We start from the raw sequence: 57,671 nt of genomic DNA, 5'->3' as shown, positions 1-57,671 counted from the left end.
ATACAAAATTCTCATTATCATCTAAGAATGTTTTGCCGATATTCCAGTCTAACATCGTTTCAACCCCATAAGTAATCGCAGTTCCGATATTGTCACGTAAACGTACCACAGCGGCTCCTCCGTTTGGATTTGCGGCCTCATACTCCCCTATCTTATGGTCATAATACAGAGCAAAACCACTGACATCGAATGTTACTTTATCGAACAACCTTCCTCTGGTTCCGATATCAACAGTATATCCTTTTTCATCGGTAATATCTTCGGCAATGGCCTGACTCGGACTGGCAGTACGGATATCATTGAATGTTACAGAGCGATAGTTTTGGGATATATTTCCATAAATCTCCATTTTGTTCATTGGCTTGTAACTTAATCCTAATCCCAATAAAACAAAACTTCTTTCTTTCACAGTGTCCTCATATAGTGTCTTGTCATAAAAAACGTTACCAGACAAGTCTTTACGGATTCGTCTGTAATAACCATCAGCCTGTGTTTTTATATATTCATATCTGAAACCCGGCGTAACTGAAAAAGCTGAAGAAATTTTAAAAATATTTTCTCCGAACAAAGAAACATTAAGGTTAGGGAAAACATATGATGATTGATTGCCGTAATCCGGAAACTCATCCGTAGCCAATTCAAAATCGGCATCAGACCCTGAACTTCCCGGCCCTTGAATCCCGGTATTTCTTGACTGATAATACTTCCCTCCTATTAAAAAGGCATTGGAATTATTAAATAAGATATATCTTTTCAGATAACGTGCTTCTGCTCCCCAGTTCACGAAATCACCCAAAATCAAGTCTCTTTCCGTTCCCGGCTTATCCTCATCTGAAACACGGTTAGAACGGAATCCGAGTGCGTCTCTTGATGCATCCAAACCGAACAATTGTAATGAAAAATCGGCATTATGACTGAATTTGTGCTTTAATCTAAGGGAATACAGGTTCCAATCCACAGCAAACCAGTTACGTGCGCGGTTACTTTGTGTCGGATCCTGATTGAACATATAGTCCGTTAAACCTCCCGGTTGTTTTGCCAGATAATCGAAATGAGTGTAATCAAAATGCAAAGATGTATTTGCCGTAAACTGATAATTCAGATTGGCAAAGAAGTTTTTAGCATCGAATTGTGAATTCGGACGGAAACCATTTCCTTGCTTGTAATTGTAAAAAGAATAGTAACTGAACTTTCCTTTGGTACCGCTCAAACTGGTGAAGTTGGTAAACAAGTCATACGACCCACCAGTAGTTCTGTTGGTAAATTCTATTTCTTTTTTACTCGGACTCTTTATTTTAAAGTTGATCATTCCTCCAAACTGCGTTCCATACTGTAATGAGGCTGCACCACGAACTATTTGAATCTCTTCCAAAGCTTCTGTTGGTGTGGCATAATAACTTTCCGGATAACCTAAAACGTCGGCGCTGATATCATAACCGTTTTGACGCGTATTGAAATTTGATGTTCGGTTCGGGTCCAAACCTCGTCCACCAACAGAAAGCTGTAAACCTCCGTCGTTGCTTTCGTTTATCGTTAATCCTACCACCTGAGAATAAATTTGACGCGGATTGTTTGTAGCTTTATTGGCCGTCAATTTATCTAGAACAACAACTTCCGTCTTTTTTCCGGCGTAAATAGCAGTTTCTTCAATATCCCTAAGCTTTCTGACTGCCGCTATGTTTTCGCGTTGTTTGTTTATAACAACTTCTGAAAGCGTTTTGCCCAAAGGGTACAATACCACTTTCAGATAAGTTTCCGTCTTATCAACCTTCACAGCCTTTTCGACCATTGCATAGTCCTCAATAAAGAAGACAAATACGAAATTGCCAGGAGTCGAAACACTCATAGAGAAATCCCCTTTTTTATCGGTGTAAATGCTTCTACCGTTACTTTTATTGACTATCTCTACCCCTGAAAGTTTTTTTCCGGTATTATCTACAACAGTTCCTGAAAATTTATATTGTGAGAACGCATTGAAGGTTAAAAAAAGTAGTAACAGATATTTATAATCCCTTAATTTCATCGTTGAACGGAAGTATCCAGGTTTTATGTTTAAATGATTCATTTTCTTTTGCAAGATTTATATTGGGGTCTATATATTTTCGACTTAAACGACCGTTGAGATTGACATAACTTTCAACTTTGACTATCGGGTCGTTAAAACCTATTTTTTTATAATAATCGTGTAAAAAGTGGGCGTATTCTAAAATAAAATCGGGTTGAAAAGACATTTGCTTTTCCTGAAAAGTAGTCAGAAAATCACTGTTGTTGACATAAGCTGTCTTTTTGGTGATGGCGTCAGTAACTTTGAATTGAACATACCCATTTTTTTCCATAAGCATTACACGCCATGAAAAACGGAAACCTTCTTCGGTCCAGAAAAGTTCTCCTGGATACAGCAAATAACGGAACGGAAAAAGCAACTGCACGGTCATAAAAACAGCTATGAAGCCGAATTTTAATTTTTCAGAAAAAGTAAATTGGTTATTTTTTGCCAATCCGTTTTCAAACCGATCCACATTCATTCTGAATAATCCGAAAACTTTTTGCAGGACTGTTTTATGGAAACCGGATCCGAAAAAGATAAGCGTACTAATTATCATCACATAAGGAAAAACCCCTATAGGAAATAGCATCTTTGTAAATACATGAAAAAAAACAACCAGCATGAACGCTAAAATTCGTGTTCTTTTGTAAAGCAATAAGAACGGAATTGTCAAATCGTAAATAGCTCCACACCAGCTTAATGCATAATGCGCCCAGTTTTCATTAAGAAATTCACCTACAACCGGCATTCCTGCATTCATCGGTAACCATATTTTTAAAGGCATGGCCTCGAATAGCCAATCCGAATTAAGTTTGGCCAATCCAGCATAAAAATATACGATACCCAGCATCAATTTTATTACATCCACTGTCCAGGAAGGTATTTGCTGAAAAGCCTTTTTCGGATTTTGGTAAGCATCTACGGAATAAGCAGCTTCTGCGGGTAAAAAAATCAACAAAAAGCTTACCAGTGAAATAAAATAGTAATGGTTGAGATAAGTGGTTTTATCCATCAGTTCGATGTAAGTGAAGCAAAGAAAAAAAACAATTATCGCTATTCTGTATTTGTAGCCTATTGCAACCATCAGCGCAGCTAAACCACAAATAAAAAACAACAAATACGTAAAATTTCCCAAAGGCTTTACCCATTCGAAACCGTAATAAGAAAAATGGAACAACGGTTTAATATACAGCTTTTCTACCCAGCCATAACTTACAAACCGGATAATGCTACCCAGCATCATTAAACCAAACGCCAGCCTGAAAAAGGCCAGCGTCGCGGTTTCTGTAGTTTTATTAAGATATTTTTTCAGACTATCAATCATGATTAGTCGCCGTCATTATCAACATAGTCTAATACAATTTTCATAGCAGGAATCATATCCAGTTTGAAATAAACAACATTCCACTGCATCTGATCAAAAGAAGCGATCATTTTCCCGTTATCTGTAAAAATCTGTTCTGAAAAACTATCTCCTAATAATGCATTTGTACTGTTGATAGTTGCGTATTGGTTATTGATAATCGTACTTAAAGGTTGTCCGTCTATAACAACATTCAAATAATCCAAATATGTTTTTAAACTCGGACCTGTTTCATCAGAATTAAAATACTTCCCATTAAAGAAATCCTGAGTCGCCTTAACCCCTTCATTTAACAGTACTTTTGAAATATCATTTTTGTAATATCCTTCAACTTTATTAGTAAAAGTTGTGCCTTCTGAAAAAACTCCTGCCGGTATACCTACTTTTCCCGAGCGCACATACGTTTCGTAATTCTTCACAAAAAGATTAACCATTCTATTAACAGAACTGCTCACAGAATTACCGTTGCTTCTTATAAAAGCAGCTCTATAACTTCCGTTCCAGTCGTTCACGATCAGATCAACATTGGTTTTAAGGGTTGCCGTCAAATTAGTCAGGTACTGCTTATAACCTGCCGCATTGGAATTAGACGTGTAAAAAGCGACTATCGACGCATCATCACCTGCCAAGCCATTAATCATATAATCCATAGCAGGAAAACCTTGTTTGTCTAATTGCGAAAGAAGGGAAAAGTTATATGTTCCAGACGCTATATTAGCCTCAATTCCGGTAACATTGGTAGGATAAGCATTAGTGCAGCTGGCAAATTTTATTTCTTCTGCTTTACCGATTTCATACTGTGAAACATACTGAAAAGCTTTATAGGCATCAATCCATGCTGTTCTTACTTCTCCCAATCCAGTTTCAGATGGAGCAGCAGTAAAATCAGCAACTTTAGTTTGGAGTGTTACCACTTTCGTCTGATAATTTTCAAAAGAAGGGATAATTAAATTATCAGCCCAATTCGTTAGAAGAGCCGTTCTGTCATAACCATCTCCTGAAGAATCCGAACCTCCACTGTCGCCAGAAGAACAAGCTGCAAAAAATGCAGTAAAACCGATTAAAAGAAGGATTTTTTTCATTTTTGAAATTTTTTGCAAAAGTATAAAAAAAACAGAAGAGTTAGCCCTTCTGTTTTTTCATTTTTATATTAGTTAACTACTTCAGCCTGAGCTACAGTGAATCCGAATCGAGCGGCGATTTGATCAGCCCATCCGTCGATATGAGTATTCAGGTAATCAATATCCCAAAGTCCGTTTGTTCCGGCTGTCATACCATCTAAGATAGCATCAACTTCTGCTTTTGTCATATATGGAGAGTTTGTACCCGGCTTGTTAGTATAACGTAAACTCATGATAAATCCATATCCTTCAGAAAGAGCGTGGAAAGCTTTTTTTCCAGAATCTGCAGTCAATTTAGCTTTGCCTTCTTTAAGGTAGAATACCGCTCTAACCGCAGGAACCATTGCTATTTTTTTCTTGATGATTGCAATTTGAGCATCACGTGTTGCATAGTCTCCAGCTGTGATTGCCGCTCTACCTTTTCTGAAAGCCAATTCGATATCCTCTCTTAAAGTTCCGAAATCAGAATCAGCATCTACTTGGTTGATGTAGCTGCTCCAGAATTTATAAACCGGAGTTGAAGCCGTTGGATTATCTCCACCATAGATATAACCGTAAGCCTCATCCCAAAGGTGCTCCATTTTAGTATAATTCTTACCTTCCTCTAAAACCTTGTTTGTATTGTTTTCTCTGTTTGAACCTTCATCCAAAACATTTTTACTTAAGTAGTTGTTCACGATCTGATCCATAAAACAAGCTCCCATCATACCTTTCAAAAGTACTTGCTGAGGCTCTAATCCGTTAGCGGCAAACAATCTTTTAGTAGTTGCTGTTTCCTCATAAGTCCCTGCAACACCAGCAGCAGCAACTGCACCTCCACTGGCAGCAGCAGCATTATTAAACTGTTCCTGAAATAAATTTCTCACTTCACTTTGTTCAGCTATAGAACCTCCTCCGTTAAATTTCATGAAGAAATCTCTTGAAGCAGCTGTTTTATCTTTCAATTGCTTATCTGAAGCCGTATTTAACGTAACATTTGAAAACTGCCCGTTTATGTTGCTATACATATCAGACAACTTATTTGCATCAAGAGCTGTTCCGGCAGTAGCCTTATTTTTAATTTCTGCACCCATTTCATCTAACATAAGAACTAGGTTTGTCTCACCAGCATAATCAACAGTTGTTGCACCTGATCTTTCAAACACATAAGTTGTTGGTACAGTGTAGTCGAAAACTTGCTCCTGAGTTGAATTATTATCATCATTCGAACAAGAAACCACGAATAGAGCTGCCACTGGCAAAGACGCTAAAAGTACATTTTTGAATTTCATATATCTCTTTATTTAGATTGAGTTAAAATAAATTTACGAGTGCAAATATATATACTCATTCTAAATAAGTCAAATATTATTTAGACTTTTTTTAAATAATTTTTAACAGGAAATCTTAATGATAAACCGTGAAGATTTTAAGCGCTTCATTATAAGCACTTTCAAAACTCATCGGACTTAAATTTGTGTCGGCTTTCACAGAGGTAAAATAAGAAAGCATCTTTTCGGTTGGCATATTTCCAGTTAGATCATCCTTAGCCATCGGACAACCACCGAAGCCTTGAATAGCACCGTCAAAACGACGACATCCAGCTTTATAAGCAGCATCTACCTTTTCAAACCATTTGTCAGGCGTCGTATGTAAATGAGCTCCAAATTCCACATTAGGGTATTTCGGAATCAGATTGGAAAACAAATAATCAATTACTTCAGGAGTCGAACTTCCAATGGTATCCGAAAGTGACAGGATTTTCACTCCCATGGCAGCCAATTTTTCCGTCCACTCACCTACTATTTCCACACTCCAGGGATCTCCATACGGGTTTCCGAAGCCCATGGAAATATAAGTCACCACTTCTTTATTGGTTCTGTCAGCAATATTTAAAATTTCCTGCAGTGTTACCAACGATTCAGCTATCGTTTTATGAGTATTTCGCATCTGGAAATTCTCCGAAATAGAAAAAGGGAAACCTAAATACTGAATTTCAGGATGAACGGAAGCGTTTTCAGCACCTTGCGTATTGGCGATAATAGCCAGCAGCTTGCTTTGGGTATGAGACAAATCCAATTTTGCCAAAACCTCTGCCGTGTCTTGCATTTGCGGTATGGCCTTCGCCGAAACAAAACTTCCGAAATCAATGGTATCAAATCCCACACGCAATAACGACTGGATATACTGCACTTTTTTATCTGTCGGGATAAATTCTTTAATGCCTTGCATGGCATCGCGCGGACATTCGATAATTTTAACTTTCTCCATTGAAAAATCTGAGGTTCTGAGTGGCTAAAGTACCACCTTTTATGCTTTTTCTAAAATCTTTTTATTGATGGCTTTCACCAAGGCAGGCCCTTCGTAAATAAATCCGGTGTACAACTGTACCAAGCTAGCGCCTGCTTCCAGTTTTTCAATGGCATCTTCGGCAGTATGGATTCCGCCCACACCAATAATCGGGAATGCTTTATTGCTCTTTTCGGAAAGAAAACGGATTACTTCCGTAGAACGTTTCGTCAATGGCTTTCCTGATAATCCACCCATTTCAATTTTATTCACGGATTGTAATCCATCACGGGAAATAGTTGTGTTAGTCGCAATAACACCGGCTATTTTGGTTTCTTTTACAATATCAATGATGTCCAGTAGTTGTTCATTGGTCAAATCCGGAGCAATTTTTAAAAGAACTGGTTTTTGTTTTGGTTTCTCAGCATTTTTATTCTGAAGCGTTTGCAACAATTGCGTCAACGGTTCTTTATCCTGCAACGCTCTTAAATTAGGTGTATTAGGCGAACTTACATTCACCACAAAATAATCCACATAATCGTATAAAGCATCGAAACAGATTTCATAATCCTTTACAGCTTCTTCGTTAGGTGTAACTTTATTTTTTCCGATGTTTCCACCGATTAAAACACCGTTATTTCCTTTCAGACGTTGTACCGCTTCTTCCACCCCGCCATTGTTGAACCCCATTCGGTTAATAATTGCCGAATCTTCTCTTAAACGGAACAAACGCGTCTTTGGATTTCCGTCCTGACCTTTCGGAGTTAATGTCCCTATTTCTATGAATCCGAAACCAAAATTTGAAAGTTCTTTATACAATTTCGCGTCCTTGTCAAAACCAGCGGCAAGTCCTACCGGATTTTTGAATTTCAAACCGAAAACTTCACGCTCCAAACGTTTGTCGTTTACAGCATAGCACGATTTTAATATTGCGGAAACCCCCGGAATTTTGCTGGCAAAACGAACAGCCGAAAAAGTAAAATAATGAACCGCTTCAGGATCAAAGCAAAAAAGTATAGGACGAATAATCTGTTTGTACATGGTAATATTGTGTTGTTGAGCAAAAATAGAAATTTGAATTCAGAATTCAGAAATTATCTCACAGAATGTTTTTCATCCATTCCTTTCAAAATCAGAAAAATTAATTACAAAATACTACAAATCAATATCTTACAATTTTATTAATTCGTAACTTTAGCAGTCAATTTTTGTTTAATTTAATTTTTCACATTATGTATGTAGTCAGAGAAATATTCTATTTGCAATTTGGCCGATTTAAAGAAGCCAAAGCATTGGTTGAACAAGCCAATAGTCTTGGCTTAATGAAAATGCCTGAAGGCGGAAGAATCCTAACCGACTTCACCGGAGAAGGATATCGTTTCATATTCGAAGGTCCTTATAAAACCTTAGCCGATTTTGAAGCCGATTTAGCAAGGGAAATGAACGCCGAAGCCTGGAAAGAATGGTACGAAAAATTTAAACCGCTGGTAAGACATTCGGAACGCGAAATATTGAAACAGATTTCATAAAAAATCAGCGGGAACTTATATAACACTGTCACCTTTCTCTAAGTTACAAAAAACATAAGTCAACTGTAAATCCAGAATACCTATTGATTATCAAAATCTTATATCATGAAACATTCTGTTACACTAATAGGATTCATTTGCATCTCATTGCTGATGCTTTTTTGTAAGCAAAAGGAAACTTCCAAAGAGCTTGCACAATCTTCTGCAACCAGCAACACTGAAAAAGACAGTTGTGACAGTCCGGACGCTCCCATCGAATGTTATTTTGTGAATATGCCTAAACAATTAACTTCTACCATGATCATTCCGGATGAAAAAAAAGACGGTGAAAAATTGGTCATTAGCGGAACTATTTATAAAAAAGACAAATCTCCCTATGCCAATGTAATCCTGTATGCTTATCACACTGATTCCAAAGGTGAATATTCTAAAAAAGGAAACGAAAAAGGGGTTCAGAAATGGCACGGTTCCCATCACGGCTGGTGCAAAACCGACAAAAACGGAAACTACAGGATTGAAACGGTTCGTCCTGCCTCCTACCCGAACAGTAATAATCCGCAACACATCCACTCAGCGGTAAAAGTACCAGACAGGGGTAAACCCATGTATATCAATGATTTTCTATTTAAAGACGATCCTTTGTTGAAAAAACCTCTTACTTCATATGATAGAGAAAAAGGAGGTTCAGGTGTAATGGATGTAAAAAAGGTCGACGGTATTTGGGTTGGCAAACGCGATATCGTTTTGGAATAATAGCAAAAAAGCCTCCAAAATATGGAGGCTTTTTTTATTTAATTTTCATCTTCAACCGTGTGCGATTTAGAATACACACGCCATTTTTCAATACATTCCTTCATATCCTGAGGTACTTCGGTATCAAAACGCATGAATTCTTTTGTAGTAGGATGCTCGAATCCTAATGTTTTAGCATGTAATGCCTGTCTTGGCAAAGTCTTGAAACAGTTGTCGATAAACTGCTTGTATTTAGTAAAGGTGGTTCCTTTCAAAATCAGGTGACCTCCATAACGCTCATCGTTGAACAATGTATGTCCGATGTGCTTCATATGTACGCGAATTTGGTGTGTACGACCGGTTTCCAATCTACACGAAACTAAAGTCACATATCCTAAACGTTCTAATACCTTATAATGCGTTACCGCCCATTTCCCATATTCTTCGTTGTCATAACAAGCCATTTGCATACGGTCTTTCATATGACGGCCTACATATCCTGTTACGGTTCCCTCATCTTCAACAACATTCCCCCAAACCATTGCGATGTATTCTCTTTCGGAGGTTTTCTCTTCAAACTGTTTGGCCAAAAGTGCCATTGCATTATCTGTTTTGGCAACAACCAATAATCCGGAAGTATCTTTATCGATTCGATGCACCAATCCGGGGCGTTCACTGCTGTTCATCGGCAGGTTCTCAAAATGATAAGCCAATGCGTTAACCAATGTCCCTGTATAATTGCCGTGTCCGGGATGCACTACTAAACCAGCCGGTTTATTGATTACCAACAGTTGGTCGTCTTCATAAACGATATCCAACGGAATGTTCTCAGGGATGATAATATTTTCAAACGGTGGATGTTCCAGTAAAACACGCACCACATCGTTTGCTTTTACCTTATAATTGGATTTGACCGGAATGTTGTTTACGAAAATATTCCCGTTGGCTGCTGCCTGTTGGATTTTATTACGTGTAGCATTTTCAATCAAATTCATTAAAAATTTGTCCACACGCAATGGCGCTTGGCCTTTTCCGGCTTCAAAACGATAATGTTCGTATAATTCTTCGTCTAATTCTTCCTGATCTGTAATATGATTATTCTGCATTTTCTTCTTCTGCCGGAGCCGGCTCTAATTGTTCACTTGCATTAATACTGTCCATTTCCTGGTCCTGGAACCCGGTTTTTCCGTCACCTAAAACAAAATCAATTTTTGACGACTTTAATATCTTATCACCGGCTTTCAGCGTTTCACCGTTTTGTTTTACTTCTAAAACTACGTCTTTTGCCATATATTCCACATACTTCACATCGCCTTCCTGAAGGCCAAGAGCACGTAATGTTGATAAAGCCTGACGGTATGTTTTCTGCACCAATTCCGGCAATACCACCTTCGCATAACCTCCCGAATTGATTTTCACATAAACTTTACGGCCATCCTTAACGGTTACTGCCGGAAGCGGATCCTGTTCCACAATAGAATAAGGAGGAAAAGCGGGATTATAATCCACCGTATCTAACAAGTGTAACTCCAAATCGATGTCATTTAAACGCTCTTCCGCTTTTTCAAGTGACATTTTTGCCAGATTGGGAACCGGAATCTCTTCTCCGTGATTGGTTGCCACACTTAAAAATTTCATCACTCCAAAAACAGATATAGCTACAATCACTAAAGCTAATGCCAGGTTTTTGAAAAATACAGGACTTGTTAAAAATTTCTTCCAACTCATAGTTTTGGTTTTGGGCAAAGATATAAAATACTAAAGATTTTTTGTTTCAACAAATAGTGATAATTTTGTAAGAACTAGTACTTATAAAATAACGGACAAAATATGAAATCGCCACTAACAAAAGTTTGTGCAAACAAACACCAAGAAAAGCGATACCATATATGACCTCTAAAAAATAAATTTTACATATATGAAAAATGTTGCCATCATAATGGGAGGCTATTCCAGCGAATACCAGATTTCTTTAAAAAGCGGAAATGTAGTTTATAATTTCTTGGACAAAACCAAATACAATGCCTACCGGATTCATATTTTCAAAGAAAAATGGGTGATGGTAGATGAAAATGAAAATGAATGGCCAGTAAACCGTCATGATTTCTCTGTAAATTATGCAGGAATCAAACTAACCTTCGATGTGGTTTTCAATGCCATACACGGTACTCCTGGCGAAGACGGATTAATGCAGGCTTACTTCGAATTAATAGGCATTCCGCAGACTTCATGCGATTATTATCAGGCAGCGCTGACATTCAACAAACGCGATATGCTTTCGGTTTTAAAACCATACGGCATCAAAACAGCTACTTCCTACTATTTAGATAGAGGCAATGTCATTAACGAAGACGAAATCATCAAAACCGTAGGACTTCCAATGTTCGTTAAACCGAACAAGTCGGGTTCGAGTTTCGGAATTTCTAAAGTAAAAACTAAAGAAGAATTACTTCCGGCAATTGAAAACGCATACAAAGAAGACAACGAAATAATCATTGAAAGTTTCCTTGACGGAACAGAAGTTTCTGTCGGCGTAATCAATTACAGAGGCGAAACAAAGGTTTTACCGATAACCGAGATTGTTTCCGAAAATGATTTCTTCGACTATGAAGCTAAATATTTAGGTAAATCCCAAGAAATCACTCCTGCCCGAATTTCAGATGATATCCGCCAAAAAGTGGAAGCTGTTTCCAAAAAAGCGTATGAAGTTTTAAAGATGAGAGGTTTCTCCCGAAGTGAATTCATCATAGTAAACGGTGAACCATTCATGCTGGAAATGAACACGATTCCAGGCCTAACCACTGAAAGTATTTTGCCGCAACAGGCCAAAGAAGCCGGAATTTCATTAACCGAATTATTTGACAACGCTATTGAATTGGCATTAGCCTAATCCAAATCACTATGAGAAAAGCAATTTTTCCAGGCTCCTTCGACCCGATAACCTTGGGCCATTACGACATCATCAAAAGAGCTTTACCGTTGTTTGATGAAATCGTAATTGCCATCGGTATTAATGCCGAAAAAAAATATATGTTTTCACTCGAAGACCGCAAAAAATTCATCGAAGAATCCTTCAAAAACGAACCAAAAGTTTCTGTGATGACCTATGAAGGCTTAACCATTGATTTGTGCCACAAATTGAATGCACAATTCATTCTGCGCGGGCTTCGTAACCCGGCCGATTTCGAATTCGAAAAAGCAATCGCACATACCAACCGACAGTTGTCGGATATCGAAACCGTGTTTTTATTGACGGCGATTGACACTTCACACATCAGTTCAAGCATTGTCCGTGATGTAATCCGAAACGGAGGAGACTACACTTTTTTAGTTCCCGAATCTGTCAAAACAAAATAACAATAATGAAAAAAACTATAGGCTTATTCTTTTTAGGGACTTCATTTTTTTTTGCTCAGCAACCCGATTTAAAAACACCTTTTGAAAAAGGAAACGGAAACCAGTCGGCTACCTATAGAGAAGCAATGGATTACTATCATAATCTGGATAAAAGTTTCGAAACGATTGCAGTAAAAACAATGGGAGCTACTGATAACGGTGAACCATTGCATATTGTTACTTTCAATCCGGAGAAAACCTTTGATTTTAAAGCAATCAACACACAAGACAAAGCCGTAATACTGATCAATAACGGAATCCATCCCGGAGAAACTGACGGAATCGACGCTACCATGTTATTCATGAAAGATTTGGCTACAGGTAAAATCGCAGCTCCAAAAAACACTATTGTCGTGGCTATCCCTGTTTATAACATTGGTGGTGCCATTAACCGAAACTCCACTTCCCGTGCTAACCAAAACGGCCCGGAAGCGTATGGTTTCAGGGGGAATTCCAGAAATTTCGATTTGAACCGCGATTTCATAAAATCCGACACAAAAAACTCCAGAAGCTTTCAGGTAATCTTCAATGTCGTTAATCCGGATGTTTTTATTGACAACCATGTGAGCAATGGTGCCGATTATCAGTATACATTAACGTATATCGACACACATTATCAGAAATTGGGAGGTAATTTAGGTACGTTTTTTAACGAACAGATGATGCCTACCATCTTAAAAGATCTGAAATCCAAAAAAATCGAACCGGTTCCTTATGTAAACATCTACAACGATGTTCCCGAAAAAGGATTTGCCAAAAACATGGAAACACCCAGATTTTCGACAGGTTATGCTTCCATGTTCAATACTTTGGGCGTTATGGTAGAAACACATATGCTGAAAAAGTATGCCGACAGAGTTAAGGTAACTTATGAATATATGCTGTCAACCTTAAATTATACCGATAAAAATGCGGCGGAGATTAAAAAGCATCGTCAGGATAACTTAAGCAATTATTTCCCGAACAGTAAATATACCGTGCAATGGGAAATTGATTCGGCAAAGGTAAAACAGATTCCTTTTTTAGGTTATGAAGGCAAATACAAACTGAGCGAGGTTTCCGGTAAACCGCGTTTGTACTATGATCGTACAAAACCTTTCAAAAAAATGATCCCGTTTTACGAAGTATATAAACCTAAAAAGGAAATTACCATTCCTGTATCTTATATTGTTCCGAAACAGCATTGGGAAGTAATTGAATTGTTGCGCCAGAACAGAATTGACATGCAGCCGTTGAAAAAAGACACGGTTATAAACGTAGAAAGCTATAAAATTGCCAATTACAAAACCGGCAAAGAAGCCTTTGAAGGGCATTATGGCCATTATAACACGTCTGTTACAGCGAGCCGCGAGAATGTAAAATTCAGCGAAGGGGATTTTGTAGTGAAAACAAGTCAGAAAAACGTAAAATACCTATTGGAAACATTAGAGCCGGAAGCTGCAGATTCTTTCTTCAACTGGAATTTCTTCGATACTATTTTACAGCAAAAAGAACATTATTCAGCTTATGTTTTCGAAGATTTAGCCAAACAGATTCTGGACGAAAACCCAAAACTGAAAGCCGAATTGGAAAAGAAACGCCAGGAAGACAAGAAATTTGCCGAAAGCGGTGAAGCACAATTGGACTGGGTTTACAAACATTCAAAATACTACGAAAAAGAACACCTGCAATACCCTATTTATAAAGTAATGCGTTATTAATCAGATTCAGATAATTAAAAAAGGTCACAAAGAAACTTCCTTGTGACATTTTTTTATTTTAGATAGCCGAAACTATTTCCCCTCTTCTTCTTTCTTAATAACGTTACGGGCTACTTCAATTTTAAACTTTTTACCCTTCATTTTTTCGTCTTTGATGTTACCCAGTAATTCATTTACTTTCTTGAATTTTACGGCGGCAAACGAAACAAAATCTTTAACTTCAATTAGTCCTAAATCGTCTTTTTCCAATTTTCCCTTTTGTGAAAAGAAGCCCACTATATCAATTTTATTCAGCTTGTTTTTCTTTCCTCCACTGATATAAATAGTTTGAAACTCGGGTGGCTTCGGTAAGGATTTGGCGTTATCAACATTCAAAGCCGGCATCTGGTAATTGATGTAATCCAGTTTTTTCTCACTCTCGTGAACAATAATATAAGCAGTTCCCGAGGCCAACATTCGGGCAGTTCTTCCGTTTCTGTGGGTAAACTCATCCTCCTTGGATGGCAAATGGTAATGAATAACGTGATTCATTTCCGGGATATCCAATCCACGCGCTGCCAAATCGGTTGTAACCAAATAACTCACACTGCCGTTTCGAAACTGAATCAAAGCGCGCTCACGTTCCTCTTGATCCATACCACCGTGATAATATGTGGCATAAATTCCTTTACCGTTTAAAGCATCGCTTATGCGTTCCGCCGCATCACGGTGATTACAGAAAATAATCGCCGATTCCGATTTTAAAGAGCAAAGCAATTGAAACAGACTTCCGATTTTATCTTTCTCTTTGGAAACTACCATTTTCATCGAAAGATTCTCGTTTTCTTTTTCAGTCTGGACAAAATCCAAAACCGTCGGATTCACGACTCTAGTGTATTTCGGAATTTCAATATCGGAAGTAGCCGAAACCAAAATACGTTTATTCAGTTTTGGCAGTCTGCCAATGATATAGGACATCTGCTCGTGAAAACCCAATTGCAGTGATTTATCAAATTCGTCCAAAACCAACGTTTCAACGGTATCTGTTTTGAATGTTCCGCGGTCAATATGATCGGCAATACGTCCAGGCGTTCCGATTAAAATAGCCGGAGGATTGCTTAAATTTTTGATTTCGGTTTCTATATTATGTCCACCATAACAAACGTTTACCTTATAATCGGTGGTCATTTTTTTCCAGACCTGTTGAATCTGCAAGCCTAATTCACGTGAAGGCACAATTATTAAACATTGCACCGTAGTGACTTCAGACTGAAGCATTTCAAAAATGGGCAGCAAAAAAGCAATGGTTTTTCCGGAACCTGTCGGCGAAAGCAGTAAAACATTAGAGTCATTCAAAATAGCATCCTGTGCCATTTCCTGCATTTCATTAAGGCTTTCAATTCCTAAATTTAGAAGAATATTATTGGAACGTGGATTTTTATACATGCTGCAAAGGTAATGAAAATAGTTTTCGGTGTTCAGTCACAGTATTCAGTCAAAAATAAAGGTAAAGGATTTCAATATTTTGGGATTGGCATTTACTTTTGATTTACTGTTGTTAAGTTTCTTGAAAGGAATGGCTTAGACTTATTGGAATCCCCGCTCCTACTTCCCGATAGCTATCGGGACGTTGTATCTTTTGTTCCTCTCGTTAAAAAAAACGAGGTCCACAAAAAGATGCCACCCCATCAGGGCTATCGAAACAGCTTTAGAACCTTCTGAATGTTTTTCAAACTCATTAAATTACTTTCTCTTCCTGAAAAAGAAGTTTAATGTTTTCATAAGAATTACTCAAGGCTTCTTTAATTTCTTCCGGTTTTAACCAAACCACTTTTTCGATTCCTTCATCCTCCTGTCCCTTTGGCTCACCTTCGAAATCGGTTTTCATCTCAAACCAGTGCGTAATTTTCAGTTTGTATTTACCGTTACGCTTAAAAATATGGTAGGTTTTTTGAAGCTTTTGTGTAATTTTTAATCCGGTAACTCCGGTCTCCTCCTCTACTTCGCGAATAGCCGTTTCTTCAATTAACTCCCCTTTTTCTATCCCGCCTTTGGGCAAATCCCATTTTCCATTCCTGAAAATAAAAAGAATTTCTCCATTTTTGTTATAAACAAATCCGCCTCCAGCCTTGACTGCAGGAATTTTTTCCTTTAACTTTGTTAAAATTTCCTTTTCATCGGGATGATATAAAAATGCTTTATTAATTTTATTCTGAAACATTTTTACTATAATTTGCTTAATATCAACGCTTTCTAACAGAAAGAGCTGAAAATCAGTTTCTTTAACAACTTGATTTGTTAAGAAAAGGGGCTTATCGTTTACAAAAACTTTATACATTTGCAGTATGATTTTTAACACAGACACAGCTAAGAAAACTGCCGAATTGCTTTTACAAATAAACGCAATTAAATTAAATCCAAAAAATCCTTTTACATGGGCTTCTGGATGGAAATCGCCTATTTACTGCGATAACCGTATAACTCTCTCATTTCCACCGATAAGAAATTATATCCGTGAGGAATTTGCCAAAAACATCGAAAAACAATTTGGCAAACCTGATGTAATTGCCGGTGTAGCTACAGGTGCTATCGGAATAGGAATGCTTGTTGCCGAAATCATGGGATTACCTTTCGTATATGTTCGCCCAGAACCTAAAAAACACGGACGCGAAAATCAGGTGGAAGGCTTCTTGCAGAAAGGCCAAAGCGTATTGGTTGTTGAGGATTTGATCAGCACCGGAAAAAGCAGCTTACAGGCCGTAGAAGCATTGAAAGCAGCCGGCGCCAATGTCAAAGGAATGGTAGCTATTTTTACATACGGATTCGAAATTGCTGAAGATAATTTCAAAAAAGCCAATGTGGAACTTTTCACGCTTGGTAATTACGATATGCTATTGAAAGAAGCCGTTGCAAAACAATACATAACTGAAGACGAATACGATACTTTGAAAGAATGGCGTAAAAGTCCATCTACCTGGGGAGTAGAAGTATAATATTGTTTTTTCCGTTTACTTAGATTTCTCAACTCATTTAGTACGTTGTTAATTTATGTGAACAGGCAAGTTGCACAAAATTTAATTATTCAGCAATCAAACTATCTTTAAATAATGAATTTAGAAAGCCCTAAAGTTAACGTTGAAAAATCGGCAGATTATTTATTCGATTCACTGACAGACGTTAAGAATTTTGAAAAATTAATGCCGGAAAGCATTGCCAAATTTGAAGTTTTAGACGACAACGCTTTTATCTTCGGACTGAAAGGCATGCCGGAAATAAAATTGAAAATGAAAGACAAAACAGCTCCAAACAAAGTTGTTTTGGGGGCAGCCAGCGACAAATTACCATTTACATTAACGGCCAACATCAATTCATTGACACCAAATACTTCAGAAGTTCAATTACTTTTCGTAGGCGACTTCAACCCAATGATGGCCATGATGGTGAAAGGCCCGATTTCGAAATTCATTGAAACCCTTGCAGCAAACATGAACAAACTGTAATATACCAATTACACAAGTATATAAAACCTATTTGGAAACAGATAGGTTTTCTTTTTAATATAACATCTGAATTTCTTTGATCTCAAATGTTTTCACACTATCATCTTCCAACAAAACTTCAAGTTTTCCGTTTGCGGTAACCCCTTGAATGATTCCCATAAACCGGAAACCATCTTTATCTTCAAATGGCATTGGAAGTCCTTTTTTGAATAACCTCTGATTGTACTTTTCCCAAAACAGACCATAGTCTTTATTTTGAAGTAAAGCAACGTTGCGCTTTAAAGTTTCAACTATGGAAATCAAAATCTCGTCCTTATCGAATTCCCGATTTAAAATTCCGCATAAAGAACCCGCTTTTGGCAAACCATCAAAGTTTTTTTGATTCACATTCAGTCCGATACCCACAACGGAAACAATTTCTCCTCCGCTCTTCAAACTGTTTTCAATTAAAATACCGGCAATTTTTTTATTATCTGCCAAAATGTCGTTTGGCCATTTAATAGCTATATTAGGAATTTTAAGTTGTTCCAAAACTTCGGTAAGACATATAGCAACAAGCACATTCAGATGAAAAATAGTGTTTATATCCGGCAACACATCTTTTACCAACACACTAAAAGTCAGGTTTTTACCAGATTCAACCGCCCAAACCGCCCCCATTTGACCGCGACCCGAAGTTTGATTTTCTGCAGTCACAACAGTAAAATTCTCAACAAACTGCTTTGTCAGCAATGCTTTCAAAAAGTCATTTGTTGAAGATGTGGCACTGAGTTTGATGATGTTCATAGAGATAAATTGGCTTTATGAAGTTTAATCTTATGTTAAGGTTCAAAAATAAAGACAAAAATTGGTAACTTTGCGAAAAACATATTAAAATAAATGGCGAAAAAGGAGAATAACAATGATGTATTATTAGCTAACATCATTAAAGGAATTGAAGAAGTAAAAGGTAACAACATAGATATACTGGATTTAAGAGCAATCGAAAACACCGTGTGCGACTACTTCGTAATTTGTAACGGTAACTCCAACACACAGGTTAACGCTATTGTTAACTCAATTCAAAAAATAGTTTCTAGAGATTTAAAAGACAAACCTTGGCACGTTGAAGGTACTGAAAACGGCGAATGGGTTTTGATGGATTATGTAAACATTGTGGTTCACGTTTTCCAAAAACACATCCGTGAGTACTACAACATCGAGAGTTTATGGGGTGATGCCAAAATCACTTCTATCGAAAACAAATACTAATATTCACGTTACATGTCAAAAGATAAGAAAAATAACCCTACTAAAATTAAAATTAGCCCATGGATTATCTATGGTGCCGTACTTTTAATTCTAGTTACAATACAATTAGTTTCCAGCGGATCCAGTTTTCAGGAAGTCCGCCCTACTTCATTGTCTAAATTTTACCAGTATTTAGATTCTAATCAGGTAGAGAAAGTAGTTTTCAACAAAACCACTGCCCAAGTCTATCTTAAAAAAGAAGCCCTAAAAAGCAAAACACACAGTAAAATAGAGAAAAAGACACTGTTAGGCAAAGAAAATATTGGTCCGCACTATAGTTTGGACATCGGAAATCCCGAATTGTTCCAAAAGAAATTGGACGAGGCCCGTACAACCGGAAAACTAAGTGATTATTCTTCCGAACCTGAAAGCAATTGGGGGGATGTTTTAATCAATTTCCTTCCTTTGATAATCATTATCGCATTCTGGATCTTCATGATGCGCAGGATGTCAGGCGGAGGAGCCGGAGGTGGTGGAGGCCAGATTTTTTCAATCGGAAAATCAAAAGCCAAACTCTTTGACGAAAAAACAGACGTTAAGACGACTTTCAAAGACGTTGCCGGTTTAGAAGGTGCAAAAGAAGAGATTCAGGAAATAGTTGAATTCCTTAAAAACCCTGAAAAATATACTGAAATTGGAGGTAAAATCCCTAAAGGAGCATTATTGGTAGGACCTCCTGGAACCGGAAAAACCTTATTAGCTAAAGCCGTTGCCGGTGAAGCTCAGGTGCCATTCTTTTCACTTTCAGGTTCCGATTTCGTAGAAATGTTTGTTGGTGTTGGAGCTTCTCGTGTCCGCGATTTGTTCAAACAGGCAAAAGAAAAATCCCCAGCAATCATTTTCATTGACGAGATTGATGCTGTAGGACGTGCCCGTGGCAAAAACAACATCTCAGGCTCAAACGATGAGCGTGAAAACACCTTGAATCAGCTTTTAACTGAAATGGACGGTTTCGGCACAAATACACACGTAATTGTATTGGCTGCTACCAACCGTGCCGATGTTTTAGACAAGGCATTAATGCGTGCCGGACGTTTTGACAGGCAGATTTATGTAGACTTACCGGATATTCGTGAACGTAAAGAAATATTCGAAGTACACTTAAAACCTTTGAAAAAATCAGAGGAATTGGATACTGAATTTTTAGCAAAACAAACACCTGGTTTTTCAGGAGCTGATATTGCCAACGTTTGTAACGAATCTGCATTGATTGCTGCACGAAAAGGTAAAAAATCTGTAGACAAACAGGATTTTCTTGATGCCGTTGACCGAATTGTCGGTGGATTAGAAAAGAAAAATAAAATTGTTACCCCGGCAGAAAAACGTGCTATCGCTATTCACGAAGCTGGTCATGCCACTGTCAGCTGGATGCTGGAACACGCTGCCCCGCTCGTAAAAGTCACTATTGTTCCACGAGGACAAAGTTTGGGAGCTGCATGGTATTTACCTGAAGAGCGTTTAATCGTTCATCCGGAACAAATGCTTGATGAAATGTGTGCCACAATGGGTGGGCGTGCTGCCGAAAAAGTAATTTTCAATAAAATTTCAACCGGAGCATTAAGCGATTTGGAAAAAGTAACCAAACAGGCTCGCGCCATGGTTACCGTCTATGGTTTGAACGACAAATTAGGAAATGTCACCTACTATGATTCATCAGGTCAAAGCGATTATAGCTTCTCAAAACCATACTCTGAAGAGACAGCTCGTGTCATCGACAAAGAGATTTCCGAATTAATCGAAAGTCAGTACCAAAGAGCGATTCAGATTCTGAAAGAAAACCAGGACAAATTGGTTCAGTTGGCAGATATTTTAATTGAAAAAGAGGTTATTTTTAAAGATGACCTGGAAACAATCTTCGGAAAACGTCCATTCGAAAAAACAGAGAGTGAACCAATTACAGAAATGCAGTAATTTATTTTAATAAAATATTATAAAAATCTTAATTCGATTGCTTTATTGAATTAAGATTTTTTTATCTTTGAGTGTTCTCAAACACAAAATTTCGAGATTTTAGATAGTTTATGAATCTATTCAGAAAATTTTTTGGCGCCGCTTCGGAAGGATCCAGTGAAGATAAGGAAGAAAACATGAGTCCTTATCATCCGGAACCTAAAATGCCAATAGACGAACTTTTCACCTATAACTTCAAAAAAAATGGAGGCAAATTTCTCTATTGCGAAAACTTGCCTGAAGTACATGATAACTTTGAGAGTATTTTAGAGGAAAACGACTGGTTTGAAAAAGAAGCAATGTGTTTAGAATCAAAACTTTTCAGCCTTCTTGACGAAAACAAGCTAAACTATAAAAATCCTAAAAACCCGATTTTTTTATTGGCTTCCTGCGAAAATCTGATTGCCGACGAAGGTTCAATTTTGTTTTCTTCAAATCAAATCAAACAGTACAAACCCAATGATTTGCCTTCACACATTGTGATTCTTGCTACTACAAGCCAGATAATTGGCAACAAAAGTGATGGTTTACGTGAAATCAAAAAAAGGTACGATAAAGAGTACCCTACAAACATCACCACTTTTAAATATTTCGAAAAAGCAAAAGAAGAAGACTTCTTACAGTACGGAAGTTGTCCGAAAAACTTATATTTGCTGCTTCTAGAAGATTTATAGCATGCATGAAAATGTAACCCGAACCATTTCTGGTTTACTTTATATTGTACTTCTCGTTTCAGCGACTTTATACTCCGAATACAGCTTTATGCTTCTTTTCGGGTTATTTATGCTTATTACGGTTTCCGAATTCAGCAAATTAATCCATTTAAGACAAAACCTGCCTATTTTACTGGCTCTGGTAAGCTACATTCTGTTTTTCTATTCTCCTAAGAATAATCTCCATACCGATATCTTACTTTGTCTCGCAGCGCTCTTTGTATCCGTAAATTTAATTGCGGATTTGTTTTCAGAAAGCAGCATACCAAAGACAGACAAAATGTCAAAATATGTAAACCTGTTTGGCTATATTATCATTCCTTTTGTTTTACTAATGAAAATACCCTTTATAGGTGTTCATTTTAATCCAAAGATTATTATTGGAGTTTTTATACTGATTTGGACCAATGACACTTTTGCCTATATCGTTGGAAAACTGATTGGAAAAAACAAACTTTTTGAACGTATTTCACCTAAAAAAACCATTGAAGGATTCATTGGCGGATTAGTATTCACAATGATTGGGAGTTACATTCTAAGTTATTTCTTTACTTTCTTCACTCCTGCCATTTGGGTATGTACAGGATTGATTGTTGGCTTTTTCGGAACTATAGGCGATTTGATCGAATCTAGATTCAAACGAAAAGCTGGTGTAAAAGACAGCGGGACGATAATGCCCGGGCATGGAGGCATCCTAGATCGGCTAGATAGTGTTATATTTGCAATACCATTTCTTTATTTATTTTATCAAATTTTAAACTATGTTCATACAATTTCATAAAGAAGGCGCTAAAATTATTCTGGGAGCTACAATTGCTGCCACGGTAATCATTTTTGGAGCGGATTATCTTGTAGCAAACCCTTGGCTAAAAATGGCCATACAAATTTTTACATTATTCATGCTTGTAATGATTTTGCAGTTTTTCAGAAACCCAAAACGTATTACAGCCATTAATGACAATCATGTACTGGCTCCGGTTGACGGAAAAGTGGTGGTTATAGAAGAAGTTTACGAACCGGAATATTTTAAAGACAAACGTTTGATGGTTTCCATCTTCATGTCACCGATAAACGTTCACGTAACCCGTTATGCCGTAAACGGATTAGTAAAATACAGTAAATACCATCCTGGTAAATATTTGGTTGCATGGCACCCGAAAGCGAGTGAAGAAAACGAAAGAACCACTGTGGTTGTGGAAAACCGAGTTTTCGGAGAGATTCTCTACCGTCAGATTGCAGGAGCTTTGGCACGCCGTATAGTAAACTATGCTAAAGAAGGCATGCAGGTGGTTCAGGGAACGGACGCAGGTTTCATAAAATTTGGTTCGAGAGTGGATATATACTTACCTTTAGGTACTCAAGTTAATGTAAAACTTAACGAGAAAGCAATTGGCGCAAAAACAATTATTGCTATCAAACAATAAATGGGAAAAAATTTAGACATCTTATTTGATGAGGCTTTTAAAAACGCCCAATTAATCCCGCAAGCTTCTGTCCCGATAGATATGCAGTTGATTCTATATGGACTTTACAAACAGGCTACAACTGATGATTCTGCTCGTTTTTATTTCCGTCAGGAATCGCAAAACCTGCGAAGTGCTTTCAAACTCAACGCATGGATGCAGGTAAACCATCTTACAACAGACGAAGCAAAAAAAAAATATATCGAGATTATCAACAAACTATTGAAAGAACGAAATTTGTAAACAGATTTCGTTTTTTCTTTTAATACATATCATCCATGAAAACATATAAATTAGCTCTTATTAGTTTCGCTTTTGTAGCTCTTTTTTCTTGCCGTCAAAAAAACAAACTTGAAGAAGTAATTCAGATTCCGGAACCTGAGGCACAGGAAACACAATCCGTATACGGAAATCCGGCCGAAGTAAAAGCCGAGAAAGGAAAATTCAAAATGCGCGGACTAACTTACGCCTACAACGCATTAGAGCCTTATATCGACGGAAAAACAATGGAAATTCATTATTCGCGCCATCATTTAAGCTATTGCAACAATTTAAACAAGGCCATCGCCGGCACAGATTATGAAAAATGGAGTCTGGAGGATATCCTAAAAAGTTCAGATCCAAACAACATGGCCATTCGTAACAATGCAGGCGGCTATTATAACCATAATTTATATTGGGAAATCATGGCCCCGAAAGCAGGCGGACAGCCAAAAGACAGCTTGGCTGCAGCAATCAACAGGGATTTTGGTTCTTATGACACTTTTAAGTCGCAACTTGTTGAAGCTGCCGGTAAACAATTTGGTTCGGGTTGGGCATGGCTTGTGGTTGACAAAACCGGAAAATTAGTGGTTGGCAGCACTCCTAACCAAGACAATCCGTTAATGCCGGATATGCCTGTGAAAGGGACTCCGATTCTTGCTCTTGATGTTTGGGAGCATGCTTATTATCTGAAATATCAAAGCAGACGTGGCGAATACATCTCAGCTTTCTTTAACGTTGTCAATTGGACTGCAGTAGAGAAAAAGTATTTAGAAGCTATGAAAAGAAGTATAAAACAACCGGTAGCCCCAATCCAATAAATACTATTCAAACCTTAAAACACCTGTCTCACAAACATCAATTAGTAATATACGAAACGCTTTAAAAAAGTAGTTTTATACAACGACTCAAAGAATGAATTCATTTTTTGGGTCGTTTTTTTTACACGCGAATTAAACTTTGAAATGAGCACTTAATAATCCAATTATTGTCATCAGTCATTTACCGTTTCTGAAATTTTCTACAAAAGACTAGAAAAAAACGACAAAACCAACACTACAACGCAATACAAATCAGTACTTTAATCAAAATTTTAGTAAATTTACTACATGCTGAAACAGCACAAAAACACTGTTCCCTAAAGGGTTCAAATAAAAGTAACAAAAGTTCTATTTATACAAATCAATATGAAGGTAATGGTTACACTCCATCACTTCGTCAGTTTTACTAACTAATAAAAGAAACAACTATGAAAAAATTATTTTTGATTGCGGCGTTTGTAATTTCCTCGGCAACTTTTGCTCAATCTACTGCAAAAGAAGACATTGAAATCATCCAAGGAAAGTACGGAAAATCTAAAAAAGAATTAGTCAACACCTACATGGAGCTAAAAGAATCCCAAGCCGACGCGTTTTGGAAAGTCTATGATGCCTACGAACAGGAACGCAAACAACTGGGTAAAAAAAGAATCGACCTGATTAATGACTACGTCAACAATTATGAGAAGTTATCGAATGAGAAAGCCGACCAGCTCCTAAAAGCATCTTTAAAAAATGATATGGCTTACGGTAAACTGTATTCTAAATATTATGACAAAATGAAAAAAGCCGTTGGAGCGATAGATGCCGCTAAATTTATTCAATTAGAACACGGATTACAAACAGCAATCATGGCCGAGACACAAAACGCCATACCATTTATTGGCGATATGGACCGCGCAAAATAATGTGCATCAAAATTGTACCTATAAAAAATCCCAAGCAAAACTTGGGATTTTTTATTTATTCTTCATGTGATTATTTCGTTTCGAACAAACAAAACTCTGTTAAATCGTGGTGATTTTCAAACTTTAAGATTGTTAAATCATTATTTTAATTGCATTACATTTATTACTAAGTAGGATAGTAATTTAAAACTTATCTGCCTTATTTTTTCATCATCAGAAAACGAAATTTATCTCCATTTTTTATTACCGAATGAATAACTTGCATATAACATTAAACCGTTATGTCCCCAATCAATATCGTAATCTGCTCTATCTTGATTAAAATTCACATTTAGATCCAAACCGCCGTAACCGAGGGCCACATCGAGTTTCTTCCAAACTCTGTAGACACCTGCCACATTGTAGCCAAAAGTTTTCCCATCAAAAGTATCAATTCTTAACTGAAAATAATTTATTTCACCTCTCAAGGCAAACCTATCGGTAAAAGCATATCCGCCCCATATCCCAAAATCAACTAGAGGCGCTACTGCATCAAATGTTTTGTTTCTATCAATATCAGCCGTTTCACCCTGAACCTCTACTCCAATTTTTGTAGTAATTGTGTGGGTACCAATCAATAACCCAACCTCGTACTTTGGTTTACTAAAAATGGCATATCCATAAGAAAAACGAAAAAAATTGGTTTCAAGACTCGTATTCAAACTAGTATTTATAAAATAGGTTTCATCTCCTATTGTAATATCTCTGTCCAGTGTTCTGCTACTGTTTCTTCGGGAATTGAAATAATTGAGAGTAAAACGCGAACGACTGGAGGATCGCCATTCAAATTCGGCTAAAATAGTTGTATTTTTCTTATCAAATCCTAAATCCCTCTCAAAATCAACATCAGTTCCCCTACCGGAAGTACCTTCAATACTTATATTGGTATTGTTTAACATTTCGTAACCACCTACCGATATCCTATATCTTTCCACATACCATGGTACATCACGAAGATTACTGTCCACGACAGTATCCTGAACTACAGGGGTGACTTCTCCAGTTTTTACTGCTTCTGCTGTTTGTCCATACAAAACACTTCCAAACAGCAGCAATAACATTGACGCTTTAAAAGTAAGATTTTTCATAATTAAAATAATTTTGATTTGTACTAACCTGTAGAGTTTGATAAAGGAAACGCTCCCTATCAAATTTACGAAAATATTTGTTAATCGTATTTGTTTTTTTTAACAATAACCTCTTATTAAAGATTTTAAACAAAACACATACAACAAAAATTAAAACAAAATAATGCCATTATATTCAGTTGTTTATTGTTGGAAAGAACTTGCAGTCTAAACAATCTAAAATCCAATATTTTATAAGGTATCTTCAATTTCGAAAAGAGTTTGCTACAAAATAATATCACAGCATTCGATAGTTACCTTTAACATTATTAGTCTTATCCATAAAAATAAAACTAAAAAATCCCAAGCTTTCGCTTGGGATTTTTTTATAAACCATTTTAAAGATGGCTCTTATTTTAAACATGCAAGACTCTGCTCTAATGTAGTGATCTTTGCCAAAGCATCAGCTTCTTTTTTGCGCTCCATTTCGATTACTTTCTCAGGTGCGCCAGCAACGAATTTCTCATTGGACAATTTCGCTTGAACCGACTTCAAAAAACCTTTTATGTAATTTAGTTCTTCAGTCAGTTTACCAATTTCGGCATCGATATCGACATTACCTGTAATTGGGATAAAATACTCGTTTGATTTCACGCGGTAAGACAAAGCCCCATCTACTTTTTCAGACACATAATCCAAAGCAGAAACGTTTCCTAATTTCATAATTACCGAATCAAAGAATACTGATACTTTTTCATTGTTAACCACTTTCAGCTCGATAGCATCCTTGAATGGAATGTTTTTGTCTTTGCGGATGGTTCTAACACCTGAAATTACTTCTGTAGCAAAATCGAAATCAGAAATCAATGCTTCATTTGCTGAAGTCACATTTGGCCATTCAGCAACAATCAACGCCTGCTCCGGAGTTCTTTCAGCGATGTGATGCCAGATTTCCTCTGTCAAGAACGGCATAAATGGGTGCAGTAATTTTAAATTCGTTTCCAACATTTCAATCGCTTTATCGAAAGTTGTTTGGTCAATTGGTTGTTGGTAACCCGGTTTAATCATTTCAAGGAACCAGGAACAGAAATCATCCCAAACCAATTTATAGGTTGCCATCAAGGCATCTGAAATTCTGTATTTCGAGAAGTTATCTTCGATTTCCGCCAACGTTTTCTGCAATTTCGCTTCGTACCATTCGATAGCTACTTTAGACGATTCCGGCTGAGCGATATCAGCTACCTCCCACCCTTTAATCAAACGGAAAGCATTCCAGATTTTATTCGCGAAAGCTTTTCCCTGATTACACAATTCTTCATCAAACAAAATATCATTTCCTGCCGAAGCGCTTAACAATAATCCGCAACGAACACCATCGGCACCGAATTTCTCAATCAGTCCAAGAGGTTCAGGTGAATTCCCAAGGGATTTCGACATTTTACGACCTTGTTTATCGCGAACCAAACCAGTCAGATAAACATTATTGAACGGTTTAGCATCTGCATATTCGTAACCTGCAATAATCATACGGGCTACCCAGAAGAACAAAATGTCCGGACCGGTTACCAAGTCGTTTGTCGGATAATAATATTTGAAATCTTCGTTGTCCGGATTCATGATTCCGCCGAAAACAGCCATTGGCCATAACCATGATGAGAACCATGTATCTAATGCATCGGCATCCTGTTTTAAATCGGAAGCCTGTAACGAAGCGTTTCCTGTTTTTTGTTTTGCCAATTCCAATGCCGCTTCCGGAGTTTCTGCCACTACGAAATCCTCTTTCCCTTCTCCGTAGAAATAGGCCGGAATTTGCTGACCCCACCATAACTGACGGGAAATGTTCCAATCACGGATGTTTTCCATCCAATGACGGTATGTATTATTGAAACGGGAAGGATATAATTTCACTTCGTCTGTTTCCAAAACCGCTTTGATGGCAGGTTTTACCAAATCTTCCATTCTCAGGAACCATTGGTCGGATAATCTTGGCTCGATTACTGCTTTGGTTCTTTCGGAAGTCCCTACTTTATTTAAATGTGTTTCTGTTTTTGCTAAAGCGCCAATAGCTTCCAATTCTTTGGAAATTTCTTCACGAACCACGAAACGGTCTTTTCCTGCATAATGCAATCCGAAACTGTTTAATGTAGCGTCTTCATTGAAAATATCGATGATTTCCAAATTGTGCTTAACACCCAATTCTTTATCGTTTACATCATGAGCAGGAGTAACTTTCAGACATCCGGTTCCGAATTCCATATCCACGTACTCATCAAAAATGATTGGAATTACTCGGTTACAGATAGGAACAATTGCTTTTTTACCTTTCAGATGCTGGTAACGCTCATCTTCCGGATGGATACAGATGGCAGTATCTCCCAAAATAGTTTCCGGACGCGTTGTTGCAATCGTTACAAATTCGCTGCTTCCTTCAATCTGATATTTTAAATGGTATAATTTACCTTGTCTTTCTTCGTAAATTACTTCTTCATCAGACAACGTTGTTTTTGCTTCCGGATCCCAGTTTACCATTCGGTATCCTCTGTAGATCAAACCTTTATTATACAAATCAACGAACGAACGGATTACGGACGCCGACATATCAGGATCCATGGTAAACTTCGTTCTGTCCCAGTCACAAGAACAACCTAATTGTTTTAACTGCTCCAGAATAGTTCCACCGTATTTTTCGGTCCACTCCCAAGCGTGCTTTAAGAATTCTTCACGGGTCAAATCATTTTTATTGATTCCTTCCGCTTTTAATTTAGCAACCACTTTTGCTTCCGTAGCGATAGAGGCGTGATCCGTTCCCGGTACCCAACAAGCGTTGAAACCTTTCAATCGGGCACGACGAATCAACACATCCTGAATCGTGTTGTTAAGCATGTGTCCCATGTGCAATACTCCGGTGACGTTTGGTGGCGGAATTACAATTGTGTAAGGTGTTCTGTGGTCTGGTTTGGAATGAAAATAATTGTTTTTCATCCAGTAATCGTACCACTTTTGCTCTGCTGCTTTCGCTTCAAATTGCGCCGGAATTGTCATATCTGTTGCTTCTGTTATTGGTTATACGGACTTCATGCCGCAAAATTCTTTACTTACGTTTACAAAAATGCGAATAGTTTCGTTAATAGCCCCGATGGTAGTGGAAATCCTTTTATTCCGTTACTTTTAACGAAATAAAAGAATTGAAACGTACAGCGGGAATATGGCCCATCCTAAAGCCTGGACATTCGCTTCCAAAAAAAATTGGTATGCTTTTTGCAAATATACCTGCAAAAATAGCTATAACTGAGCAAATAAAAAAAGTGAGTTAAATTATTTGTTCGTTTATTAAAACAATGTAATTTTACATAACCTTTAAAACTTGAAAAGATGAAAAAATTATTAGGATTAGTTGCAGTTTTAGCGTTTAGCGTTGCGTCTTATGCTCAACAAGGACCTAAAATCGAATTCAAAGCAAAAGACAACACAATTGATTACGGAACCGTTACCAGAGATTCTGACAACGGGGTACGGACTTTCGAGTTTACGAACACAGGCGATGCTCCATTGATTATCACTAATGTGCAATCTACTTGTGGATGTACTGTCCCTACTAAACCAACTGAACCGATTATGCCTGGAAAAACAGGAAAAATCGATGTAAAATACAACATGAATCCTGGTAAAATCTCTAAAACAATTACCGTGGAATCCAATGCTGTAAATTACGAAGGCGGTAAAGTAGCCCTTAGAATTAAGGGAGAAGTGATTGTAAAAGAAGAGAAAAATGTTCTTCAGAAAGAAAAAGTTGGTCCGCAATCATAAGCTGTGTAACTGATAAAAATGAAAAGTCCCCGCATTGTAACGGGGACTTTTTTTATAGTATCTTTTTGAGTTTGAACTTCATTTCCTTTTTAACTCCTTTCCGTTCGATTTCCATTTCTATCTTTTTACCATCTTCTTCATGCAGCATATTGTCGATTTTTTGTTTGGAGAGGTTACTGACATTCTTTCCATTGATTTTTAAAATCTTATCTCCTATCTTTAAACCAGCCACTTCTGCGGGAGAGTCTTTACGAACGGAGGCAATCGTGTAAACCGGTTTTAAGGCAAATTTGTATTTCAGGTGGCTGTTATCAAATACTATATCATTTACATTCAATGTGTTATTTGGTTTTGAATTTCTTATCATTCCCTCTTTCACCCATTCTATACCCTCGTGTTGTACTTCGATTCCACTCATATTATAATTAAACGCATCGTCATAATAACTACTTTTCTTTAAATAAAGTTGGCCGCCGGAATAGTCCATTATCATAGTAAATCGCTTAAGCATAGCTCCTCCCAAAGAACCGTTTCTGCTGGTAACCAATTGAAGCTGTTTGTAAGACGCGGTATCAGGATAAGAAACCAAAGGCGATTTAAACTTAAATTTCGCAAACTCAAGCTCTTCCAATCTAGATTTTTTCCCAAATACAGTACCTCCGATACCTTCCCCCAAAACATCTTCAAAATAATTACTGTTAGACTTAATTTCACCATTCTCAAACAACCAAAGTCCATCGCCTAATCCAGTATCAACCAACAGTTTTAAATCAAATTCTTTACCATCCAGCTTAGCCTTAACATTAAGGTAAGCCCTGTCATTAACTACATTTATAGGCAATTGGGTAAACGATTTAACCCTGCTTTTCTCAAGAATTTTTCTGTCCTTATAAATGGTTACTTTTTTTTTCTGATAATCAATCTCAATCACATTATTTTTAAAGAAAGAATACCCCAGGACTCCATTAACCGGAATCCCGATCCGAGATGAAAAATTAAGGTTTTCATCCAAAATCACAAGCAGATCAAATTGTTTATTAATATAACCGCTGACATTCGCGGTATTCTTATCAGAAAAAATTCCTTCAGCCAATTCCTCATTACCCAGTCCGGAAATTTTTATTTTTTTGGTATTATAGAGTTGAATGGTGTCATTTTCGGGAAAACTAAATATTATGGATGGTTCTGAACCAGAGTCCAAAAGCATGTTTAATTTAGTACCGTTGATCTCTACGGGCATAATTATTAAGTTGTCAACAAAAGTGAAGGGAATGACAATCATATCCTTATCGGAGTCAAACTGAAAACCATTTTGTCCGGAAACACTCTTAAAGAGCATCAGAAAAAAGACAAAAACAATCGCTCGCATAGGAAGGCTTTTCTGAAAATTACTACATAAATATTTAATTTCCTAAAACTTTAAAAAATTAATAACAATTCATTTTTTAAAGTTTATGAAAAATATCGCAACTTTGTACCTCAAAATAAACGACACATGCCTAAAATATCATTAAAAGGCCAGCAAATGCCTGAATCACCAATTCGTAAATTGGTTCCTTACGCAGAAATTGCGAAAAAAAAAGGTCATAAAGTATACCATTTGAATATCGGACAACCCGATATCAAAACTCCGGAAGTAGCTTTAAATGCTGTTAAAAATGCAGACATCACTGTTTTGGAATACAGCCATTCAGCAGGTTTTGAAAGTTACAGAACAAAACTTGCCGCCTATTACCAAAAACAAAATTTACCTATAAACACAGAAGATATTATCATCACAACCGGTGGATCCGAAGCATTGCTTTTTGCAATGGGAAGCACTATGGATCAAGGTGATGAAATCATTATACCGGAACCATTCTATGCAAATTATAATGGTTTCTCAACTGCATCAGGTGTAAATGTAGTCCCTGTTATTTCAACTATCGATACAGGTTTTGCCTTACCTCCTATCGCTGATTTTGAAAAACTGATCACTCCAAAAACAAAAGCGATTTTAATTTGTAACCCTGGTAACCCAACAGGATACTTATACTCGAAAGAAGAAATTATGCAGTTGGCCGAACTGGTTAAAAAACATGATTTATTCCTAATTGCTGATGAAGTATACCGCGAGTTTGCTTACGACGGATACACTCATCATTCCGTAATGAACGTTCCGGGATTAGAAGAGCACGCTATCATGATTGACTCGGTTTCAAAGCGTTTCAGCATGTGCGGAGCCCGAATCGGATGTATTGTTTCCAAAAACAAAGAAGTAATGGCTACGGCTATGAAATTTGCTCAAGCGAGATTAAGCCCTCCTACCTATGCGCAAATTGCGAGTGAAGCTGCCTTAGATACTCCACAAAGCTATTTCGATGATGTTATCACTGAATACAAAGACCGTCGTGATACTTTAATTGCCGAGTTAAACAAAATTGAAGGTGTAAAAGTTGCTACTCCAAAAGGTGCCTTTTACTGTATCGCAAAATTACCTATTAAAAACGCGGATGATTTTGCACAGTGGTTATTGGAATCATACGACTTCAACGGAGAAACGGTTATGGTTGCTCCGGCTGCCGGTTTCTACTCCACAAAAGGAGTTGGATTGGACGAAGTGCGAATCGCTTATGTTCTTAAAAAAGAGGATTTAATAAAATCCGTTCAGATACTAAACGAAGCATTAAAAGTTTACAACAACTAAAAAAGCTTTAATCAAAAAGAAAGCCTTCAGTTTAACTGGAGGCTTTCTTGTTTTTAGGAGCGTCCCGATAGCTATCGGGAGGTTTGGGCTTTTTTGCAATCCAATAGCTATCGGGACATATTCCTGCTGTCCACTATCTCGTCCCAAAAGACGAGACCGTTCCTCCCGATAGCTATCGGGACAGGGCTATTTCAGCAAACTATTTTCTTTCTTGGAATCATCTTATTTGAAGCAATAAAAAAAACCATCTCGTTACGAATAACGAGATGGTTTTTAGTATTAAGATCATCAGATGATTATCGTTTCATAGAAAAATGTGCTTTAAAAATACGTTCCTCCCTATTCACACCATCTTTAAATTTAACAGTGAACCAATAATCAGTAGATGGTAATTGGTGTCCATTATATGTTCCATCCCAACCATCTCCTGTCGAAGCAATTTGTTTGATTAACTTTCCGTAACGATCAAAAATAAAAATCTCTGCATTAGGCTGATCCTGTAAATCCCAAATGTTCCACGTGTCGTTATAACCATCTCCGTTTGGAGTGAAAAAGCGAGGGTAATCAATCACGAAGATGTTTTGGGTTAAATCAGTACATCCTTCTGCATCAATAACATGAACCTGATGCAAGCCCTCAAGAACACCCATGAATACGTTGGAACTCTGATAAGCTCCGCCATCTAATTGGTATTCAAAATTACCCGAGCCTCCGGTTACAATTGCAGTAATGGTCGGATTATTACTGAAGGCTTCGTTCACTTGCAAACTTAATGCTTGTGCCGGATGGGATTCTGTCACCGTAGCCTCTACCGGATGAGAAACACAACCTGTTAGCGAATTCGATACAAGTACCGAATAAACCCCTTGTTGATTGGCAATATAAGTACTACTTGTTGCTCCCGATATTTCCTCACCATCGAAGAACCAAACAAAATCATAATCAGCATTGTTCAATCCGGTATCCAATGTATGGTTAGACAACACAGAACCTGTCTTCGGATCAACACAAATCGAGCCATAGTGAAGTTGTGGTTGTGGCAACGGATTCACCGTAAAGGTAATACTTATAGGTGTACCAATACATCCGTTTGCAATTGGAGTTATGGTATAAGTAACTGTTCCTGGCGCATTCCCTGTTGTTTCTAACATCTGACTAACCGGTAACGGATTACTGTTTCCACTTCCGTCTGAAGCACCTGTCACCCCGTTTTGTTCTACTGTCCAAGTGAAAGTTGTACCTGGGATCATCGGGAATAATGAAAATTCCGCAGAATCACCGCTACAAATTACTGTTTCAGATGGATTCCCAAACACTTCCGGCATCGGATTCACCGTTACGGATACAGTTATAGGCATCCCCCCGCACCCGTTGGTATAAGGAGTTATGATATAGTCTACCGTTCCCTGCACCAGCGATACTGTTGATAAGGTTTGCGTAATACTGTTACCACTTCCTGACGCCGCACCATATACACCGGTTTGAATAACATTCCACGTGAAAGTGGTATTTGGCAAATTACTTGTCAATACAATATTAGTAGCAGTTCCTGAGCAAACTGTCTGGTTTAAAGGACTAGCCTTAACAACCGGGATTGGATTTACAATAATTGTTACCGATATTGGTGTCCCAAGACAGCCGTTTGTAACCGGTGTAATAGTATATGTTGCCTGACCCGGTATATTACCTGTGACCGTCAACACTTGAGAAATAGAAGTTCCTGTTCCACTGGTTGCTCCTGTTACTGTAGCTTGAATTACATTCCAATTATAGATGGTTCCCGGCAAATTGCTGCCCAAGTTAATAACTGCTCTCTCCCCGGAACATATACTCGTTGCTGCTGCTGTTGCACTAATTGTCGCCCCTGGTGTCACGGTTATCGTAACATTAACAGGTGAACCCGAGCAACCATTAAACATCGGAGTCACAGTATAAGTAGCTGTTCCTAATGCACCTCCTGTTGCAGTCAGCACCTGAGAAATAGTATTTCCACTGCCTGCAGTTGCCCCTGAAACACCTACTTGAGTTACCGTCCAAGAGTAGGTTGCTCCTACTATATTACTGCTTAATTTAATTTCTGTTGATTGGCCCGAACAAATCGATTCTGATACTGGTGTTGCGGTGATTGTTGGTGTAGGGTTCACCATTATTACTATCTCTGTTGGTATACCAACACATCCGTTGGCTGTTGGTGTAACCGTATACACCGCTGTTCCAACCGAACTTCCCAAAGCTGTCAGCACCTGGGAGATAGTATTTCCATTTCCATTTGACGCCCCCGTCACCCCTGTCTGAACTACTGTCCAGGTGTATGTGGTTGCTGGGACAGCGCTTGACAAAGTAATATTGGTTGTAACACCCGAACAAATAGTTTGAGATACCTGTGTTGCTATCACATTAGGCTGTGGATTGATATTGATCGTCACCAAACTCACATCGTTAATACATGGTGTAATTGCAGTTAAACTGTATTGGAACGTACTGCTTGTTGCACCTAATGCCGGTGTAAAGGTTCCAGCTGCAGAGTTGAACGTTCCGCCTGTTCCTGTTAATCTAGTCCAAGTTCCGCCTGCCTGCTCTCCGGTGATTAAACCAAATAAGTCAATTGATGCTGTATTAGAATCACAAATCGTTGTGGCTCCGTCGGTTCCTGCATTTGGTTGCGCATTGATATTGATCGTCGCCACACTCACATCGTCAATACATGGGGCGATTGCTGTTAAACTGTATTGGAACGTGCTGGTTGTTGCACCTGATGCCGGAATAAAGGTTCCTGCGACCGCATTGAACGTTCCGCCTGTTCCTGTCAACCTCATCCAGGTTCCGCCTGTTTGCTCTCCGGAGATTAAACTGAATAAGTCAATCGATGCTGTGCTGGAATCACAAATCGTTGTGGCTCCGTCGGTTCCTGCATTTGGTTGTGCATTGATATTGATCGTTGCCACACTCATATCGTTTACACATGGGGCGATTGCTGTTAAACTGTATTGGAACGTACTGGTTGTTGCGCCTGACGTCGGTACAAAGGTTCCTGCTACAGCATTGAACGTTCCGCTTGTTCCTGTTAACCTCATCCAGGTTCCGCCTGTTTGCTCTCCGGAGATTAAACCGAATAAGTCAATCGATGATGTATCGGAATCACAAATCGTTGTGGCTCCGTCGGTCCCTGCATTTGGTTGCGCATTGATATTGATCATCGCCACACTCACATCATCAATACATGGTGCGAGTGCTGTTAAACTGTATTGGAACGTACTGCTTGTTGCGCCTGGTGCTGGCACAAAGGTTCCTGCTCCCGCATTGAATGTTCCGCCTGTTCCTGTTAATCTGGTCCAGGTTCCGCCTGCCTGCTCTCCGGCGATTAAGCCGAATAAGTCAATAGATGTTGTACTGGAATCACAAATCGTTGTAGCTCCGTCGGCACCTGCATTTGGTTGTGGATTGATATTGACCGTCGCTACACTCACATCGTTAATACATGGGGCGATTGCTGTTAAACTGTATTGGAACGAACTGCTCGTTGCGCCTGGTGCCGGCACAAAGGTTCCTGCTCCCGCATTGAATGTTCCGCCTGTTCCTGTTAATCTGATCCAGGTTCCGCCTGTTTGCTCCCCGGTGATTAAACCGAATAAGTCAATCGATGTTGTACTGGAATCACAAATCGTTATGGCTCCGTCGGTTCCTGCATTTGGCTGTGCATTGATATTGACCGTCGCAACACTCTCATCATCAATACATGGGGCGATTGCGGTTAAACTGTATTGGAACGAACTGCTTGTTGCGCCTGGTGCCGGTACAAAGGTTCCTGCGGCCGCGTTGAACGTTCCGCCTGTTCCTGTTAATCTCGTCCAGGTTCCTCCTGTTTGCTCTCCGGCGATTAAACCGAATAAGTCAATCGATGATGTATCGGAATCACAAATCGTTGTAGCTCCGTCGGTTCCTGCATTTGGTTGTGGATTGATATTGACCGTTGCAATACTCACATCGTTTATACATGGAGGAGTTCCTATTAAAAAGTATTGGAACGTACTGCTTGTTGCACCTGGTGCCGGTACAAAGGTTCCTGCTGCCGCGTTGAACGTTCCGCCTGTTCCTGTTAATCTCGTCCATGTTCCGCCCGTCTGCTCTCCGGTGATTAAACCGAATAAGTCAATCGATGCTGTACTGGAATCACAAATCGTTGTAGCTCCGTCAGCTCCCGCAATGTGCTGTGGATTGATATTGATTGTCGCAACACTCACATCGTCAACGCATGGAGCGGTTCCTGGCAAAAAGTATTGGAATGTACTGCTCGTTGCACCTGTTGCTGCTACGAATGTACCTGATGCCGCATTGAATGTTCCGCCTGTCCCTGTTAATCTGGTCCAGGTTCCGCCTGCCTGCTCTCCGGTGATTAAACTGAATAAGTCAATCGATGATGTATCGGAATCACAAATCGTTGTGGCTCCGTCGGTTCCAGCATTTGGCTGTGCATTGATATTGATCGTCGCCACACTCACATCGTCGACACATGGGGCGATTGCTGTTAAACTGTATTGGAATGTACTGGTTGTTGCGCCTGCTGCCGGCACAAAGGTTCCTGCTGCCGCATTGAACGTTCCGCCTGTTCCTGTTAATCTCGTCCAAGTTCCGCCAGTTTGCTCTCCGGTGATTAAACCAAATAAGTTAATTGATGTTGTATTGGAATCACAAATCGTTGTGGCTCCGTCAGTTCCTGCAATCGGTTGTGGATTGATATTGACAGTCGCTACACTCACATCGTTAACACATGGAGCGGTTCCTGGCAAAAAATATTGGAATGTACTGCTTGTTGCGCCTGGTGCCGGCACAAAGGTTCCTGCTGCCGCGTTGAACGTTCCGCCTGTTCCTGACAATCTCATCCAGGTTCCGCCTACCTGCTCCCCGGAGATTAAACCGAACAAGTCAATCGATGATGTGCTGGAATCACAAATCGTTGTAGCTCCGTCGGCTCCCGCAATATGCTGTGGATTGATATTGATTGTCGCAACACTCACATCATCAACACATGGAGCGGCTCCTGTTAAACTGTATTGGAACGTACTGGTTGTTGCACCTGTTGCCGCTACGAACGTACCTGCTGCCGCATTGAACGTTCCGCCAGTTCCTGTTAATCTGGTCCAGGTTCCGCCTGCCTGCTCTCCAGTGATTAAACCGAATAAGTCAATCGATGATGTATTGGAATCACAAATCGTTGTAGCTCCGTCGTTTCCTGCATTTGGTTGTGCATTGATATTGATCGTAGCCACACTTATATCGTTAATACATGGGGCGATTGCAGTTAAACTGTATTGGAATGTACTTGTTGTTGCGCCCGGTGCCGGTAAAAAGGTTCCTGCTGCCGCATTGAACGTTCCGCCCGTTCCTGTTAATCTGGTCCAGATTCCGCCCGCCTGCTCTCCGGCGATTAACCCGAATAAGTCAATCGATGTTGTACTGGAATCACAAATGGTTGTGGCTCCGTCGGCACCTGCATTTGGTTGTGCATTGATATTGATCGTCGCCACACTTACATCGTTAACACATGGGGCGACTGCTGTTAAACTGTATTGGAACGTACTGCTTGTTGCGCCTGCTGCCGGCACAAAGGTTCCTGCTACAGCATTGAACGTTCCGCCCGTTCCTGTTAATCTGATCCAGGTTCCGCCTGTTTGCTCTCCGGTGATTAAACCGAATAAGTCAATCGATGTTGTACTGGAATCACAAATCGTTGTAGCTCCGTCGATTCCTGCATTTGGTTGCGCATTGATATTGATCGTCGCAACACTCACATCGTCGACACATGGGGCGAGTGCGGTTAAACTGTATTGGAACGAACTGCTCGTTGCGCCTGGTGCCGGTACAAAGGTTCCTGCTGCCGCATTGAATGTTCCGCCTGTTCCTGTTAATCTGATCCAGGTTCCGCCTGTTTGCTCTCCGGTGATTAAACCGAATAAGTCAATCGATGATGTATCGGAATCACAAATCGTTGTGGCTCCGTCGGTTCCTGCATTTGGTTGTGGATTGATATTGACCGTTGCAATACTCACATCGTTTATACATGGAGGAGTTCCTATTAAAAAGTATTGGAACGTACTGCTTGTTGCTCCCGGTGCCGGTACAAAGGTTCCTGCTGCCGCGTTGAACGTTCCGCCTGTTCCTGTTAATCTCGTCCATGTTCCGCCCGTCTGCTCTCCGGCGATTAAACCGAATAAGTCAATCGATGCTGTACTGGAATCACAAATCGTTGTAGCTCCGTCGTTTCCCGCAATGTGCTGTGGATTGATATTGATTGTCGCAACACTCACATCGTCAACACATGGAGCGGTTCCTGTCAAAAAGTATTGGAATGTACTGCTCGTTGCACCTGTTGCTGCTACGAATGTACCTGCTGCCTCATTGAATGTTCCGCCCGTTCCTGTTAATCTGGTCCAGGTTCCGCCTGCCTGCTCTCCGGTGATTAAACCGAATAAGTCAATCGATGATGTATCGGAATCACAAATCGTTGTGGCTCCGTCGGTTCCAGCATTTGGCTGTGCATTGATATTGATTGTAGCCTCACTCACATCGTTAATACATGGTGTGATTGCTGTTAAACTGTATTGGAACGTACTGCTTGTTGTGCCTGGTGCCGGTACAAAGGTTCCTGCTGCCGCGTTGAACGTTCCGCCTGTTCCTGTTAATCTGATCCAGGTTCCGCCTGTTTGCTCTCCGGTGATTAAACCGAATAAGTCAATCGATGCTGTATCGGAATCACAAATGGTTATAGCTCCGTCGGTTCCTGCATATGGTTGTGCATTGATATTGACCGTCGCTACACTCACATCGTTAACACATGGGGCGATTGCTGTTAAACTGTACTGGAATGTACTGTTTGTTGCACCTGGTGCCGGTACAAAGGTTCCTGCTGCCGCATCGAACGTTCCGCCTGTTCCCGTTAACCTGGTCCAGGTTCCGCCTGTTTGCTCCCCGGTGATTAAAACGAATAAGTCAATCGATGATGTATCGGAATCACAAATCGTTGTAGCTCCGTCAGCTCCCGCATTTGGTTGTGCATTGATATTGATAGTAGCCACACTCACATCGTCAAGACATGGGGCGAGTGCGGTTAAACTGTATTGGAACGTACTGGTTGTTGCGCCCGGTGCCGGTAAAAAGGTTCCTGCTGCCGCGTTGAATGTTCCGCCTGTTCCTGTTAATCTGGTCCAGGTTCCGCCTGTTTGCTCTCCGGTGATCAAACCGAATAAGTTAATTAATGTTGTATTGGAATCACAAATCGTTGTAGCTCCGTCGGTTCCTGCATTTGGTTGTGCATTAATGATAATCGTCGCCACACTCACATCATCAACACATGGGGTGGTTCCTGTTAAAAAGTATCGGAATGTACTGCTTGTTGCGCCTGGTGCCGGTATAAAGGTTCCTGCTACCGCATTGAATGTTCCGCCTGTTCCTGTTAATCTCGTCCAGATTCCGTTTGGCTGCTCTCCGGAGATTAAACCGAATAAGTCAATCGCTGCTGTACTGGTTTCACAAATCGTTGTAGAGCCGTCAGTTCCTGCAATTTTTTGTGGGAGGATGGTAATTGTCACCACACTCGTATCTGCAGCGCATGGGCCGACCGCGTCTAAACCGTATTGGAAGGTACTGGTTGTTGCGCCTGGTGCCGCTACGAATGTTCCTGCTGCCGCATTGAATGTTCCACCCGTTCCTGATAATCTGGTCCAGGTTCCGCCTGCCTGCTCGCCGGTGATTAACCCGAATAAGTCAATCGATGATGTGTTGGAATCACAAATCGTTGTAGCTCCGTCGGTTCCTGCTTTTGGTTCGTCAATTAGGATAACTGTTGCAACACTAACATCATCAGGACAAGGGAAAACCCCTGGAACCGTATATGTGAATGTAGCTGACACAGTACCAACAGCAGGTGTAAATATGGCTGACATCGGATTAAAAGTACCTGTCAAACCTGATGTTTGCACCCAAACCCCTCCTGATTGCTGTCCTGTTATAACATCATCCAAATGTATCGCATTATGAGTTGAATTACATAAATTGAACGTACCATCCAAACCCGCATTTGCCTGAGGCTGAATATTAACAGTTACAACACTCACATCGTTACTACACGGGGCTAATGCTGTTAAACTGTATTGGAACGTACTGGTTGTTGATCCAATTGCAGGTATAAAGGTTCCTGCTGTCGCATTGAACATCCCTCCTGTTCCCGTTAATCTCGTCCAGCTTCCGCCTGCCTGCTCTCCGGTGATTAAACCGAACAAGTCGATTGGAGTAGCATTTGATTCACAAACTATCGTGCTTCCGCCAGTTCCTGCATTTGGTTGCGGATTGATATTGATTGTCGCAACACTCACATTGTTAATACATGGTGCGACTGCTGTTAAACTATATTCGAACGTACTGGTTGTTGCACCTGCTGCCGGAATAAAGGTTCCTGCAGCTGCGTTGAACGTCCCGCCTGTCCCTGTTAATCTGATCCAGTTTCCGCCTGTTTGTTCTCCGGTGATTAAAGCGAATAAGTCAATCGATGCAGTGCTGGAATCACAAATTGTTGTAGCTCCGTCAGTGCCCACATTTGGTTGTGGATTTACAGCTACTGTATTTGAAAGAGCAACTGCTGCTGTACACAACAGAGGTGTGCATGTATACTGAACTCCATCAACCCAAACAGTACCATTCGTTCTGGTAATGATAATCGTATTTGTTGGAGCCCCTGTCACAAAAGTTATGTATCGCAAAACATTATTTGGACCGGCATTAAAAGTAGTACTTGCTGCACCATCAGAAATAGTAACATTCCCTTGGTTGTTATTCCTTGCAATACTAATCGTAATCGAAGTCCCTACTGGAACAGTATGTTGAAGTGTAATTGTTAAAATCGAATTGGTCCCGTCAACAGAAGCACAGTTAGTCGCCAAAGCAGCGCTTCCCACTGTTGAAATCGTTCCAGATGCATTAGCAGCATTGTTCCCACCTGATGCCGACAAGCCGTTACCTGTAACCGGAGCACCACCTACAAATGCAATTGAAGTAGCGTTAAAAGTAGTATTTGCTGTAGCCGAAGGAATAGTAATGCTTGATAAACCAGCACCATTTAAAGTTGTCATTTGAGAAGCTCCCCCATTAATGTTGTACGTAACTGCTGTATTAGCGGTGCCGGTCAAATTAAAGACAGCATTACCTCCGTAACAAATTGGCGAGGTAGAAGTGACACTGGTTAAAGATGGAGAGGTACCACCACCTGATAAAACAACATTAGAAAATGCAGCTGTACATCCAGGGAAATCAGTGACTATATTAGTATAGTTTCCTGCATCTAAACCGGAAATAATTATTTGACCGGCAGCATTACTACTGAGGGCAACGGAAACCGGTGTACCATCATCTTCATAATTAACTGTATAAGAAGTGTTAGGGTTCAAGCCATCTACTGTTATTGAACCATTAGAGCCTCCACAGGTAGCATTAGCGCCTGTTGCTACAGGACAAGCAGTCGAACGATCAGTTGAGCCGACGCTTGATCCTAAGTTTGTTTGCGTCATGGTCGTATACCCTCCAGCTCCATCGAAATTGGTGATCATGACCATATTTCCTCCATTTCCATCTGAATCATAAAATGTACCGGAGCATGTTGGAAATGTCCCGTCTTGCATATTATAATTTTGAGAAAAAATCGATGAGGAAATCAGAATTAAAAGAAGTAGTATTTTTTTCATACTCGATTAATTTTTTTATTAATAAAAGGGGAAATTATTAAAGGGTAATCAGTTTCCTATCTCATACAAGTCTTTGTCTTTAGGAAACATAAGGAAATCAAAAAAAATAGTTTTTTTCATACGCTATCGGTTTATAGTTGGACTGGGGTAATTACTAAAAGATGATCAGTTTCTCCTAAGCTGTATAATTCTTTGCTTTCAGGAAACATAGGGAGATCATCCTTTAAAGGTTTAAAAGTTGAAACTGTAACTTTCAAGTCTCTTTCAAGTTTCGGATTGTATATATTATGAGGAAAATCAAATACAGACTTAAATTTTTTAACTCTGTACTCAGGAACAAAAACAGTACTTAGTCTGTTTCGTAAAAAATCGGTTATCATTTCCAATCTTCCACTAAAAGATGTATGCACAAGTTCATCAGTTTTGTCATGAAAAACTTCTGGGATAAATAATCCTATCTGTCCATCAGAATACTTATGACTTTGATTTTTATTACTGTTTGATTGTGCTGAAATTGTTAACGCGAAAAAAAGTAGAATTGTGACACCTAATTTTTTCATAGCAGATGATTTGGGTTATAATTTATTTTGTTTTGAAATTTTAAAAACACGTCATAAATAGCATGTATGAATTAAATACTATTAATTTATTGTTAAATACAAAATTTCTAAAATTTTATGGAAAAAATTACTAATTTACTAGGTAATCGATTAAATACTGATAAAATCGACAAGCAAACCAACTATAACCACAACTATTGACAAGCATTTTCCAATAAAACAATGTATTTTTTTGTTAAAATGAACACATCAAAATGTAGCCTATTTCATCTGTTTTATTAAACATTTCAACCATAACAGGCATTTCATATTAATTAATTATCTTTGCGTGGTAACTTTTTAACACAATACATCCATAATGATTCACAACGACGACTTGAACGATCCATTAGGAGAAAACCATATTGGCACAAGCGCACAAAATCCATTACGTTCTGATGCTTTCGATAAAACAGATGAAGAAAAAATAGCCCTTATAAAAAAGGACGTTGAAAGCATATTAATTACGTTGGGTATGGACCTTACCGACGACAGTTTAAAAGGCACCCCTAACCGTGTAGCTAAAATGTTCGTGAAAGAAATTTTCGGCGGGCTTCATCCTAACAAAAAACCAAATTCTTCTACCTTCGAAAACCATTACAAGTATGGAGAAATGCTGGTGGAAAAAAACATCACTATTTATTCTACCTGCGAACACCATCTTTTGCCAATTGTGGGACGCGCGCATGTAGCTTATATCTCCAGCGGGACCGTAGTAGGTTTATCCAAAATGAACCGACTGGTGGATTATTTTGCCAAAAGACCACAGGTTCAGGAGCGTTTGACCATGCAGATTGTTCAGGAATTACAGAAAGTTCTAAAAACTGATGACGTTGCCTGCGTAATCGATGCAAAACACCTTTGCGTAAACTCACGCGGTATTCGCGATATCGAAAGCAGCACTGTGACTGCCGAGTTCGGAGGAAAATTCAAAGAAGAAAAAACGCGTCGTGAATTTTTGGATTACATTAAATTAGAAACAACGTTTTAATCATCAAATACTATTTAATCAATAGATTTATATGCACTTATACCAAAATCAGACATTAAAGATTTACAATTCACTTTCTGGTGAAAAAGATGTTTTCAATCCGATCCATGAGGGTCAGGTAGGAATGTATGTCTGCGGGCCAACCGTATACAGCAACGTGCATCTTGGGAATTGTAGAACTTTCATTTCTTTTGATTTGGTATACCGCTACCTTAAACATTTAGGGTTTAAGGTACGTTATGTCCGTAATATTACCGATGTAGGTCACATTGTGGACGATGAAGACGAAGGTGAAGATAAAATCGCTAAAAAAGCCCGATTGGAACAAATCGAACCGATGGAAGTGGTACAGCAATATACCGTAGATTTCCATCAGATTTTAGAGTTGTTCAACAATCTTACACCGAGCATTGAACCAACGGCAACCGGACACATCATCGAACAGATTGAAGTCATCAAACAAATCGTCGATAACGGGTATGCTTATGAAGTTAACGGTTCTGTATATTTCGATGTAATAAAATACAATGAAACTCATAATTACGGAATATTAAGCGGACGTAATATTGAAGATATGATTGCCAACACACGCGATTTGGACGGACAATCAGACAAAAAAAATCCTCAGGATTTCGCGTTATGGAAGAATGCCGAACCAGAACACATCATGCGTTGGCCTTCACCGTGGGGCGACGGTTTCCCGGGATGGCATTTGGAATGTACCGCAATGAGCACCAAGTATTTGGGCCAACAATTTGATATTCACGGAGGCGGAATGGATTTGAAATTCCCGCATCACGAATGTGAAATTGCACAAAACGAAGCTTGTTCAGGACATACTCCTGTAAATTACTGGATGCACGCCAATATGCTTACCCTAAACGGAAAGAAAATGGCTAAATCCACCGGAAACAATATACTTCCGAGAGAGTTATTTACCGGAAACAATACCGTTTTAAGCAAAGCCTTCTCGCCTGCCGTGGCGCGTTTCTTTATCTTGCAGGCACACTACCGAAGCATTTTGGATTTTTCGGATGATGCTATCCTGGCTTCTGAAAAAGGGTTCAACCGATTGATGGAAGCGATAGACAATTTAAAAGACATACAGGCCGGTGCAACGTCAACTTTGGATATTGCCGCATGGAAAAAAGGATGTTATGATGCCATGAATGACGATTTTAACAGCCCTATCCTTATTGCGCAATTGTTTGAAGCGGTTCGTTACATCAATTTGATGAAAGAAGAAAAAGAAAGCCTGAACGCATCGGATCTGGAAACATTCAAAAAAACCATCCATGCATTTGTTTTTGATGTTTTAGGACTTCAGAATGAAAAGGAAATTGCTGCGAACAACGATAAACTGGAGGGAGTCATCAACATGTTGATCGGTATGCGAAATGAAGCCAGAGCCAATAAAAACTGGGGATTATCTGATGAAATCCGCGACAAGCTACTGGAATTAGGTATTCAGTTAAAAGACGGAAAAGAGGGAACTACTTTCAGTTTATAATTCACAATCGATATAAAAAAAACACTAAATGATGAAGCCTATTACTTCATCATTTTTATTAAGAGCAATGTTTAAAAAAATAATCATTTTCCCTTTCGTATTGCTGGTACGGTTTTACCAAGTGGCGATTTCACCCTACACGCCGGGTGTGTGTCGCTATACCCCAACCTGCTCGCAATATACAATTGAAGCCCTTAGGAAGCACGGAATTCTAAAAGGCGGATGGTTGGCCATAAAACGCATAGGCAGCTGTAATCCCTGGGGAGGCAGCGGCTATGACCCTGTCCCATAAAATTTCTGATTAAATTAACCTATTTTTAGTCCCTCACTATCTATCATTTATTAAATTTACCGACTTTAAAGAAAATACGCTCAATATGACACACGCATTACATATGATCTGGAATCCTTCCGAAGGAATTGATTTAGGTTTTTTCATGATCCGTTATTACAGTTTAATGTTCATCATAGCCTTTGGACTGGGCTGGTACATCATGAAGCATATCTATGAAAGAGAAGGTATATCTCTGGAAAAACTGGATTCTTTATTCATTTACACTGTATTTGCTACATTGATCGGAGCACGTTTAGGACACGTTTTCTTTTACGACTGGGACTATTTTAAGAACCATCCGGAAGAAATCTTACTTCCTTTCCGATTCCAGCCACAATTTGAATTTACAGGTTTTGCAGGATTGGCGAGCCACGGAGCTGCGATTGCAATCATTCTGACGATGTATTTCTACAGTAAAAAAATCATTAAAAAACCAATTCTTTGGATTTTAGACCGAGTTGTTCTTCCAATAGCCAGCGGTGGTATTTTCGTGCGTTTGGGGAATTTCTTCAATTCGGAAATCGTTGGAAACCAAACCGATTCATCACTTGGAATCCGTTTCATCAGAGACCAATACACTCCGAGGGAAGCCATGCAAAGCACCGGAATGCAAAACGCAAACGATGCTTACAAAGCAATCGAAACTAATCCTCAGTTTACCGAATTACTGGACCATGTGGTAGCAAAGCATCCAACACAATTATATGAAGCTTTCGGTTATGTTTTCGTTTTTGCCATACTGTTCTATATGTATTGGAAAACTGATGCCCGAGAAAAACTGGGCTATATTTTCGGAGTGTTCCTTGTATTGCTTTGGACGGTTCGTTTCGTAGTGGAGTTTTTAAAAGAGAGTCAGGGTGGTTTTGAGAGCGCTCTGGGCATTTTCTCTACCGGACAGTGGTTGAGCATACCTTTTATCCTTGTCGGCTTTTATCTGATCTACAGAGCAAAGTATCAGAAGCAGAGTTAATTTAGGATTCTGATATTTGATGTTTGCAAAAAAAGAAAGTATGAAACTATAAACATTAATCAATGAAAAACCAATGTTCAAATTGCGAAGCAGAAAATAACGCAACTTCTAAATACTGCTCAATCTGCGGGTATAAATTACCAATTATTGAAATCAATAATGGATTGAACACAATTGAACAAAAGAAGGATATTACAGTTAAAAAGAAGTTCAATCTAAAAGCGTCTTTAGGTTTTGCGGTTGGATTTATAGTAGTATTTTTTACAACTCAGGCTTTATTTAAACCTTCGATAGATAAAGAACTTGCAGAAGTTGCCAATGAAATGAACAAAACTTGTCCAATGAAAATTGACCAGTTTACTACATTAAAAAACACAATGGCATTACCAAATAAAACTATACAGTATACTTACACTTTAGACGAAATAACAAAAGCTGAAGTAAATATGGATACTGTAAAAAAATATGTTTTTTCAGGTCTTCTGGAAAATGTAAAAACCAATCCCGGCATGAAGCTGTTCAGAGATAATAAAGTCACCTTAAACTACTATTATATGGATAAAAATGGAGTTTTTGTAACTGAATATCAAATAACACCTGAAATGTATGAATAATCAAAAACCTCATACTGACAAAGGTTTCTTGCGGGCAGGATTATAGGCTATACTCAAACTCCCTTTTTACATATTCAACTTACTGATAAAACAAACTAAAAGGACAAAAATCCCAAAGACCAGCTTTGGGATTTTTTATGCTTAAACGGAATCTATAACAGAAAACAGCACCCTGTATTGACAATGCTTTTTCCCATTACAGCGTTTAAAAACCCCCTCAAGACTAAATTACCTCTTCAAAAGGGATTGATTCACGACAAGGATTTTTTAGTTATTTTTCTTTTACAAGACACAACTGCTTCTCGATGCCATGTGCCTGCTTTACAAGTTTTAATCAGCTGAGCTGCTTTCCAAAACCACAAACCGTTCCAAAAATTCAAATAGACTACCGCCTACCCCTGACCGCAGTGAAAATCCTTCTCTTTGTTCTTTCAACAAAGAGAAGATTACAGTGAAGGGCAGGATTTACATTTCCGGAAAAGCCCTGACGATTCGGTTCTAAAATAAAAAAAGCCCCACATACTGTGAGGCTTTTTATATTGTATGAGCATTTAATTATGCTTCTACTTCTCTTTCAGCATTTGCTTCAGCGTGAAGTCTTTCTACTTCTTTTTTATCAGATTTCGGCATAGTATCCACCAATACCGGAGTTGCGATAAATAATGAAGAATAAGTTCCTACAACGATACCTACCAACATTGCGAATATAAATCCGCGGATAGACTCACCTCCAAATACGAACATGATTCCTAATACGATAATCATCGTTAATGATGTATTGATCGTTCTTGATAATGTTGTATTAATTGAATCGTTTACAATCTGGTTGAAATCACCTTTTCTGTTTCCTAAGATGAACTCACGGATACGGTCGAATACGATAACTGTATCGTTCATTGAATATCCGATAACCGTTAAGATCGCAGCGATGAAGTGCTGATCCATTTCCATGTGGAAAGGCATGAATTTATACAACAATGAGTACAATCCTAATACAAAGATAACGTCGTGTGCCACAGCCGCAAGTGCCCCCAATGAATATTGATACTTACGGAACGATACTGCTAAGTAAAGTGCAACCACTAACATTGCTCCGATTACAGCCCAGTAAGAGTTCGTTTTGATATCATCAGAAACCGATGCACTAACTTTTGTTGCCTGAACCACTCCTAAAGTTTTACCTTCTGCAGTATTGATGAACTGATTGTACGTAATATTGTTTGAATAATAACCTTTCAAACCGTTGTATAATTTCTCGTTTACTTCTTTATCAACGCCTACACCTTCTTGCTCAACTTTATATTTCGTGATAATTCTCATTTGGCTTGGATTACCAAATTCTTTTACCTCTACGTTCACTCCGAATTCTTTACCAAGTTTTTCAGAAACTTCAGTTGGGTTAACCGGTTTTTCAAATTTCACTTGGAATGTTCTACCTCCTACGAAATCAACACCTTCATCCAAGCCATTAATTCCGAAAGAAATACAGCTTCCGATGATAACGATAGCAGAAATCATGTAAGACCATTTTTTTACTCCGATGAAGTCAAAATGGAAGTTTGTAAACCAGTTTTTAGACAAACCAGTAGTGAATGTTAAATTTCTTCCTGCAGCAATATCTCTATCGATGAACATTCTCGCGATGAAGATAGCTGTGAATAATGATGTGAAGATACCAATCAATAAAGTAGTTGCAAAACCTTTGATAGGCCCTGTACCGAAGATGAAAAGGATCAAACCTGTAAGGATGTGCGTTACGTTCGCATCAATAATGGAACGCATAGCTCCTCTCCAACTGTATGATTCGATTACCGACTCACCTAATGATTTTCCGGCACGTAATTCTTCTTTAGCTCTTTCGTAAATAATGATGTTCGCATCTACCGCAGTACCCATTGTTAACACGATACCGGCAATACCAGGTAATGTTAATACAGCACCTAAACTAGCCAAGATACCGAATAAGAATAATAAGTTCACTAATAATGCAACGTTAGCATACCAACCTGCTTTACCATAGTAAACAACCATCCATAAACACACTAACAATAAACCAACAACCGAAGACATGATACCGTTATCGATAGCTTGTTGTCCTAATGACGGACCAACAACCTCAGATTGTACGATCTCTGCAGAAGCCGGTAATTTACCTGCTCTTAAGATGTTTGCTAAGTCTTTAGTTTCAGTTACATCAAATACACCTGAAATTTCAGAACGTCCTCCTGCAATTGGTCCAGAAGAAACTCCCGGTGCTGAATAAACGATGTTATCCAATACAATTGCAATATTACTTTGTTGTGTAAATGCTTTTCCAGTTAATTCTTCCCATGCTTTAGCACCTGAAGCGTTCATCTGCATAGTTACAGACGGTCTTCCCATTTGGTCAAAAGACTCAGAAGCATCTGTGATTACTCCACCACTTAGAGGAGGCACACCTTCTCTGTTTGTTTTAAGAGCATATAATTCAACGACATCCGGAGTTTTAGAACTTACTTTACCCCAAGCGAAACGAGCGAAACGCTGTTCTGCAGGCAATAAAGAACGGATGTCAGCTCTTTTTAAATATGCATTAACTTTTGCTGTATCTTTTGGATTGAAATAAGCCAATACCGGACTTCCTTGTTGTCCACCACCTGTCATTAAATCCAATAATGGGTTGTTTCCTTTTTTAACGGCTGCAGAATCATTTGCTTTAGACGTTAATAAAGAATCGATATCAGAAGTCTTTGGAGCTACTGTACCTACAACTGGTTTTTCAGTTTTCTTTAAAACTTCATTAGCTGCCATTAAGAAGTTAGCAATCTCATCTGTTTTATAAGTTTCCCAGAATTCTAACTGAGCAGTACTTTGTAATAACTTTTGGATACGGTCGATATCTTTAGCTCCAGGAAGTTCTACTAAGATTCTTCCAGACTCTCCTAATTTTTGGATGTTAGGCTGAGTTACACCAAATTTGTCGATACGCTCTCTTAATACGCGGAATGCACTTTCTACAGACTCAGAAACTTTTTTTCTGATGATGGTTTTAACCTGCGCATCTGACATTGTAAAATTGATCTCACTTAAATTTCTGTTAGCGAAAATTTCTGGTGAAGACAATTTTGTTGTTCCGTTTGAAACCTGATCAAAAGCAATGAAGAAAGCATCAAGGTAATCCTGATTTCCTTCTCTGTTTTTAGTTGCTTCTGAAATCGCTTTGTTAAAAACCGGATTTTTTGAATTGTTTGCCAATCCTTTCAATACGTCTTTAACCGAAATTTGAAGGATTACGTTGATTCCTCCTTCAAGGTCAAGACCTTTATTGATTTGTTTTGCTCTTACGTCATTAAAAGTATGACCTAAAAACACTTTTTCTTTACCAATAGAATCTAAGTAAAACAACTCTTTTTTAGAGTCGCCATTCGCGAATGCCTTTGCTTTACTTTCAATATTATTGGTAACAACCGTGAAGGAAAGCTGGTAAATACTTACCAATGCAAATAAAATTGCAAAAAATTTAATGAGTCCTTTATTCTGCATTATTACTAAAAATTAATTATTCTTTTTTCAAAAACGAGCAAATATATACTTTACCAATATATCTACCAATTTATTTCTTAATTATATCATAAAAAAAAGACTGCCCTTAGCAGCCTTTCTTTTTATTGTATTTAAAATATTACGCTAAAACTGTTTTCAGATCGGCATTCATAGCACGAACGGCTTCTGCACTTTTAGCAAATGACGTCTTTTCTGCATCGTTCAATTTTATATCAACGATAGATTCAACTCCATTTTTACCAATTATACAAGGAACTCCCATACAGATATCGGACTGACCGTACTCACCTTCAAGATAAACTGAACAAGGAATCATTTTTCTTTGGTCATTTAATATACTATCTACAAGATAAGCTACTGAAGCTCCGGGAGCATACCAGGCCGAAGTTCCCAACAATCCGGTTAATGTTGCCCCTCCCACCATCGTATCGGCAGCCACTTTATCCATTTCTTCCTGAGAAAGGAATGTGGAAACCGGTACACCGCAATAAGAAGCCAGGCGCGTTAACGGAATCATGGTCGTATCACCGTGACCGCCGATAACCATTCCATCCACATCTGCAGACGGTTTATTTAACGCTTTCGACAAATAATATTTGAAACGGGAACTATCCAGTGCTCCACCCATACCGATAACTCTGTTCTTAGGCAGGCCTGTCGCTTTTAAAGTCAGATACGTCATTGTATCCATGGGATTGGACACTACCACAATAACAGCATTTGGAGAATGTTTCAACACATTATCCGCAACACCTTTAACGATTCCTGCGTTGATCCCAACAAGCTCTTCGCGGGTCATCCCCGGTTTTCTCGGAATACCTGATGTAATTACCACCACATCACTATTGGCTGTTTTTGAATAATCGTTCGTACTTCCTGAAACTCGCGTATTAAAACCAGTTGTAGTAGCACATTGGGAAATATCCATGGCCTTACCTTCGGCAAAACCTTCTTTAATATCCAGCAAAACTACTTCACTGGCAATTCCTCTATAAGAAATCACATCTGCACAGGTAGCACCCACATTTCCGGCACCAACTATAGTTACTTTCATAATTTTATATGTTTTTTTGGTTGTTTAGTTTTTAATAGAAGTTAAATATATTAAAATAACCAATACTAAACATATTAAAATTCATATTGGACAGAAAAATTGGTATTAACAAATTTCCCAAATCCTATAACCGGCTGCAAAAACACTTTTTTAATCTGATATCTTCCCGAAATTTCACCAATGACATTAGTTTTGTTTTTGGATATTTGCTCCAATTTCTTGTTCAAAATATCCTGAAGCGGAATAATCTCTTCAATCTCCCCTTTCTCTCCCCCAACAATGTATTTGAATTCACTGGTATTAACAATCAGTCCGCCCATTAATTCAAAGTTCTTGAACTCTTTTGAGCCATTCAGCTGAAACTGCCAGGTATCCACCAATCCATTCAAGCGATTAATCCCCAAACTTCCGAATTGGGTAGGAATAGAAATAAAATCAAAGCTGATATCTTCTTTGGAATAAGCCACTAATCCGGAGAAATGGATTTTCTTAGACTCCAAACCTTTAAAGTACTGACTCACATTATGTTTTAAACCAAAACCATAGACTTGGTAATCCCCTCTTTTAAGTTTTGTTTTTGGGGAATATTTCACCACAACCTCAGTGCCATACCACAATGCTACCGAGCCTTGCAAATACGGGTAGAAAATAGTTTCCTGATTAACTCCCTCAGGCGTTTTCAAACGGATTTGCTCTCCATCCAACTCACCAACAAGATACACTTGGGAATCACCACCCAATGCAGTCGGCACAGTTGCGGAAGTTGCTCCGCCTTCGATCTGAAAAAAGGAAAAATCACTGTTTTTAATTTCAAAACTTCTGTCGTGTTTCGGAACAAAGAAAATATTCGAATGCAAACCCAATGTCACATCCCATAATTTTCGTTTTTTAGGTGAAGTAATCCAACCAGAAGCGGCCTGATAAACGGCCGCATCTGTAGCTGGAGTTATGTATTTGTCGGAATAAAACAAGGCGTCATTAAGTAAGTTTTCGACATCCTGAAATGTATTCCCGGATTGCGCTTTTATTCCATTGGAAAAGAACAAAAAAACAACAAGCAATCCTGATACTATATAAGATTTACGCATCAATCTTAGCGTAAGCAGCATTTTTTTCAATAAATTCTCTACGTGGCGGAACCTCGTCTCCCATTAACATAGAGAATACGCGATCTGCTTCAGCCAAACTGTCAATTCCAACCTGACGTAACGTCCGGAATTCCGGATTCATCGTGGTTTCCCACAACTGCTCCGCGTTCATCTCTCCAAGACCTTTATAACGTTGGATATTGGTTCCACCGCCCAATCTCTCAGAGATTGCATCACGTTGCGCATCTGTCCACGCATACTCTTTCTTATTTCCTTTCTTCACCATATATAAAGGCGGAGTGGCGATGTATACATAACCATTCTCAATCAATTCTTTCATATAACGGAAGAAGAACGTCAAAATCAGCGTAGAAATGTGACTACCGTCCACGTCGGCATCACACATGATTACTACTTTATGGTAACGTAATTTCTCAAGGTTTAACGCTTTACTGTCTTCTTCAGTACCGATGGTCACCCCTAAAGCAGTAAAAATATTGCGGATTTCCTCATTCTCAAAGACTTTGTGATGCATCGCTTTTTCCACATTCAAGATCTTACCTCGCAATGGCATGATTGCTTGGAAGGCACGGTCACGCCCTTGCTTGGCAGTTCCACCCGCCGAGTCTCCCTCAACAAGGAATACCTCACATTTTGCCGGATCCTGCTCAGAACAGTCAGACAATTTACCCGGTAATCCACCGCCACCCATCACGGTTTTGCGCTGTACCATTTCACGGGCTTTTTTCGCCGCATGACGCGCCTGAGCTGCCAAGATTACTTTCTGAACGATGATTTTCGCATCATTTGGATTCTCTTCCAAATAATTCTCTAACATTTCAGCAACCGCCTGAGAAACTGGAGAAACAACTTCTCTGTTACCCAATTTGGTTTTAGTCTGTCCTTCAAATTGAGGCTCAGATACTTTCACCGAAATAATAGCCGTCAAACCTTCACGGAAATCATCTCCTGAAATTTCAAATTTCAATTTATCCAACAACCCGGAAGCATCAGCATATTTCTTCAACGTACGGGTTAATCCCATACGGAAGCCTTGTAAATGCGTACCTCCTTCGTGTGTATTGATATTATTTACATAAGAGAAAATATTTTCAGAGTAACTATCATTATAAATCAAAGCTACTTCAACCGGAACTTCCCCTTTTTCATTTTCCATGCTGATTACGTGACCAATAATTGGCACACGATTACCATCAAGGAACTTAACGAATTCTTTCAAACCTTCTTTTGAGTGGAATGTTTCCCCTACAAAATTCCCGTCTTTATCCGTTTCTCTTTTATCTGTCAACGAAATCGTAATTCCCTTGTTAAGGTACGCCAACTCACGCATACGAGCCGCTAACGTATCATAAGAAAACTCTAAGGTTTGCTGAAAAATAGTTCCGTCAGGCTTAAACCAAACCGTTGTTCCGCGCTTGTCAGTTTCACCAACCTGCTTAACCGGATACATCGCCTTACCTCTTTCATACTCCTGCTCGTATATTTTTCCTTCTCTGAAAACCGTTGCTTTCAAATGATCGGACAAGGCATTAACACACGAAACACCTACCCCGTGCAAACCTCCAGAAACTTTATAAGAATCTTTGTCGAACTTTCCTCCGGCCCCAATTTTGGTCATTACAACCTCAAGAGCAGAAACTCCTTCTTTTTTATGAATATCTACAGGAATCCCTCGACCGTTATCTTCAACAGAAATCGAGTTATCCTCGTTAATTGCTACATGAATAGTATCACAATGTCCGGCTAATGCTTCGTCAATCGAGTTATCTACTACCTCATAAACCAAATGGTGAAGTCCACGAACCCCTGTATCACCAATATACATCGAAGGACGCATCCTTACGTGCTCCATTCCCTCAAGCGCCTGAATACTGTCTGCCGAATAATTGTTTTTCTTTACTTCTTCGCTCATAATCTATATTCTGAATGTCTATTTTTTTTGTATAACGAGCAAATATATGAAATTGAAGATGATTTTACGTTAAAATTCAGCAAACCTAGCCCGTAAGTTATCAACAAAAAAAGCGCTATTATTAACCTTATTTCGATTGTTAATTCATTTAAACCTTAACCCTTTACCTCAAAATTTCTGTTTTCCATTTGAGTACGGATTTCAAATTTACACTATTGGAACCGAAGAAAAATAGTATCAAAGCCTGATTATAATCAATTCTTTAAAAAAATATTTCTATATTTACATGTAACATTTTAACATAAAAAGTATGAAAAAGTCAATATTGCTATTTGTTTTTGCATTATTCTTTAGTTATGCAAATGTTTTTGGACAAGCCAGAAGTGAATTAAATTTTGGTCTTGTAGGCGCTAATTATGAAATTCCTGTTCATAAGGATATTACGATTGCTCCCGGTGTCGGAACAGACCTGGATTTTGATTGGTTAAATCTGGGAGTAAAGGGGAACTATTATTTCGATAATGTATTTGGGATTTCAAATGATGCTTGGGATGTTTATGGTGGAGCCAATTTGGGATACGCTATTTTCACGGGAGACAATGACAACAATGACAATGATGACGACATTAATTTAGGTCTTCACGTTGGAGGGCGTTGGTTCTGGAATGACAAATGGGGTGTATATCTGGAACTTGCCGGCGGAAGTACTTCTGGTTTTTCTCCCGGAATTGGATTAACCGTGAAGTTATAACTTATATAATCCTGCAATACATCAGAAGACCTTAAAATGGATTTCAGTACATTTTTTCCTTTTCATAAAAACCAAAAAAACATAAAATTGATTTAAGAGCTTTAAAATGACTTTCCAAAAGTGGTAATTCACATAAAAAAGCAATAAAAAAACCTCAACAGTTTAAAAACTATTGAGGTTTTCTATTATGTTATACTTTTTTCGGTTTCATAATGTTTTTTCTAAGGTTTCTCACTACCAATAAAAATACAAACCTCAATTGAGATTATACAAACATTAAAATCTCCAATAATTTTCAAGCAATTCAATTTATTTGAGCCAATACTTTCCTTTATTTTTTTACATTTTATTTATCTTTTTAATTATCTTCCTTAAGTTCAATTTTCAAATCAGGAAGCGCTATTGGCGTTTCAGTCCACTCAGCATAAAAATGAGCAATTTGAAAAGGAATAAATACATTATTGTCCCATGTTGGCTCTGATGCAAGAAGTTTAGACTTTAATATTTTAATTATTTCTTCCCTTGATTTACCCAAATCGATTTCTTTTTTCACTTCATTTTTCACCATCACCAGATAATTTTCCACATAATCTAATAATTCAGAGCCTCCCACATCTCCATGTCCCGGAACAACAATTTTAGGCGACAACGCTTTAACCTGTTTTATTACTTCTATCCATTCTGAAGGCTTTGTGTCTTTGTCAGGCATAATTGGAAAAAAGCGATCTTCGACTAAGTCTCCCATAAACACAACATTGTCATCTTTTACAAAAATAACCTGATCTCCCAAAGTATGAGCTGGCATTTCATAAAGTTCAACTTCTTTTCCTCCCAAGTCCAATACTTTTTTACCTGAATAAACTTCATCTACTTTAGGTAGCTTTGTATTTTGAAGAACTGTACGTTCAATCTCACCAAAACTGTTGAACATTTCCAAATATTCAAGTCCTTTTTGGTTAAGTTCATCAGATTGCAATTTATTCATAAGAACAGTAGCCCCACCTTCGTTAAAAGCACTGGCTCCAAAACTATGTTCAGGATGAAAGTGGGTGGTAGTAAGGAAAATCTTCCTCCCTTTTGCTATTTTCTTTGCTTTTTCAAAAACTTTTTTACCATTTTTTGGTCCCATGCCAGCATCTACAACCAATACAGCCTTACTTCCTTCGATAATTGCTATATTGGGCACATAATTAATCCTTGGGTCAGGGATAAGAGTTATGTTTTGAGTTAATTTATAAGATTTATTAACCTGAACTTCTGGCAAACTTCCTGTTTGCAATTTTTTTAATTGTGCCACTATTGTATTGTTAAACATAATAAATAAGAGAAAAACTTTTAAAATTTTCATATCTAATTAAGTATTTGATTATCAATAGCAAAAATACTAGTATTTTAGCAAATGAAAATTGCAAAAACCTGCAATTAAGCTATAAAAACCTTCTTGTTTTTATACTTTTATGCTTTATTTTTTAAATAAAGCTGCTTAAAATGGTTCGGGGTAAAGCTTGTTTGTTGTTTGAAAAAGTTGATGAAATGGGCAGGCTCTAAAAATCCAAGTTCGTATGCTAACTCCTTAACCAATAGTTCTTCCGTAAGAATAATTCTTTTGGCTTCCAGAATAACCCTGTCTACAATATATTGTTTGAGATTTTTACCACTATGTTGACTTAAAATACTATTTAATTTCCGCGGCGAAATATTGAGTTGGTTCGCATAATATTCTACTTTTTTTTCTTCTTTGAACTTTTGTTCAACTAGCAACATGATACTAGAGATCATCTCTTGCATCGATGAATCTACACTAGAAATTTCAAAAAGTCCCTCTAAATTGATTAATAAAGCAGCGATATAATGAAAAAGCAAATCTTGCTTTCTTTTACCATTGTATTCGTTTTCAATCAAAAGCATTAGTTGTA

The 57,671-nt window shown here is 38.6% G+C and carries 45 protein-coding genes (2 of these 45 running past the window's edge); 23 read left to right on the top strand and 22 right to left on the bottom strand.

Features of this window, described 5'->3' with window-relative positions; translation table 11 throughout:
• The 6 genes from LZF87_RS08190 to LZF87_RS08165 form a co-directional block, all read right to left on the bottom strand.
• Window positions 1-2,065, bottom strand: the 5' portion of a protein-coding gene (locus LZF87_RS08190; RefSeq protein ID WP_413614270.1) for a TonB-dependent receptor domain-containing protein. Its footprint begins 422 nt before the window's first position; the window shows 2,065 of its 2,487 coding nt (coding positions 1-2,065); its start codon is at window positions 2,063-2,065; its stop codon lies off the left edge, out of view.
• On the bottom strand, window positions 2,004-3,371 hold the full coding sequence (locus LZF87_RS08185; protein ID WP_244338381.1) for an HTTM domain-containing protein: 1,368 nt from the start codon (window positions 3,369-3,371) through the stop codon (window positions 2,004-2,006). Before LZF87_RS08185 ends, LZF87_RS08190 begins: the two co-directional genes overlap by 62 nt.
• 2 nt (window positions 3,372-3,373) lie before the next feature.
• A complete protein-coding gene (locus LZF87_RS08180; protein WP_244338379.1) occupies window positions 3,374-4,492 on the bottom strand; it encodes an imelysin family protein in 1,119 nt (372 codons plus the stop codon).
• Between the two features lie 68 nt (window positions 4,493-4,560).
• Window positions 4,561-5,802 carry a DUF4856 domain-containing protein gene (locus LZF87_RS08175; protein ID WP_244338377.1) on the bottom strand — a complete coding sequence of 414 codons (1,242 nt, stop codon included), beginning with the start codon at window positions 5,800-5,802 and terminating at the stop codon, window positions 4,561-4,563.
• Between the two features lie 115 nt (window positions 5,803-5,917).
• Entirely contained in the window at window positions 5,918-6,781 is an 864-nt protein-coding gene (locus tag LZF87_RS08170) for a hydroxymethylglutaryl-CoA lyase (protein WP_244338375.1), read from the bottom strand.
• Between the two features lie 39 nt (window positions 6,782-6,820).
• Window positions 6,821-7,840, bottom strand: a complete 1,020-nt coding sequence (locus LZF87_RS08165; protein WP_244338373.1) for a quinone-dependent dihydroorotate dehydrogenase — start codon at window positions 7,838-7,840, stop codon at window positions 6,821-6,823.
• 191 nt (window positions 7,841-8,031) lie between these two features.
• Between LZF87_RS08165 and LZF87_RS08160 the strand changes: the two genes are divergently transcribed.
• Both LZF87_RS08160 and LZF87_RS08155 read left to right on the top strand, forming a co-directional pair.
• Window positions 8,032-8,328: a hypothetical protein gene (locus LZF87_RS08160; protein WP_244338371.1), complete on the top strand. Its 297-nt coding sequence runs from the start codon at window positions 8,032-8,034 to the stop codon at window positions 8,326-8,328.
• A 105-nt stretch (window positions 8,329-8,433) separates the two neighbouring features.
• Entirely contained in the window at window positions 8,434-9,081 is a 648-nt protein-coding gene (locus LZF87_RS08155; protein ID WP_244338369.1) for a hypothetical protein, read from the top strand.
• A 38-nt stretch (window positions 9,082-9,119) separates the two neighbouring features.
• On the opposite strand, the gene LZF87_RS08150 is transcribed toward LZF87_RS08155, so the two are convergent.
• Complete coding sequence (locus LZF87_RS08150) at window positions 9,120-10,166, bottom strand: RluA family pseudouridine synthase (protein ID WP_244338367.1); 1,047 nt, start codon at window positions 10,164-10,166, stop codon at window positions 9,120-9,122.
• Window positions 10,156-10,788, bottom strand: coding sequence for a PASTA domain-containing protein (locus LZF87_RS08145; protein WP_244338365.1), 633 nt, complete (start codon window positions 10,786-10,788; stop codon window positions 10,156-10,158). Before LZF87_RS08145 ends, LZF87_RS08150 begins: the two co-directional genes overlap by 11 nt.
• A 190-nt stretch (window positions 10,789-10,978) precedes the next feature.
• Here LZF87_RS08145 and LZF87_RS08140 point away from each other — a divergent pair, with 190 nt between their 5' ends.
• The 3 genes from LZF87_RS08140 to LZF87_RS08130 are packed head-to-tail and all read left to right on the top strand — an operon-like array spanning window position 10,979 to window position 14,156.
• Window positions 10,979-11,950: a D-alanine--D-alanine ligase gene (locus tag LZF87_RS08140; RefSeq protein ID WP_244338363.1), complete on the top strand. Its 972-nt coding sequence runs from the start codon at window positions 10,979-10,981 to the stop codon at window positions 11,948-11,950.
• Between the two features lie 11 nt (window positions 11,951-11,961).
• Complete coding sequence (gene coaD, locus LZF87_RS08135) at window positions 11,962-12,417, top strand: pantetheine-phosphate adenylyltransferase (protein WP_244338361.1); 456 nt, start codon at window positions 11,962-11,964, stop codon at window positions 12,415-12,417.
• 5 nt (window positions 12,418-12,422) lie between these two features.
• Window positions 12,423-14,156: a M14 family metallopeptidase gene (locus LZF87_RS08130; RefSeq protein WP_244338359.1), complete on the top strand. Its 1,734-nt coding sequence runs from the start codon at window positions 12,423-12,425 to the stop codon at window positions 14,154-14,156.
• Between the two features lie 72 nt (window positions 14,157-14,228).
• Here LZF87_RS08130 and LZF87_RS08125 read toward each other — a convergent pair whose 3' ends face one another.
• Both LZF87_RS08125 and LZF87_RS08120 read right to left on the bottom strand, forming a co-directional pair.
• A complete protein-coding gene (locus LZF87_RS08125; protein WP_244338357.1) occupies window positions 14,229-15,581 on the bottom strand; it encodes a DEAD/DEAH box helicase in 1,353 nt (450 codons plus the stop codon).
• A gap of 292 nt (window positions 15,582-15,873) precedes the next feature.
• Entirely contained in the window at window positions 15,874-16,473 is a 600-nt protein-coding gene (locus LZF87_RS08120) for an NUDIX hydrolase (protein ID WP_244338356.1), read from the bottom strand.
• Window positions 16,474-16,480: 7 nt separating this feature from the next.
• Between LZF87_RS08120 and pyrE the strand changes: the two genes are divergently transcribed.
• Both pyrE and LZF87_RS08110 read left to right on the top strand, forming a co-directional pair.
• The gene (gene pyrE / locus LZF87_RS08115) at window positions 16,481-17,128 is read left to right on the top strand and encodes an orotate phosphoribosyltransferase (protein ID WP_244338354.1); all 648 of its coding nucleotides are present in this window, start codon (window positions 16,481-16,483) and stop codon (window positions 17,126-17,128) included.
• 114 nt (window positions 17,129-17,242) lie between these two features.
• The gene (locus tag LZF87_RS08110) at window positions 17,243-17,635 is read left to right on the top strand and encodes an SRPBCC family protein (protein ID WP_244338352.1); all 393 of its coding nucleotides are present in this window, start codon (window positions 17,243-17,245) and stop codon (window positions 17,633-17,635) included.
• A gap of 54 nt (window positions 17,636-17,689) precedes the next feature.
• On the opposite strand, the gene LZF87_RS08105 is transcribed toward LZF87_RS08110, so the two are convergent.
• Window positions 17,690-18,421, bottom strand: coding sequence for a biotin--[acetyl-CoA-carboxylase] ligase (locus tag LZF87_RS08105; protein WP_244338350.1), 732 nt, complete (start codon window positions 18,419-18,421; stop codon window positions 17,690-17,692).
• Window positions 18,422-18,514: 93 nt separating this feature from the next.
• Here LZF87_RS08105 and rsfS point away from each other — a divergent pair, with 93 nt between their 5' ends.
• From rsfS to LZF87_RS08065, 8 genes are all read left to right on the top strand, one after another.
• Complete coding sequence (gene rsfS / locus LZF87_RS08100) at window positions 18,515-18,886, top strand: ribosome silencing factor (protein ID WP_023572080.1); 372 nt, start codon at window positions 18,515-18,517, stop codon at window positions 18,884-18,886.
• A gap of 12 nt (window positions 18,887-18,898) precedes the next feature.
• Window positions 18,899-20,836, top strand: coding sequence for an ATP-dependent zinc metalloprotease FtsH (gene ftsH / locus LZF87_RS08095; RefSeq protein WP_244338348.1), 1,938 nt, complete (start codon window positions 18,899-18,901; stop codon window positions 20,834-20,836).
• Between the two features lie 110 nt (window positions 20,837-20,946).
• Window positions 20,947-21,549 (top strand): lactate utilization protein B/C, encoded by a 603-nt coding sequence (locus LZF87_RS08090; protein WP_244338346.1) that lies wholly within the window; start codon window positions 20,947-20,949, stop codon window positions 21,547-21,549.
• Between the two features lies 1 nt (window position 21,550).
• Entirely contained in the window at window positions 21,551-22,369 is an 819-nt protein-coding gene (locus LZF87_RS08085) for a phosphatidate cytidylyltransferase (protein ID WP_244338344.1), read from the top strand.
• Window positions 22,350-23,012 carry a phosphatidylserine decarboxylase family protein gene (locus LZF87_RS08080; protein WP_244338342.1) on the top strand — a complete coding sequence of 221 codons (663 nt, stop codon included), beginning with the start codon at window positions 22,350-22,352 and terminating at the stop codon, window positions 23,010-23,012. The genes LZF87_RS08085 and LZF87_RS08080 overlap by 20 nt, the downstream gene beginning before the upstream one ends.
• On the top strand, window positions 23,013-23,294 hold the full coding sequence (locus tag LZF87_RS08075; protein ID WP_244338340.1) for an acyl-CoA-binding protein: 282 nt from the start codon (window positions 23,013-23,015) through the stop codon (window positions 23,292-23,294).
• 35 nt (window positions 23,295-23,329) lie between these two features.
• Window positions 23,330-24,133, top strand: coding sequence for a superoxide dismutase (locus tag LZF87_RS08070; RefSeq protein ID WP_272494272.1), 804 nt, complete (start codon window positions 23,330-23,332; stop codon window positions 24,131-24,133).
• Window positions 24,134-24,561: 428 nt separating this feature from the next.
• Window positions 24,562-25,038: a hypothetical protein gene (locus LZF87_RS08065; protein ID WP_244338338.1), complete on the top strand. Its 477-nt coding sequence runs from the start codon at window positions 24,562-24,564 to the stop codon at window positions 25,036-25,038.
• Window positions 25,039-25,265: 227 nt separating this feature from the next.
• Here LZF87_RS08065 and LZF87_RS08060 read toward each other — a convergent pair whose 3' ends face one another.
• Together LZF87_RS08060 and LZF87_RS08055 are read right to left on the bottom strand one after the other, a co-directional pair.
• Window positions 25,266-26,165, bottom strand: coding sequence for a hypothetical protein (locus LZF87_RS08060; protein ID WP_244338336.1), 900 nt, complete (start codon window positions 26,163-26,165; stop codon window positions 25,266-25,268).
• A gap of 390 nt (window positions 26,166-26,555) precedes the next feature.
• Window positions 26,556-29,186 (bottom strand): valine--tRNA ligase, encoded by a 2,631-nt coding sequence (locus LZF87_RS08055; protein ID WP_244338334.1) that lies wholly within the window; start codon window positions 29,184-29,186, stop codon window positions 26,556-26,558.
• Window positions 29,187-29,516: 330 nt separating this feature from the next.
• On the opposite strand from LZF87_RS08055, the gene LZF87_RS08050 reads away from it, so the two are divergent.
• The gene (locus tag LZF87_RS08050) at window positions 29,517-29,951 is read left to right on the top strand and encodes a DUF1573 domain-containing protein (RefSeq protein WP_023572070.1); all 435 of its coding nucleotides are present in this window, start codon (window positions 29,517-29,519) and stop codon (window positions 29,949-29,951) included.
• Between the two features lie 52 nt (window positions 29,952-30,003).
• On the opposite strand, the gene LZF87_RS08045 is transcribed toward LZF87_RS08050, so the two are convergent.
• Complete coding sequence (locus tag LZF87_RS08045; protein WP_244338332.1) at window positions 30,004-31,320, bottom strand: PDZ domain-containing protein; 1,317 nt, start codon at window positions 31,318-31,320, stop codon at window positions 30,004-30,006.
• 126 nt (window positions 31,321-31,446) lie between these two features.
• Here LZF87_RS08045 and LZF87_RS08040 point away from each other — a divergent pair, with 126 nt between their 5' ends.
• Window positions 31,447-32,637 (top strand): pyridoxal phosphate-dependent aminotransferase, encoded by a 1,191-nt coding sequence (locus tag LZF87_RS08040; protein WP_244338330.1) that lies wholly within the window; start codon window positions 31,447-31,449, stop codon window positions 32,635-32,637.
• A 296-nt stretch (window positions 32,638-32,933) separates the two neighbouring features.
• Here the strand turns inward: LZF87_RS08040 and LZF87_RS08035 are convergent, their stop codons facing one another.
• Window positions 32,934-42,368, bottom strand: a complete 9,435-nt coding sequence (locus tag LZF87_RS08035) for a PKD-like domain-containing protein (RefSeq protein ID WP_244338328.1) — start codon at window positions 42,366-42,368, stop codon at window positions 32,934-32,936.
• Window positions 42,369-42,499: 131 nt separating this feature from the next.
• Window positions 42,500-42,928 carry a hypothetical protein gene (locus LZF87_RS08030; RefSeq protein ID WP_244338326.1) on the bottom strand — a complete coding sequence of 143 codons (429 nt, stop codon included), beginning with the start codon at window positions 42,926-42,928 and terminating at the stop codon, window positions 42,500-42,502.
• Window positions 42,929-43,286: 358 nt separating this feature from the next.
• Between LZF87_RS08030 and folE the strand changes: the two genes are divergently transcribed.
• The 5 genes from folE to LZF87_RS08005 all read left to right on the top strand — a co-directional run bounded on the left by folE (window position 43,287) and on the right by LZF87_RS08005 (window position 47,386).
• Window positions 43,287-43,958 (top strand): GTP cyclohydrolase I FolE, encoded by a 672-nt coding sequence (gene folE / locus LZF87_RS08025; RefSeq protein ID WP_244338324.1) that lies wholly within the window; start codon window positions 43,287-43,289, stop codon window positions 43,956-43,958.
• 31 nt (window positions 43,959-43,989) lie between these two features.
• A complete protein-coding gene (gene cysS / locus LZF87_RS08020) occupies window positions 43,990-45,468 on the top strand; it encodes a cysteine--tRNA ligase (protein ID WP_244338322.1) in 1,479 nt (492 codons plus the stop codon).
• Between the two features lie 67 nt (window positions 45,469-45,535).
• Complete coding sequence (gene yidD, locus LZF87_RS08015; RefSeq protein ID WP_244343767.1) at window positions 45,536-45,760, top strand: membrane protein insertion efficiency factor YidD; 225 nt, start codon at window positions 45,536-45,538, stop codon at window positions 45,758-45,760.
• 85 nt (window positions 45,761-45,845) lie between these two features.
• On the top strand, window positions 45,846-46,772 hold the full coding sequence (gene lgt / locus LZF87_RS08010; protein WP_244338320.1) for a prolipoprotein diacylglyceryl transferase: 927 nt from the start codon (window positions 45,846-45,848) through the stop codon (window positions 46,770-46,772).
• Between the two features lie 62 nt (window positions 46,773-46,834).
• Window positions 46,835-47,386, top strand: coding sequence for a zinc ribbon domain-containing protein (locus tag LZF87_RS08005; RefSeq protein ID WP_244338318.1), 552 nt, complete (start codon window positions 46,835-46,837; stop codon window positions 47,384-47,386).
• 555 nt (window positions 47,387-47,941) lie between these two features.
• On the opposite strand, the gene secDF is transcribed toward LZF87_RS08005, so the two are convergent.
• The 4 genes from secDF to gyrB all read right to left on the bottom strand — a co-directional run bounded on the left by secDF (window position 47,942) and on the right by gyrB (window position 55,004).
• Window positions 47,942-50,908 carry a protein translocase subunit SecDF gene (gene secDF, locus LZF87_RS08000; RefSeq protein ID WP_244338316.1) on the bottom strand — a complete coding sequence of 989 codons (2,967 nt, stop codon included), beginning with the start codon at window positions 50,906-50,908 and terminating at the stop codon, window positions 47,942-47,944.
• 139 nt (window positions 50,909-51,047) lie between these two features.
• Window positions 51,048-51,983 carry a malate dehydrogenase gene (gene mdh, locus LZF87_RS07995; protein WP_244338314.1) on the bottom strand — a complete coding sequence of 312 codons (936 nt, stop codon included), beginning with the start codon at window positions 51,981-51,983 and terminating at the stop codon, window positions 51,048-51,050.
• 74 nt (window positions 51,984-52,057) lie between these two features.
• Window positions 52,058-53,092: a DUF6588 family protein gene (locus LZF87_RS07990; protein ID WP_244338311.1), complete on the bottom strand. Its 1,035-nt coding sequence runs from the start codon at window positions 53,090-53,092 to the stop codon at window positions 52,058-52,060.
• A complete protein-coding gene (gene gyrB / locus LZF87_RS07985; protein WP_244338309.1) occupies window positions 53,064-55,004 on the bottom strand; it encodes a DNA topoisomerase (ATP-hydrolyzing) subunit B in 1,941 nt (646 codons plus the stop codon). The genes LZF87_RS07990 and gyrB overlap by 29 nt, the downstream gene beginning before the upstream one ends.
• A gap of 310 nt (window positions 55,005-55,314) precedes the next feature.
• On the opposite strand from gyrB, the gene LZF87_RS07980 reads away from it, so the two are divergent.
• A complete protein-coding gene (locus LZF87_RS07980; protein WP_244338307.1) occupies window positions 55,315-55,755 on the top strand; it encodes a hypothetical protein in 441 nt (146 codons plus the stop codon).
• Between the two features lie 358 nt (window positions 55,756-56,113).
• Here LZF87_RS07980 and LZF87_RS07975 read toward each other — a convergent pair whose 3' ends face one another.
• A complete protein-coding gene (locus LZF87_RS07975) occupies window positions 56,114-57,103 on the bottom strand; it encodes an MBL fold metallo-hydrolase (protein ID WP_244338305.1) in 990 nt (329 codons plus the stop codon).
• Window positions 57,104-57,210: 107 nt separating this feature from the next.
• Window positions 57,211-57,671, bottom strand: the 3' portion of a protein-coding gene (locus LZF87_RS07970) for a helix-turn-helix domain-containing protein (RefSeq protein WP_244338303.1). 376 nt of this gene lie beyond the right edge of the window; 461 of the gene's 837 nt are visible here — the last part of the coding sequence; its start codon lies beyond the right edge, outside the window; the stop codon is at window positions 57,211-57,213.

The organism is Flavobacterium enshiense (genome assembly GCF_022836875.1).
Taxonomy (GTDB): domain Bacteria; phylum Bacteroidota; class Bacteroidia; order Flavobacteriales; family Flavobacteriaceae; genus Flavobacterium; species Flavobacterium enshiense_A.
The sequence above is the reverse complement of the archived record's forward strand: the minus strand, read 5'-3'. Positions and strand labels throughout refer to the sequence as shown.

Coding starts and splice junctions, on each gene's coding strand:
- LZF87_RS08060 (WP_244338336.1), bottom strand. CDS start 26,165: ATGAAAAATCTTACTTTTAAAGCGTCAATGTTATTGCTGCTGTTTGGA.
- lgt (WP_244338320.1), top strand. CDS start 45,846: ATGACACACGCATTACATATGATCTGGAATCCTTCCGAAGGAATTGAT.
- LZF87_RS08080 (WP_244338342.1), top strand. CDS start 22,350: ATGTTCATACAATTTCATAAAGAAGGCGCTAAAATTATTCTGGGAGCT.
- LZF87_RS08035 (WP_244338328.1), bottom strand. CDS start 42,368: ATGAAAAAAATACTACTTCTTTTAATTCTGATTTCCTCATCGATTTTT.
- LZF87_RS08165 (WP_244338373.1), bottom strand. CDS start 7,840: ATGTACAAACAGATTATTCGTCCTATACTTTTTTGCTTTGATCCTGAA.
- LZF87_RS07990 (WP_244338311.1), bottom strand. CDS start 53,092: ATGCTGCTTACGCTAAGATTGATGCGTAAATCTTATATAGTATCAGGA.
- LZF87_RS08045 (WP_244338332.1), bottom strand. CDS start 31,320: ATGCGAGCGATTGTTTTTGTCTTTTTTCTGATGCTCTTTAAGAGTGTT.
- LZF87_RS08065 (WP_244338338.1), top strand. CDS start 24,562: ATGAAAAAATTATTTTTGATTGCGGCGTTTGTAATTTCCTCGGCAACT.
- LZF87_RS08070 (WP_272494272.1), top strand. CDS start 23,330: ATGAAAACATATAAATTAGCTCTTATTAGTTTCGCTTTTGTAGCTCTT.
- LZF87_RS08005 (WP_244338318.1), top strand. CDS start 46,835: ATGAAAAACCAATGTTCAAATTGCGAAGCAGAAAATAACGCAACTTCT.
- LZF87_RS08160 (WP_244338371.1), top strand. CDS start 8,032: ATGTATGTAGTCAGAGAAATATTCTATTTGCAATTTGGCCGATTTAAA.
- LZF87_RS08110 (WP_244338352.1), top strand. CDS start 17,243: ATGAATTTAGAAAGCCCTAAAGTTAACGTTGAAAAATCGGCAGATTAT.
- LZF87_RS08145 (WP_244338365.1), bottom strand. CDS start 10,788: ATGAGTTGGAAGAAATTTTTAACAAGTCCTGTATTTTTCAAAAACCTG.
- LZF87_RS08050 (WP_023572070.1), top strand. CDS start 29,517: ATGAAAAAATTATTAGGATTAGTTGCAGTTTTAGCGTTTAGCGTTGCG.
- LZF87_RS08105 (WP_244338350.1), bottom strand. CDS start 18,421: ATGAACATCATCAAACTCAGTGCCACATCTTCAACAAATGACTTTTTG.
- mdh (WP_244338314.1), bottom strand. CDS start 51,983: ATGAAAGTAACTATAGTTGGTGCCGGAAATGTGGGTGCTACCTGTGCA.
- gyrB (WP_244338309.1), bottom strand. CDS start 55,004: ATGAGCGAAGAAGTAAAGAAAAACAATTATTCGGCAGACAGTATTCAG.
- LZF87_RS08180 (WP_244338379.1), bottom strand. CDS start 4,492: ATGAAAAAAATCCTTCTTTTAATCGGTTTTACTGCATTTTTTGCAGCT.
- LZF87_RS08185 (WP_244338381.1), bottom strand. CDS start 3,371: ATGATTGATAGTCTGAAAAAATATCTTAATAAAACTACAGAAACCGCG.
- folE (WP_244338324.1), top strand. CDS start 43,287: ATGATTCACAACGACGACTTGAACGATCCATTAGGAGAAAACCATATT.
- LZF87_RS08125 (WP_244338357.1), bottom strand. CDS start 15,581: ATGTATAAAAATCCACGTTCCAATAATATTCTTCTAAATTTAGGAATT.
- LZF87_RS08140 (WP_244338363.1), top strand. CDS start 10,979: ATGAAAAATGTTGCCATCATAATGGGAGGCTATTCCAGCGAATACCAG.
- LZF87_RS08150 (WP_244338367.1), bottom strand. CDS start 10,166: ATGCAGAATAATCATATTACAGATCAGGAAGAATTAGACGAAGAATTA.
- secDF (WP_244338316.1), bottom strand. CDS start 50,908: ATGCAGAATAAAGGACTCATTAAATTTTTTGCAATTTTATTTGCATTG.
- LZF87_RS08090 (WP_244338346.1), top strand. CDS start 20,947: ATGAATCTATTCAGAAAATTTTTTGGCGCCGCTTCGGAAGGATCCAGT.
- pyrE (WP_244338354.1), top strand. CDS start 16,481: ATGATTTTTAACACAGACACAGCTAAGAAAACTGCCGAATTGCTTTTA.
- LZF87_RS07975 (WP_244338305.1), bottom strand. CDS start 57,103: ATGAAAATTTTAAAAGTTTTTCTCTTATTTATTATGTTTAACAATACA.
- coaD (WP_244338361.1), top strand. CDS start 11,962: ATGAGAAAAGCAATTTTTCCAGGCTCCTTCGACCCGATAACCTTGGGC.
- LZF87_RS08130 (WP_244338359.1), top strand. CDS start 12,423: ATGAAAAAAACTATAGGCTTATTCTTTTTAGGGACTTCATTTTTTTTT.
- LZF87_RS08075 (WP_244338340.1), top strand. CDS start 23,013: ATGGGAAAAAATTTAGACATCTTATTTGATGAGGCTTTTAAAAACGCC.
- cysS (WP_244338322.1), top strand. CDS start 43,990: ATGCACTTATACCAAAATCAGACATTAAAGATTTACAATTCACTTTCT.
- LZF87_RS08055 (WP_244338334.1), bottom strand. CDS start 29,186: ATGACAATTCCGGCGCAATTTGAAGCGAAAGCAGCAGAGCAAAAGTGG.
- yidD (WP_244343767.1), top strand. CDS start 45,536: ATGTTTAAAAAAATAATCATTTTCCCTTTCGTATTGCTGGTACGGTTT.
- LZF87_RS08040 (WP_244338330.1), top strand. CDS start 31,447: ATGCCTAAAATATCATTAAAAGGCCAGCAAATGCCTGAATCACCAATT.
- rsfS (WP_023572080.1), top strand. CDS start 18,515: ATGGCGAAAAAGGAGAATAACAATGATGTATTATTAGCTAACATCATT.
- LZF87_RS08120 (WP_244338356.1), bottom strand. CDS start 16,473: ATGTATAAAGTTTTTGTAAACGATAAGCCCCTTTTCTTAACAAATCAA.
- ftsH (WP_244338348.1), top strand. CDS start 18,899: ATGTCAAAAGATAAGAAAAATAACCCTACTAAAATTAAAATTAGCCCA.
- LZF87_RS08030 (WP_244338326.1), bottom strand. CDS start 42,928: ATGAAAAAATTAGGTGTCACAATTCTACTTTTTTTCGCGTTAACAATT.
- LZF87_RS08155 (WP_244338369.1), top strand. CDS start 8,434: ATGAAACATTCTGTTACACTAATAGGATTCATTTGCATCTCATTGCTG.
- LZF87_RS08085 (WP_244338344.1), top strand. CDS start 21,551: ATGCATGAAAATGTAACCCGAACCATTTCTGGTTTACTTTATATTGTA.
- LZF87_RS08175 (WP_244338377.1), bottom strand. CDS start 5,802: ATGAAATTCAAAAATGTACTTTTAGCGTCTTTGCCAGTGGCAGCTCTA.
- LZF87_RS08170 (WP_244338375.1), bottom strand. CDS start 6,781: ATGGAGAAAGTTAAAATTATCGAATGTCCGCGCGATGCCATGCAAGGC.
- LZF87_RS07980 (WP_244338307.1), top strand. CDS start 55,315: ATGAAAAAGTCAATATTGCTATTTGTTTTTGCATTATTCTTTAGTTAT.